General features: G+C 69.2%; 54 protein-coding genes. 37 read left to right on the top strand and 17 right to left on the bottom strand.

All coding sequences use genetic code 11. From position 1 onward, the window contains the following. The first annotated feature begins 99 nt into the window (after positions 1–99). On the top strand, positions 100–276 hold the full coding sequence (locus tag ACFXGJ_RS07825; protein ID WP_378617780.1) for a hypothetical protein: 177 nt from the start codon (positions 100–102) through the stop codon (positions 274–276). A gap of 4 nt (positions 277–280) precedes the next feature. Here ACFXGJ_RS07825 and ACFXGJ_RS07820 read toward each other — a convergent pair whose 3' ends face one another. Then, complete coding sequence (locus tag ACFXGJ_RS07820; RefSeq protein WP_378617779.1) at positions 281–1,015, bottom strand: TIGR03089 family protein; 735 nt, start codon at positions 1,013–1,015, stop codon at positions 281–283. Between the two features lie 14 nt (positions 1,016–1,029). Further along, entirely contained in the window at positions 1,030–2,607 is a 1,578-nt protein-coding gene (locus ACFXGJ_RS07815) for an LCP family protein (RefSeq protein WP_378617778.1), read from the bottom strand. Between the two features lie 90 nt (positions 2,608–2,697). On the opposite strand from ACFXGJ_RS07815, the gene rfbD reads away from it, so the two are divergent. The 4 genes from rfbD to ACFXGJ_RS07795 all read left to right on the top strand — a co-directional run bounded on the left by rfbD (position 2,698) and on the right by ACFXGJ_RS07795 (position 6,382). Next, positions 2,698–3,558 (top strand): dTDP-4-dehydrorhamnose reductase, encoded by an 861-nt coding sequence (gene rfbD / locus ACFXGJ_RS07810; protein ID WP_378617777.1) that lies wholly within the window; start codon positions 2,698–2,700, stop codon positions 3,556–3,558. Between the two features lie 10 nt (positions 3,559–3,568). Next, complete coding sequence (locus ACFXGJ_RS07805; RefSeq protein ID WP_378617776.1) at positions 3,569–4,459, top strand: glycosyltransferase family 2 protein; 891 nt, start codon at positions 3,569–3,571, stop codon at positions 4,457–4,459. Further along, positions 4,452–5,534, top strand: coding sequence for a sugar phosphate nucleotidyltransferase (locus ACFXGJ_RS07800; protein WP_378617775.1), 1,083 nt, complete (start codon positions 4,452–4,454; stop codon positions 5,532–5,534). Before ACFXGJ_RS07805 ends, ACFXGJ_RS07800 begins: the two co-directional genes overlap by 8 nt. A 62-nt stretch (positions 5,535–5,596) precedes the next feature. Beyond that, on the top strand, positions 5,597–6,382 hold the full coding sequence (locus tag ACFXGJ_RS07795) for an SGNH/GDSL hydrolase family protein (RefSeq protein WP_378617774.1): 786 nt from the start codon (positions 5,597–5,599) through the stop codon (positions 6,380–6,382). Positions 6,383–6,430: 48 nt separating this feature from the next. Here the strand turns inward: ACFXGJ_RS07795 and ACFXGJ_RS07790 are convergent, their stop codons facing one another. Further along, positions 6,431–6,877: a Tfp pilus assembly protein FimT/FimU gene (locus ACFXGJ_RS07790; protein WP_378617773.1), complete on the bottom strand. Its 447-nt coding sequence runs from the start codon at positions 6,875–6,877 to the stop codon at positions 6,431–6,433. Further along, positions 6,874–8,328: an APC family permease gene (locus tag ACFXGJ_RS07785; RefSeq protein ID WP_378617772.1), complete on the bottom strand. Its 1,455-nt coding sequence runs from the start codon at positions 8,326–8,328 to the stop codon at positions 6,874–6,876. The genes ACFXGJ_RS07790 and ACFXGJ_RS07785 overlap by 4 nt, the downstream gene beginning before the upstream one ends. A gap of 672 nt (positions 8,329–9,000) precedes the next feature. Here ACFXGJ_RS07785 and ACFXGJ_RS07780 point away from each other — a divergent pair. Continuing rightward, positions 9,001–10,275, top strand: a complete 1,275-nt coding sequence (locus ACFXGJ_RS07780; RefSeq protein ID WP_378617771.1) for an APC family permease — start codon at positions 9,001–9,003, stop codon at positions 10,273–10,275. Positions 10,276–10,285: 10 nt separating this feature from the next. On the opposite strand, the gene ACFXGJ_RS07775 is transcribed toward ACFXGJ_RS07780, so the two are convergent. The 3 genes from ACFXGJ_RS07775 to cofD are packed head-to-tail and all read right to left on the bottom strand — an operon-like array spanning position 10,286 to position 13,136. Continuing rightward, the gene (locus ACFXGJ_RS07775) at positions 10,286–10,834 is read right to left on the bottom strand and encodes an NUDIX hydrolase (protein ID WP_378617770.1); all 549 of its coding nucleotides are present in this window, start codon (positions 10,832–10,834) and stop codon (positions 10,286–10,288) included. Then, a complete protein-coding gene (locus tag ACFXGJ_RS07770) occupies positions 10,831–12,180 on the bottom strand; it encodes a coenzyme F420-0:L-glutamate ligase (RefSeq protein ID WP_378617769.1) in 1,350 nt (449 codons plus the stop codon). The genes ACFXGJ_RS07775 and ACFXGJ_RS07770 overlap by 4 nt, the downstream gene beginning before the upstream one ends. Continuing rightward, positions 12,177–13,136 carry a 2-phospho-L-lactate transferase gene (gene cofD / locus ACFXGJ_RS07765; RefSeq protein WP_378617768.1) on the bottom strand — a complete coding sequence of 320 codons (960 nt, stop codon included), beginning with the start codon at positions 13,134–13,136 and terminating at the stop codon, positions 12,177–12,179. Before cofD ends, ACFXGJ_RS07770 begins: the two co-directional genes overlap by 4 nt. Positions 13,137–13,617: 481 nt before the next feature. Here cofD and ACFXGJ_RS07760 point away from each other — a divergent pair, with 481 nt between their 5' ends. Further along, on the top strand, positions 13,618–13,851 hold the full coding sequence (locus tag ACFXGJ_RS07760; RefSeq protein WP_378422660.1) for a WhiB family transcriptional regulator: 234 nt from the start codon (positions 13,618–13,620) through the stop codon (positions 13,849–13,851). Positions 13,852–13,918: 67 nt separating this feature from the next. Here ACFXGJ_RS07760 and ACFXGJ_RS07755 read toward each other — a convergent pair whose 3' ends face one another. After that, positions 13,919–14,413 (bottom strand): metallopeptidase family protein, encoded by a 495-nt coding sequence (locus tag ACFXGJ_RS07755; protein ID WP_378617767.1) that lies wholly within the window; start codon positions 14,411–14,413, stop codon positions 13,919–13,921. 81 nt (positions 14,414–14,494) lie between these two features. Between ACFXGJ_RS07755 and ACFXGJ_RS07750 the strand changes: the two genes are divergently transcribed. The 6 genes from ACFXGJ_RS07750 to ACFXGJ_RS07725 all read left to right on the top strand — a co-directional run bounded on the left by ACFXGJ_RS07750 (position 14,495) and on the right by ACFXGJ_RS07725 (position 21,676). Beyond that, the gene (locus ACFXGJ_RS07750) at positions 14,495–14,872 is read left to right on the top strand and encodes a DUF3499 domain-containing protein (RefSeq protein WP_378617766.1); all 378 of its coding nucleotides are present in this window, start codon (positions 14,495–14,497) and stop codon (positions 14,870–14,872) included. Between the two features lie 91 nt (positions 14,873–14,963). After that, positions 14,964–16,331 carry a phosphomannomutase/phosphoglucomutase gene (locus ACFXGJ_RS07745; RefSeq protein WP_378617765.1) on the top strand — a complete coding sequence of 456 codons (1,368 nt, stop codon included), beginning with the start codon at positions 14,964–14,966 and terminating at the stop codon, positions 16,329–16,331. Positions 16,332–16,374: 43 nt separating this feature from the next. Then, positions 16,375–17,496, top strand: coding sequence for a tobH protein (locus ACFXGJ_RS07740; protein ID WP_378617764.1), 1,122 nt, complete (start codon positions 16,375–16,377; stop codon positions 17,494–17,496). Next, on the top strand, positions 17,496–18,728 hold the full coding sequence (gene manA, locus ACFXGJ_RS07735; RefSeq protein ID WP_378617763.1) for a mannose-6-phosphate isomerase, class I: 1,233 nt from the start codon (positions 17,496–17,498) through the stop codon (positions 18,726–18,728). Before ACFXGJ_RS07740 ends, manA begins: the two co-directional genes overlap by 1 nt. Positions 18,729–18,842: 114 nt before the next feature. Next, positions 18,843–20,375, top strand: a complete 1,533-nt coding sequence (locus tag ACFXGJ_RS07730) for an amino acid permease (RefSeq protein ID WP_378617762.1) — start codon at positions 18,843–18,845, stop codon at positions 20,373–20,375. Between the two features lie 35 nt (positions 20,376–20,410). After that, positions 20,411–21,676 carry an MFS transporter gene (locus tag ACFXGJ_RS07725; protein ID WP_378617761.1) on the top strand — a complete coding sequence of 422 codons (1,266 nt, stop codon included), beginning with the start codon at positions 20,411–20,413 and terminating at the stop codon, positions 21,674–21,676. Here the strand turns inward: ACFXGJ_RS07725 and ACFXGJ_RS07720 are convergent. After that, complete coding sequence (locus tag ACFXGJ_RS07720; RefSeq protein ID WP_378617760.1) at positions 21,654–22,670, bottom strand: ABC transporter substrate-binding protein; 1,017 nt, start codon at positions 22,668–22,670, stop codon at positions 21,654–21,656. The two genes, ACFXGJ_RS07725 and ACFXGJ_RS07720, sit on opposite strands and share 23 nt — an antisense overlap. A 196-nt stretch (positions 22,671–22,866) precedes the next feature. Between ACFXGJ_RS07720 and ACFXGJ_RS07715 the strand changes: the two genes are divergently transcribed. The 15 genes from ACFXGJ_RS07715 (at position 22,867) to secA (ending at position 39,469) form a co-directional block, all read left to right on the top strand. Next, positions 22,867–24,078 carry an alkane 1-monooxygenase gene (locus tag ACFXGJ_RS07715; RefSeq protein ID WP_378617784.1) on the top strand — a complete coding sequence of 404 codons (1,212 nt, stop codon included), beginning with the start codon at positions 22,867–22,869 and terminating at the stop codon, positions 24,076–24,078. A 2-nt stretch (positions 24,079–24,080) separates the two neighbouring features. Further along, on the top strand, positions 24,081–24,245 hold the full coding sequence (locus ACFXGJ_RS07710) for a rubredoxin (RefSeq protein ID WP_378617759.1): 165 nt from the start codon (positions 24,081–24,083) through the stop codon (positions 24,243–24,245). After that, positions 24,245–24,418 carry a rubredoxin gene (locus ACFXGJ_RS07705; RefSeq protein ID WP_378617758.1) on the top strand — a complete coding sequence of 58 codons (174 nt, stop codon included), beginning with the start codon at positions 24,245–24,247 and terminating at the stop codon, positions 24,416–24,418. The genes ACFXGJ_RS07710 and ACFXGJ_RS07705 overlap by 1 nt, the downstream gene beginning before the upstream one ends. Next, positions 24,415–25,605 carry an NAD(P)/FAD-dependent oxidoreductase gene (locus tag ACFXGJ_RS07700; protein WP_378617757.1) on the top strand — a complete coding sequence of 397 codons (1,191 nt, stop codon included), beginning with the start codon at positions 24,415–24,417 and terminating at the stop codon, positions 25,603–25,605. The genes ACFXGJ_RS07705 and ACFXGJ_RS07700 overlap by 4 nt, the downstream gene beginning before the upstream one ends. Positions 25,606–25,621: 16 nt before the next feature. Continuing rightward, positions 25,622–26,278, top strand: a complete 657-nt coding sequence (locus ACFXGJ_RS07695; protein ID WP_378617756.1) for a TetR family transcriptional regulator — start codon at positions 25,622–25,624, stop codon at positions 26,276–26,278. 34 nt (positions 26,279–26,312) lie between these two features. Then, complete coding sequence (gene ahcY / locus ACFXGJ_RS07690; protein WP_378617755.1) at positions 26,313–27,794, top strand: adenosylhomocysteinase; 1,482 nt, start codon at positions 26,313–26,315, stop codon at positions 27,792–27,794. A gap of 139 nt (positions 27,795–27,933) precedes the next feature. Further along, positions 27,934–28,701 (top strand): IclR family transcriptional regulator, encoded by a 768-nt coding sequence (locus ACFXGJ_RS07685; RefSeq protein WP_378617754.1) that lies wholly within the window; start codon positions 27,934–27,936, stop codon positions 28,699–28,701. Between the two features lie 66 nt (positions 28,702–28,767). After that, complete coding sequence (locus ACFXGJ_RS07680) at positions 28,768–29,946, top strand: 4-hydroxybenzoate 3-monooxygenase (protein WP_378617753.1); 1,179 nt, start codon at positions 28,768–28,770, stop codon at positions 29,944–29,946. Between the two features lie 128 nt (positions 29,947–30,074). After that, positions 30,075–30,716, top strand: coding sequence for a dTMP kinase (locus ACFXGJ_RS07675; protein ID WP_378617752.1), 642 nt, complete (start codon positions 30,075–30,077; stop codon positions 30,714–30,716). Positions 30,717–30,792: 76 nt separating this feature from the next. Then, positions 30,793–31,470 (top strand): MtrAB system response regulator MtrA, encoded by a 678-nt coding sequence (gene mtrA / locus ACFXGJ_RS07670; protein ID WP_378422510.1) that lies wholly within the window; start codon positions 30,793–30,795, stop codon positions 31,468–31,470. Positions 31,471–31,484: 14 nt separating this feature from the next. Then, positions 31,485–33,203, top strand: coding sequence for an MtrAB system histidine kinase MtrB (gene mtrB / locus ACFXGJ_RS07665; protein WP_378617783.1), 1,719 nt, complete (start codon positions 31,485–31,487; stop codon positions 33,201–33,203). Next, entirely contained in the window at positions 33,200–34,966 is a 1,767-nt protein-coding gene (lpqB, locus tag ACFXGJ_RS07660) for an MtrAB system accessory lipoprotein LpqB (RefSeq protein ID WP_378617751.1), read from the top strand. The genes mtrB and lpqB overlap by 4 nt, the downstream gene beginning before the upstream one ends. Positions 34,967–34,998: 32 nt before the next feature. Next, positions 34,999–35,667 (top strand): ComF family protein, encoded by a 669-nt coding sequence (locus ACFXGJ_RS07655; RefSeq protein WP_378617750.1) that lies wholly within the window; start codon positions 34,999–35,001, stop codon positions 35,665–35,667. A 174-nt stretch (positions 35,668–35,841) separates the two neighbouring features. Further along, positions 35,842–36,510, top strand: coding sequence for a ribosome hibernation-promoting factor, HPF/YfiA family (hpf, locus tag ACFXGJ_RS07650; protein ID WP_378617749.1), 669 nt, complete (start codon positions 35,842–35,844; stop codon positions 36,508–36,510). Positions 36,511–36,679: 169 nt separating this feature from the next. Continuing rightward, on the top strand, positions 36,680–39,469 hold the full coding sequence (gene secA, locus ACFXGJ_RS07645) for a preprotein translocase subunit SecA (protein ID WP_378617748.1): 2,790 nt from the start codon (positions 36,680–36,682) through the stop codon (positions 39,467–39,469). A 12-nt stretch (positions 39,470–39,481) separates the two neighbouring features. Here secA and ACFXGJ_RS07640 read toward each other — a convergent pair whose 3' ends face one another. Further along, entirely contained in the window at positions 39,482–39,997 is a 516-nt protein-coding gene (locus tag ACFXGJ_RS07640) for an Rv3235 family protein (protein WP_378617747.1), read from the bottom strand. Between the two features lie 149 nt (positions 39,998–40,146). On the opposite strand from ACFXGJ_RS07640, the gene ACFXGJ_RS07635 reads away from it, so the two are divergent. The 6 genes from ACFXGJ_RS07635 (at position 40,147) to ACFXGJ_RS07610 (ending at position 46,404) form a co-directional block, all read left to right on the top strand. After that, the gene (locus tag ACFXGJ_RS07635) at positions 40,147–40,572 is read left to right on the top strand and encodes an HAD-IA family hydrolase (protein WP_378617746.1); all 426 of its coding nucleotides are present in this window, start codon (positions 40,147–40,149) and stop codon (positions 40,570–40,572) included. A gap of 1 nt (position 40,573) precedes the next feature. Then, positions 40,574–42,010: a wax ester/triacylglycerol synthase family O-acyltransferase gene (locus ACFXGJ_RS07630; RefSeq protein WP_378617745.1), complete on the top strand. Its 1,437-nt coding sequence runs from the start codon at positions 40,574–40,576 to the stop codon at positions 42,008–42,010. Between the two features lie 10 nt (positions 42,011–42,020). Next, positions 42,021–42,524 (top strand): DUF6912 family protein, encoded by a 504-nt coding sequence (locus ACFXGJ_RS07625; protein WP_378617744.1) that lies wholly within the window; start codon positions 42,021–42,023, stop codon positions 42,522–42,524. 84 nt (positions 42,525–42,608) lie between these two features. After that, on the top strand, positions 42,609–43,724 hold the full coding sequence (locus tag ACFXGJ_RS07620) for a ferredoxin reductase (protein WP_378617782.1): 1,116 nt from the start codon (positions 42,609–42,611) through the stop codon (positions 43,722–43,724). A 104-nt stretch (positions 43,725–43,828) separates the two neighbouring features. After that, entirely contained in the window at positions 43,829–45,070 is a 1,242-nt protein-coding gene (locus tag ACFXGJ_RS07615; protein WP_378617743.1) for a fatty acid desaturase family protein, read from the top strand. Between the two features lie 92 nt (positions 45,071–45,162). After that, positions 45,163–46,404, top strand: a complete 1,242-nt coding sequence (locus ACFXGJ_RS07610; protein WP_378617742.1) for a fatty acid desaturase family protein — start codon at positions 45,163–45,165, stop codon at positions 46,402–46,404. A 334-nt stretch (positions 46,405–46,738) separates the two neighbouring features. Here the strand turns inward: ACFXGJ_RS07610 and rsgA are convergent, their stop codons facing one another. Continuing rightward, a complete protein-coding gene (gene rsgA, locus ACFXGJ_RS07605; protein ID WP_378617741.1) occupies positions 46,739–47,791 on the bottom strand; it encodes a ribosome small subunit-dependent GTPase A in 1,053 nt (350 codons plus the stop codon). Beyond that, positions 47,752–49,047 (bottom strand): 3-phosphoshikimate 1-carboxyvinyltransferase, encoded by a 1,296-nt coding sequence (gene aroA / locus ACFXGJ_RS07600; protein WP_378617740.1) that lies wholly within the window; start codon positions 49,045–49,047, stop codon positions 47,752–47,754. The genes rsgA and aroA overlap by 40 nt, the downstream gene beginning before the upstream one ends. A 47-nt stretch (positions 49,048–49,094) precedes the next feature. Between aroA and ACFXGJ_RS07595 the strand changes: the two genes are divergently transcribed. Then, a complete protein-coding gene (locus ACFXGJ_RS07595) occupies positions 49,095–49,874 on the top strand; it encodes an SOS response-associated peptidase (protein ID WP_378617739.1) in 780 nt (259 codons plus the stop codon). Here the strand turns inward: ACFXGJ_RS07595 and ACFXGJ_RS07590 are convergent. Continuing rightward, positions 49,861–50,853, bottom strand: coding sequence for an LLM class flavin-dependent oxidoreductase (locus ACFXGJ_RS07590; protein WP_378617738.1), 993 nt, complete (start codon positions 50,851–50,853; stop codon positions 49,861–49,863). The genes ACFXGJ_RS07595 and ACFXGJ_RS07590 overlap by 14 nt on opposite strands. A gap of 108 nt (positions 50,854–50,961) precedes the next feature. Then, complete coding sequence (gene ybaK, locus ACFXGJ_RS07585; protein WP_378617737.1) at positions 50,962–51,456, bottom strand: Cys-tRNA(Pro) deacylase; 495 nt, start codon at positions 51,454–51,456, stop codon at positions 50,962–50,964. 191 nt (positions 51,457–51,647) lie between these two features. Here ybaK and ACFXGJ_RS07580 point away from each other — a divergent pair, with 191 nt between their 5' ends. Both ACFXGJ_RS07580 and rsrA read left to right on the top strand, forming a co-directional pair. After that, a complete protein-coding gene (locus ACFXGJ_RS07580) occupies positions 51,648–52,358 on the top strand; it encodes a sigma-70 family RNA polymerase sigma factor (RefSeq protein ID WP_378617781.1) in 711 nt (236 codons plus the stop codon). Continuing rightward, complete coding sequence (gene rsrA, locus ACFXGJ_RS07575; RefSeq protein WP_378617736.1) at positions 52,355–52,636, top strand: mycothiol system anti-sigma-R factor; 282 nt, start codon at positions 52,355–52,357, stop codon at positions 52,634–52,636. Before ACFXGJ_RS07580 ends, rsrA begins: the two co-directional genes overlap by 4 nt. A gap of 54 nt (positions 52,637–52,690) precedes the next feature. On the opposite strand, the gene ACFXGJ_RS07570 is transcribed toward rsrA, so the two are convergent. From ACFXGJ_RS07570 to ACFXGJ_RS07560, 3 genes are all read right to left on the bottom strand, one after another. Continuing rightward, positions 52,691–53,401 carry a hypothetical protein gene (locus tag ACFXGJ_RS07570; RefSeq protein ID WP_378617735.1) on the bottom strand — a complete coding sequence of 237 codons (711 nt, stop codon included), beginning with the start codon at positions 53,399–53,401 and terminating at the stop codon, positions 52,691–52,693. Between the two features lie 43 nt (positions 53,402–53,444). Then, complete coding sequence (locus ACFXGJ_RS07565) at positions 53,445–54,206, bottom strand: hypothetical protein (RefSeq protein ID WP_378617734.1); 762 nt, start codon at positions 54,204–54,206, stop codon at positions 53,445–53,447. Positions 54,207–54,433: 227 nt separating this feature from the next. Next, positions 54,434–55,159, bottom strand: coding sequence for a hypothetical protein (locus ACFXGJ_RS07560; protein ID WP_378617733.1), 726 nt, complete (start codon positions 55,157–55,159; stop codon positions 54,434–54,436). Positions 55,160–55,525 lie beyond the last annotated feature (366 nt).

Here is a 55,525-nt window from a genome sequence, read left to right as displayed (position 1 = left end):
CACGGGGGGGGGGGGGCACGGCCGCCACGGGGCCCCCCATCGCCCCCCCCCCCCCCGGCCGGCCGGCCGGAGGCGTTCAATAGACCGTGCACTCGAACGATGCTTGCTGAGGCGAAGGGGCTGAGGAACATGGGTTCGATCACGATGGACGTCGTCCAGGACCTGCTCAAGCTGGTCATGGACCTGATGGCGGGCATGCAGAACGGCCAGGGCGGCGGAACCGGGAAGGGCGGCGGCGGGCTGCTCGGCGGACTCGGCGGCGGCGGACTGAGCTAGCCGGTCACGCCCGCCGCGCGGTCACCTTCTCGCTCTCGATTCGTCGCTCGAGCCGCGTGTCGTCCGCATTGTCGACCTGGACCAGCGAGGCCCCGACCGCCAGTACCGCAAGCAGGCCGTCGATCAGGTCCTGCGTGGTCGACCAGTGCGAGGTGGACAGTACCCGGTCCGATCCGGAAAAGCCCTGCGCGGCAGCGGAATCCAGAGACTCCTGCAGCACCTGCTCGACCGGCCGGCCGTCCAGTGCGGCCGCGGCCGGGTCCGACCTGTCGGGACGGAACTGGTCGCCGTGCACGCGAACGGATGTGGCGTAGTCGGTCACCCCGACCGGCAGGTTCTCGACGGGCCTACCGAACGCGTCCAGCGACAGCACCGCCACCTCGGCGGCATCGGCCACGTCGTCGAGTCGGTCCGCGGTCACCAGTGCGAGATCGGCGTCCGGGTCCGCCGCGAGCACGACCTCCAGTCCCGCCCACCAGCAACCCAGCAGCACCGCCGCCGTCTGCCAGTGCGCGGGCAGCAGCACGGACACCCGGGCGCCGGGGACGAGGCCGAACTCGTCGCGCACCAGGTTCGCCGTCTTGGCCGCCCAGTTCGCCAGCGTCAACGCGGACAATTCGATGCGCGCACCCGTCGCGTCGTCGTAGTAGGTGATGCGCGGGACCGCGGGATCCCGCCGGAGGACGGGGTCGAGCAGGTCACCGGTCAGGTTGCCGGTCGAGCCGCTGCGATCTGGCACGTGAATCCGCCGTTCTAGTTGACGCACTGGGGACCCTTGCGGCCCGCGTCGATCTTCGGGCTGGGGGCCGGCGCGGTGGTGCCCGCGCCCTGGGAACGAACGATAGAGGCGGACGCGGACGACGTCGACGCCGAGGTGGAGTCGGAGCCGGGCCCGGTGTAGTCGGTGGCGATGACGACGCGGATCGTGCCCGACGGCAGCGAACTGTCGCCGACGACCTGCAGGCCACCGAGCGCGTCGGCCACCGACGTCGCGCCGGCCGAATCGGGGTCGGCGGCGAGGACACGACTGCTGCTCACCGAGGTGCCGGTGTTGTTCCCGACCTTGCCCGGGACATAGCCCTCCGCGGACAGCGCCTCCGACACCCGGGCGGCCAGGCCGCCGATCCCGCTGTCGTTGGACACGTCCACCGTCACGGTCGACGGGTCGACGGCCGGCCGGGGCGGACTGGAGTCGGGCTCCGCGCCCGCCAGCGACGCGACGTACTTGTGCACCGCCTTCGGGTCCACCTGGACGATGGACTCGCCGTAGTCGGTCGTCGCGTTGATGTCGATCACCGGGATGGTCTCGAACTTGACCTGACCGCCCGCGAGGTTCTGCAGCTGCCGGGCGAACCCGATGATGTCCCAGTCCGCGTCGAGGACCACCGAGCGTTGCACAGCCGAGCTGAGTTCCTTGAGCTTGCCGGGGTTGCTGAGGGTCTTGGCACTCAGTACCTGGTGTACCAACGAGGCCATGAACACCTGCTGGCGCACGATCCGGTCGAGATCACCACGCTCGAGGTCGTGCCGTTGCCGGACGAACGAGAGGGCGTTGCCGCCGGTGAGGGTCTGCTCGCCGGCGGGGAACCGGGCGCCCGACATCGGCTCGTCCACCGCGTTGTTCAGGCACACGTCCACGCCGCCCACCGCGTCGGTGAGCAGCACGAAGCCGAGCAGGCCGATCTCGGCGTAGTGGTCGACTGTGACACCGGTGAGGTCCGCGACCGACTTGACCAGAGCCTCGCGTCCGGCCTGGGTGGCCTGCTTGTCGGCGTCGGCTTCCGCGGTGCCCTCGTCGAGCAGCCGCTGCTTCTCGGTGGCCTTGGTGGAGCCGAACGCCGCGTTGATCTTCGACATCCCTATCCCGGGAACCTTGACGTAGGAGTCGCGGGGGATGGAGATCGCGGTCGCCGAGTCGCCGTTGCTCGGGATCCGCACGAGCACGAGGGTGTCGGTGTTGTCCGCCTCCGCGTCGCCGGCGTGCAGCGAGGCGAGTTCGCTTTGTGAAAGCGGGTTTCCGTGCGCGTCGGTGCGGCTGTCGGTCCCCACCAACAGGATGTCGACCGCGCCGTCCTTGACGCCGCCGAGGCCGAGGCGCGTGGTCGCGAGGTTCGACTCGAGGGAATCCACACTGCGCCAGGCGAATCCGGTGACCACCAGTACCAGCACGGACAGTGCGGCAGCGGCGAGCTGGACTGGGCGGGCAGCCGTTCGGCGAACTTCCGACGACGGCACGGGCCGGTCGTCGTGCGGCCTGGCGCCGCCCGACCGGCCCCCGTCCGATGCTGTTCGGTCCGGCACTTTCTTGTCCGGCAAACTCTGCCCCTCCATACGATGTGCTGTGGTCCGACCCGCCCTCCAGGCTACTGGCGAACACCCAGCATCCGAGTGACCCCGTTCCGGCGTGCCAGACTTTGCGCTGTGACGAAGATCCTTGTGACGGGAGCGGGTGGACAGCTCGGCAGCCAGCTTCTCGGCCGCGGCGACTCGGCCGGATTCGACCTGGTCGGCCTCACCTCGGCGGAGCTGGACATCACCGACGCGGAGGCGGTCGGGGACGCCGTGGAGCCCGGCGCCGTGGTGCTCAACTGCGCCGCCTACACCGCCGTCGACGCCGCCGAGTCGGACGAGCAGACCGCGCACCGGGTCAACGTCGACGGTGCCCGGAACCTGGCGCGCGCGTGCGCACGCCGCGGCGCTCGGTTGATCCACGTGTCCACCGACTACGTCTTCGCCGGCGACGCGAGCGTTCCCTACGAGCCGGATGCGCCGACCGGCCCGCGGACCGCGTACGGGCGCACCAAACTCGCGGGGGAGCGTGTGGTGCTCGAGGACGACCCGAGCGCGGTGGTCGTGCGGACCGCGTGGGTCTACACCGGCGCCGGATCGGACTTCGTGGCGACGATGCTGCGGTTGCAGCGCGAGCGCGACACCGTCGACGTCGTGGACGACCAGATCGGTTCCCCGACCTACGCCGGCGACCTCGCCGCGGGACTGCTCGAGCTGGCGGGGCGCGAGGACGTACCCGGCGGCGTGCTGCACGCCACCAATTCGGGGCAGGCGAGTTGGTTCGAGCTCGCCCGAGCGGTGTTTTCCGGGGTGGGCGCAGACGCGGCGCGGGTCCACGCCTGCAGCAGCGCGCAGTTTCCGCGTCCGGCGCCCCGGCCTGCGTATTCGGTGCTGTCGCCGGCGGCCTGGGCGGCGGCCGGACTGACTCCGCTGCGGCCGTGGCGGGTGGCCCTGGAGGCAGCCCTGGCGGGGTTGCCCCCCGTTTGCGACTAGTCTTGCCCGCGTGAGTTCGCAGCTGGCCGTGGTGACGGTGACGTATTCGCCCGGCAGACATCTTCAGGAATTCCTGGACAGTCTCGAGGACGCAACCCGGATGTCGACGCAGGTCGTCATGGCCGACAACGGGTCGACCGACGGAGCGCCGGAGGCCGCCGCCGCGGCGAATTCGAACGTGCGCCTGCTGCGGACCGGCGGGAACATCGGGTACGGCGGCGCGATCAACCGCGCGGTCGCCGAGCTCGACCCGTCCTGCGAGTTCGTGATGATCGCGAACCCCGACATCCGCTGGGGTGCCGGCTCCATCGACGCGCTGCTCGACGCCGCCGTGCGGTGGCCGCGGGCGGGCGCGCTGGGGCCGCTGGTGCTCGAACCGGACGGGAGTGTCTACCCGTCGGCCCGGCACGTTCCGGGTCTGGTCTCCGGCGCCGGGCACGCAGTGCTCGGCACGGTGTGGCCGTCGAACCCGTGGACCACGCGCTACCGACAGGAGGACGAGCAGGTCTCCGAGCGGTCGGTCGGATGGCTGTCCGGTTCGTGCCTGCTGGTGCGTCGGGCCGCGTTCGACTCGATCAACGGATTCGACTCGCGGTACTTCATGTACATGGAGGACGTGGACCTGGGCGACCGGCTCGGCCGGGCGGGCTGGCACAACGTGTTCGTGCCCTCCGCGGAGGTCACCCACGCGAAGGGGCATGCGGCGGGCCGGCATCCGGAGCTGATGCTGCCCGCACACCATCAGAGCGCGTACCGGTTCCAGGCGGACCGGCACCCGCACTGGTGGCAGGCGCCGCTGCGCTGGGCGCTCAAGGGGGGACTGGCGGTGCGGTCGAAGGTGGCCGTCGCGGCCGCCGTACGAAGCAGGGCGAAGAACGAGGGGGATGCGCACGATGACTGACAAGACGACGACCGTGGACGCGGTGATTCTGGTCGGCGGCAAGGGCACCCGGCTGCGGCCGCTGACCCTGTCCGCGCCCAAGCCGATGCTGCCGACGGCCGGGCTGCCGTTTCTGACGCACCTGCTGGCCCGGATCAAGGCGGCCGGGATCACCCACGTGGTGCTCGGTACCTCCTTCAAGGCCGAGGTGTTCGAGGAGTACTTCGGTGACGGCTCCGACCTCGGTCTCGAGATCGAGTACGTCACCGAGGACGAGCCGCTCGGCACCGGCGGCGGCATCCGCAACGTGCTGCCGAAGCTGCGGGCCGACAATGTCGTGGTCTTCAACGGCGACGTGCTCGGCGGCACCGACCTTCGCGCCGTCCTCGACACCCACATCGCCACCGAGGCAGATGTCACGATGCACCTGGTGCGGGTCGGCGATCCGCGCGCCTTCGGGTGTGTGCCGACCGACGCGGACGGCCGGGTCACGGACTTCCTGGAGAAGACCCAGGATCCGCCGACCGATCAGATCAACGCCGGCTGCTACGTCTTCAAGCGCGAGATCATCGAGAAGATCCCGGCGGGCCGCGCGGTGTCCGTGGAGCGCGAGGTGTTCCCCGGCCTGCTCGCCGACGGCCGACGGGTCTACGGGCACGTCGACAACGCGTACTGGCGGGACATGGGCACCCCCGAGGACTTCGTCCGTGGCTCGGCGGACCTGGTGCGCGGGATCGCGCCCTCGCCCGCGCTCGACGGTCCGCGCGGGGAGTCCCTGGTGCATCCCGGCGCGGGCATCGCGCCGGGCGCGGTGCTGATCGGCGGGACCGTGGTCGGCCGCGGGGCCGAGGTCGGCGCCGGCGCGCGACTGGACGGCGCGATCCTGTTCGACGGCGCGGTGGTCGAGGCGGGCGCGACGGTGGAGCGTTCGATCGTCGGGTTCGGTGCCCGGATCGGCCCGCGGGCGCTGGTGCGCGACGCGGTGATCGGGGACGGCGCCGACATCGGCGCACGGTGCGAACTGCTTCGCGGCGCGCGGGTGTGGCCGGGGGTCACGCTGCCCGACGGCGGGGTGCGGTTCTCGACCGACGTCTGAGTTTGTTGCTCAATGCAACCCTGATCTGATGTGACCGGGCGCACGCTGGCACCATAGGTCGGGTGAACTCGCCGGAACCTGTATTTCACCGCTACGTCGCGCTCGGTGACTCGTTCACCGAGGGACTCGGGGATCCTGCGCCGGCGCGGCCGAACGGGCTGCGTGGCTGGGCCGACCGGGTCGCCGAGCAGTTGGCGGCCCGGACCGACGACTTCGGGTACGCCAACCTGGCCGTCCGCGGCAAGCTCCTCGGCCAGGTCCTCGACGACCAGCTGGACGCGGCCGTCGCGATGGAACCGGACCTGGTCACCGTCTACGCCGGCGGCAACGACTTGATGCGTCCGTCGGTGGACATCGACGCACTGGTCGAGCGCTACGACGCCGCGATCGGCAAGCTGACCGCGACCGGCGCGACCGTCGCAGTGTGGACCGCCTACGACGCCGGCTGGAATGCGGTCTTCCGTACCCTCCGCGGACGCACCGCGGTCTACAACGAACTCGTCCGCGAGGTGGCCGAGCGGCACGGCGCCACCCTGGTCGACTTCTGGCGGTTCGACGGCTACGACGACGAGCGGATGTGGGACTGGGACCGTCTGCACATGGCGACCCCCGGGCACGAGCGGATGGCGGTCGAGGTGCTCGACGCACTCGGTGTCCCGCATCGGTTGGTCGCGCCGGACCTCGGTCCCGTCCCGTTCCAGACCAAGGCCGACCGGCGCCGGGTGAACTACACCTGGACCAAGGACTTCCTCGGCCCGTGGATCGGGCGACGGCTCACCGGTAAGTCCTCCGGTGACGCCGTCGCCGCGAGAAGGCCCGAGTTGGGCCCGATTTCGGTCGAGGACTGACATCGGGCCCGTCGCGGGTCGGCGATGGGTTCGGGGTCACTCTCCGCTTCAGTACGCGGCGACGTCGCTGGTGTGCAGGTTTCCGGCGAACTGCTGGAAGTCGGCCAACTGGTCGGGGCAGTAGATTCCGAGTACCAGAAGTTCCCCCTTCACGACCCGGTCGTCGACGATCACCGGCCGGGTTCCCGGCCCGCCCGCTCCGTTGGCCATCTGCGACAGCAGGTTCGCGCGTGTCAGAGCCGAGTTCGGATCGGCGCAGACCGCTCCGCCGTCGTCGCCGAGCACCCGCACGAGCTGCTCCTCGGACGGTGCGTGCGCACCAGCCTGCTCGAGTGCCGCGATGAGCTGATTCGCCTTCTGCTCGGCCTGCGCCGTCGACCTTGCCGACGAGAAGGCGATGAGAGCGAGGACCAGCAGCAGCCCGAACGTGACCGCGACGACGACGTACATGATCGTGCGTCCTCGGGCGTTCTCCGGTTCGGTGTCCATGGTCATGACGAACTCCCCTCCGGCTGCTTCCAGGAGGGCTTACGCAACCGGTAGAACAGGTACGGAACGAGCAACCCGAGTCCGAGCGCCCCGGCGGCGACGAACACGAAGTACAGACCGGCGTTGCCGGAACCGAATTGGGATGGCGGAATGAAGCCGATCAGCAGTGCGGCCAGCGATGCGGTGAAACCGACTCCGCACAGGCCAACCAACATCGGTGCCCGGTAGCCGCGCGGATGGTCGGGAGCCCTGCGCCGCAATCGAACTGCGGCGACGAACATCAACAGGTACATGATCAGATAGACCTGCGTCGTGATCACCGAGAAGATCCAGTACGCGCTGGAGACGTCAGGAATGAAGGCGTACAGCAGGGCGATCACGGTGGTGATCAAGCCCTGGGTGACCAGAATGTTCTGCTGGACGCCGTTCTTGTTCACCCGCTGTAGGAATGGCGGAAGATAGCCTTCCTGCCGGGAGATCAGGAGCAGACCCCTCGACGGGCCGGCAAGCCAGGTCAGCATGCCGCCCAGTGATGCTGCCACCAGCATGATGCCGACGATCGGGGTCAGCCATTGCGAGCCGAACTGCGCAAAGACGGCGTCGAACGCCTGCATCACGCCGGCCGTGAGGGACAGTTGTTCAGCCGGGACCACCCAGCTGATCGCCAGCGCGGGCAGGATGAAGATCATCAGCACCAGGCCCATGGCCAGAAACATCGACCTCGGGAAGTCCCTGGCGGGGTTGCGCAGGGACGACACGTGCACCGCGTTCATCTCCATGCCCGAGTAGGACAGGAAGTTGTTGACGATCAGCACCAGGCTGGCCAGCCCGGCCCAGGCGGGCAGCAGGTGGTCGACAGTCATCGGTGCGGCCGACGGGTTGCCCTGGCCGAGGAAGACGGCGCCGAGGATGACGAGTACGGCACCGGGGATCAGGGTGCCGATGATCAGGCCGCCGCTGGCCAGTCCGGCAACCCCCTTGGTGCCGCGGGAGGAGATGTAGACCCCGGACCAGTAGGCGACCATGATGACCAATGCGGTCCAGACCCCGCTGCTGGCCAGCGCCGGATTGATGACGTATGCAAGGGTGCTCGCAACGTACCCGAGCAAGCTGGGGTAGTAGAAGATTGTCATCGCGAATTGGCACCACACCGCCAGAAAGCCCATCGGTTTGGAGATTCCGAGGGCCACCCAGTTGTAGACGCCGCCCTCCCAGCCCGAGGCCAATTCGGCCGAGACGAGGGACGTCGGCAGCAAGAACACCAATGCGGGAACCAAGTAGAGGAACACGCACGCAAGGCCGTACACGGCCATGGTCGGCGAGGGCCGCAAGCTCGCCACCGAACTGGTGGTCATCATCGCCAGGGCAATCCATGAGATCCAGGAACCGGAAGGAGCCCGGGTTCGTGCCGCGGCCTCGGCGGTAGGAGGTGTCGCGGGCACATCCGTCGCACTCATGGCGTCCACCGCCCAGGCGCTCGGCGCACCCGCGGTGCCGCGGCGGTGCGGAGGTGTCGGCCCGGCTCGCCGGTCGCCCCGACGGCCCTGTCGTGATCTGTCATCTCGCTCGACTCCTCGTCGCGGCGCCGCTGCGACGCCGTCCTGATCGAAACGCAGTGTCGTTGCACGACTTCACCTCTCTGATCGAAGTGGGCGCCTGGCCGGAGCTGGTCGACGATCCGGCGCCGCCCAGCACGAGGGGGCACCAGCAGCGTGGGTTGCGCGGCTACGGAGCACTGCCTGCTCGACGCTCTCGCACAGCCATGTCGTCACTTCACTGTTGCGGTTCGGGAAACCGCTCGGTGAGCTCTATTTTGCGCCTATCCGGTCCCGTATCCCAGACCAATTCGCTATTCGATGCCGCTGTACCCGAGGCGGTGACCAGGCAGCAACCGAGCCTCGAACGGTCGCGACCTCCGTTCGTGCGCGGCGGCGGAGAATGAGAGGTACACGTCCGTTCGACTCGTTCGGGACCTGGGATGAAGATGTCCGAGGATCAGTCGACCGGAAAGGGTTTCGCGGAAGGCACGTCGACCTGGAGGCCACAGAGTGTCTGAATCCACAAGCACCGGGGACACGGGTCCTGCGCGACGTCCGGGAGCTGCCGAGGTGCCGACGAGCGGGCACTCGATGACGGTGCGCGGTGCCGCCTTCCTCGGCGTCGGCTCGATGGTGGGCGCCGGGATCTTCGCTCTCCTCGGTGAAGCCGGTGCGGTCGCCGGTTCCGCGGTGTGGCTGTCCTTCGCTGTAGCGGGCGTCGTGGCGACGCTCCAGGGCTACGCGGTGGCCAAACTGGGGGCCCGCTACCCCTCGTCCGGCGGCATCGTGACCTTCCTTCTGCGGGGATACGGTCGCGGACACGTCACCGCCGTCACGTCGTGGCTGCTCTACTTCGCGGCGATCATCGTCACCGCGATGGTGGCCGTGTCCTTCGGCAGCTACGGTTCGGCCCTGTTCTTCGACGACTCGGTCGCCTGGGCTCGGATCTTGACCAGTGCGGTGATCCTCTTGGTCGGCGCCGTCAACATCGCGGGCGCGAAGCTCATCGATCGGGTGCAGAGCTTGATCGTGGTCGTGCTCCTCGCCGTATTCGCGGTGTTCATCGTGGTCACTCTCGCCCAGCTCGACCCGAGCCTGCTGGCCCGCTCGACCCACCCGCCGGCCACCGACATCATTTCCAGCGTCGCTCTGACCTTCTTCGCGTACCTCGGATTCACAGTCATCAGCTTCACCGGCGGCGACCTCCCGAACCCGCAGCGCAACCTTCCGCGGGCGATGTATCTCGCACTGGGCATCACCTCGGCGTTGTACATCCTCATCGCCCTCGGTGTCTTCGGCAGCCTCACGGTGCAGGAAGTCGTCGACAACGGCGACACTGCGCTCGCCCTCGCGGCAAAGCCCACACTGGGGGAGGCTGGTTTCGCGATGATGGCCGTCGCGGCACTCCTCGCGACCTCGTCGTCGGCAAACGCCAACATCTACGCGGCCGCCGGTTCGACGGCGAAGCTCGCCGAGTCGGGCATCTTTCCACCCCTTTTCGGTCGGCTCGCCCGAGTGGGCGGAACATGGGGCCTGGTCATCTCCGTCGTTCTCATCCTGCTGCTCGCGAATCTCGTCGATCTGACCGCGATCGCGTCGCTCGGGAGCGTGGTGGCGCTGGCCATCTTCCTGGTCACGTCTGTCGCGGCCTACCGGCTGAGGTCCGAGACCGGTTCCAGCGCGAGCGTGCTGCTGGTCGGAATCGTGCTCACGTTCGCGGTGCTGGCCGTGTTCGCGGTCCAGACCCTCCGTACCGAACCCGAAACGTTCGGCGCAATGATCGGGATCGTTGTGCTCGCGGTGGTTATGGATCTTCTCTGGAGCCGGCGGCGGCACAGGGCTGCCGAAGGAGAGGTCCGTGGGTGAGCGGCACCGCTCACCGCAGAGCGGCCAACCCGACCAGGTGATCGATGGTCTCGCGCTCAGCCGCTTCGGGCAGCGCGTCGACCGGCCACCATCGCAGATCGGTGGATTCGTCCGATCGCACGATCGGCGCACCGGCCGGCGCCCACACCAGGAAGCGCAGGTCCAGGTGCCGGGTCGGTTGCCCTAGCGAGCAGGTGATCGGGTGGGTGTGCGCGGACAGCAACACCGGGTCGATCCGCAGGCCTTCGATGCCGGATTCCTCGGTGGCCTCGCGCAGCGCGGCGTCCACCACGGTCTCGTCGGCCGGTTCGCAGTGCCCGCCGAGTTGGATCCACCGCCCGACTCGCGGGTGCAGGGTGAGCAGTACCTGCCGCCGGTCCTCGCTGAGCACCAGCGACGACGCGGTGATGTGGCCCGGTGCGTGCTCGCGTAGGCACCCCAGCGGTGCCGAGTCGAGGAAGGCGAGCATGGTGTGCCGCAGCGACTCGTCGGCGGCGTCGCGCGTCCGCCAGTCGAGCAGGGCCTCGCGGGCCGATCGGTGCAGGGACTGCGCGCTCACATCTCCACCAGCAACTCGCCCGGTGTCACGGGACGGCGCGGAGCCAGCGGTTCGACCGGGTTGCCGACCGCGACGGCGCCGAGCGCTTGCCAGTCGGCGCGCAGTCCGAGTTCGTCCCGGACCAGGTCCGCGGCGAAAATGGTGGACCCGATCCAGCAGCTTCCGATTCCCTTGGTGGCCAACGACACCAGCAGGCCCTGCACCGCCGCCCCCGCCGCCACGGTGAACATGGTCTGCTCGGCCTGGGTGCGGGCACTGTCCGGGTAAGAGTGCGCACCGTCGGGCACGCAGAACGGGATCACCAGTTCGGGCGCCTCGAAGAGAATGTTGCCGCGGTCGAGGCGCCGGGCGATTGCCGCCTCGCTCAGCCCGTCGGCGGTGAGATCCGCCCGCCAGCGCGCCCGCATCGCGTTGAGCAGTCGGAGCCGGGTGGCGGGGGTCCTGATCCAGACGAACCGCACCGGGCGGGTGTGGTGCGGTGCGGGCGCCGTCAACGCCTCCGCGATCGCGTCCCGCACCGCCTGCGGGTCAACGGATTCGGAGGAGAACTCGCGAACCGATCGGCGCAGCAGCAGTGCCTCGCCGCGGCCCTGGGCGAGGGCCTCGTTGGTGCCGAGCCAGAACAGGTCCTCCTCGCCGCGGCGCAGCAGGTCCTGCGCCCCGGATCCGTCGTCCTCGAGCGACATCCCGCGCACGACCGCCACGGGGACGCCGCCGACCTTGCCCTTGACCAGATCGCCCGCCGCGGCCAGTTCGTCCGCGACCGCCACCGAGGTGACGAACAACTCGTTCCCCTGGGCGTCGACCGAGCCGGCGTACCCGTGCAGTACCGGCAGGCCCGCCGAGCCGATCGCGGCGTCGGTCTGGCCGTGCCGCCAGGCCCGGCCCATCGTGTCGGTGACCACGACCGCCACGGTGACTCCGAGCAGCTGCGCGATCCGCGCCCGCAGTGTCCGTGCGCTCGCGTCGGGATCCTCGGGCAGCAGGGCCAGTTCCGTGGGGTGCACGTTCGAGCCGTCGATCCCCGAGGCGGCCTGCACGATGCCGAGACGGTTCTCGGTGATCAGGGTGCGGCCCTTGCGGGCGACCACGCGCACGGCCTCCTGGTCGACGAGAACCCTTCGCGCGGCGTCTCTCTCGTCGGGGTCGGTCGGAGACTCCACGATCCGGCCCTCGACCTTGGAGACGATCTTGCTGGTCACGACGAGTACGTCGCCGTCGGTCAGCCAGGGCGCTGCCGCCGCGATCGCGGCGGCAAGGTCGTCGCCGGGCCGGAACTCCGGAAGGCCGGGCACGGGCAGGATTTCGACGCCGCCGCCCGCGCCGTGGTCGACGACGGCGCTCACACGCTCACCCCGGCCAGTCGCAGGGCCACCCGCGCCATCTCGGCGGTGGTCTCGGGATCGGTCATCAGCAGCGGGACCGCCTCGACATCGACCCCGGGAACGTCCGCGGTGTCGGTCTCGTGGATCAGCCATCCGTCGAGAATCCCGGTTTCCGAACGCGATCCGTAGTACCGGCCGATCGCCTCGGCCGAGGTCTGCACGCCGATCACCTCGAGGCACTCGTCGGCCATGCCGCGCAGCGGCTTACCGTCGATCACGGGGGACAGGCCGACCACCTTCGCCCGCCCGGTGCGGAGGGCGCCGCGGATGCCGGGCACCGCCAGGATCGCGCCGACGCTGACCACCGGGTTCGACGGGGCGAGCAGGATCGCGTCGGCGTTCTCGAGGGCCTCGAGCACGCCGGGGGCGGGGGTGGCCTTGTCGGCACCCACATGCGCGAAGCTGTGCGTCGGCACCTGTGCGCGATAGCGCACCCACCATTCCTGGAAGTGGATGGCGCGCTGCTCGTCGTCGGCGGGATCTGTGATGACGACATGGGTTTCGCTGCGGTCGTCGGTCACGGGGAGCAGTCGGACCCCGGGCTGCCAGCGGTTGCACAGCGCCTCGGTCACCGCGGACAGCGGGTACCCGGTGCGCAGCATCTGCGACCGGATCAGGTGCGTGGCGATGTCGCGGTCGCCGAGTCCGAACCAGTCGGGCTTGGCCCCGTACGCCGCGAGTTCCTCTTTGGCGTTCCAGGTTTCGCCGACATGGCCCCAGCCGCGCTCGGGGTCGATGCCACCGCCGAGGGTGTACATGCAGGTGTCGAGGTCCGGGCAGATGCGTAGTCCGTGCATCCACACGTCGTCGCCGACGTTCACGATGGCGGTGATCTCGTCGGACTCGGAGAGCAGACTTCGCACACCTTGCAGGAAACGTGCCCCGCCGACCCCGCCGACCAATACAGTGACTCTCACAGACCAAGAGCCTAGGCGGACTGCCGTTACTTCGTTGAATGGCACCGTGCCCACCGGCGTGGGCAGCGCGACACGCTGGTGACGCGCACGAACGCGACGACAGCGTCAATTCGGGCTCGGTGGTGGTAGGGGAAAACCCCCGACGGCTTGACCCCTCAGTGCAGGCCGTGTCTAATCACAGGTATGTCATTCCGAGGTCGCCAACCCAGATGGTTTGCGGTGAGCCTTGATTCGAACGTTCATTCCCACGGAATCGGCATATTCGGGGATTCAATTTGTCAGGAGATTCTGCGCTATCAAAGGTGAGGAGGCGGAACGGATGTCCAATCTGCAGGAGTGGTCACTGACCGATCTCAGCGAGCTTGGCAACGAACCGCAGACCGATTCCAGGGCGGGCGCAGCGGGGGGCGTCTGCCGAACACAGGGCGAATCGAGTGCCGATCGCCCGTTACTCAGTCTGGTCGTCAACGGATTCGACGACATGTTCGAATCGATCGAGGATCAGTGGCAGGAGCGCGCACTCTGCGCGCAGACCGATCCCGAAGCGTTCTTCCCGGAAAAGGGTGGTTCGACGCGGGAGGCCAAGCGCATCTGCCTCGGCTGCGAGGTGCGCGACGAGTGCCTCGAGTATGCGCTGGCAAACGACGAGCGATTCGGGATTTGGGGTGGCCTCTCCGAGCGGGAGCGCCGGCGCCTCAAGCGCGGCATCATCTGAACGTCGTTCGACGGTCAGCGGTTACCCGCCGACGGGCATCGTCGGTGGGTAACCGCACCAACATATTTCACTCGTCGGAGTCGTCGGTGAGGTCGGGATCGATCACCTCGGGATCCACCCCGAGATAGGTCGCGACTTGACGGACCAACACTTCGTTGAGCAGATCCACCAGGTCGTCCTGGCGTTTGGCGCGCAATTCGAGCGGCCGGCGGAACAGCACCAGGCGGGCCCGCGTCGCGGTGCCGTGCCGGTCGACGCCCGCCGGGACCAGTCGCGACAGCGGCACCGGCCCCTCGGCCACCACCTCCGGTGGCCACGTCACCGAATCCGGGTCCAGTGCACGGATTTTCGGCACCTCGTCCACGGCGATGTCCAGTTTCTGGAGGCGGTCGTGCCAGCGCGCGTCGATCGGTGCGAATGCCTCGAGTACCAGCATGTCGAACTTCTCCGCGCGACTGCGCCAGGCGGGCACGTGCTCCGGGAGGACCGGACCGCGGATGCCCCGGCCTCGGCGAGCCACCGAACGGGAACTCAGTGGACGACCGTGACGGGCTCTACGCATGAGGGTCAATCCTACCGACACCCATACCCTTCCGGTGTGTCCGAGTAGGCGTCGCCGAGACGGAGGGCTACCCTCACAGGCGTGAGAGCACTGCGTCGATGCTGCCGGCCTGGGTGTAAGAACCCCGCCGTTGCGACGCTGACGTATGTCTACTCGGACTCGACTGCAGTCGTCGGTCCGCTAGCAACCGTCGACGAACCGCATTCCTGGGACCTGTGCGATTCCCACGCGTCGCGGATCACCGCGCCCAAGGGCTGGGAGCTGGTGCGCTACGAGGGCGGATTTTCCAGCCCCACCCCCGACGAGGACGATCTGACGGCGCTGGCCGAGGCCGTCCGCGAGGCGGGCCGCGGTGAGCGGAGCACCTCGGACGGTCGTTCCGAGGAGGCGCCGAGCCAGCTCAGCGCCAGGACCGGCCGTCGCGGTCATCTGCGGGTGCTTCCCGACCCCACGAGCTGACCGCGCCGGGCGCTGTCCGGCTGTGCGGGGGCACTAGGCTGTCCGAATACAGCACCCGATCAAGACCGTCCCCGAACGCAGGAGTAAAGCAGTGGCACGTACCGCCGAATCCGTCCATGCCGTCATCAAGGCATACGACGTACGCGGCGTGGTCGGCGACCAGATCGACGCCGACTTCGTTCGGGACGTGGCCGGTGCGTTCGCGCGGCTGGTCCGCGAGGAGCAGGCGTCACGCGTCGTCATCGGCCACGACATGCGCGCCTCGTCGCCGGATCTGGCCGCCGCGTTCGCCGACGGGGTGACCGCGCAGGGCCTCGACGTGATCCTGATCGGGCTCGCCTCCACCGACCAGCTGTACTTCGCCTCGGGCCTGCTGGACTGCCCCGGCGCCATGTTCACCGCCAGCCACAATCCCGCGCGCTACAACGGGATCAAGCTCTGCCGGGCCGGTGCCAAGCCGGTCGGTCAGGACACCGGGCTGGCCACCATCGCCGCCGAGGTCGTCGAGGGCGTGCCCGCGTACGACGGCGCCGCCGGATCGGTGAGCGAGCATGACGTCCTCGACGAGTACGCCTCCTTCCTCCGCGGCCTGGTGGACCTGTCGACCCTGCGGCCGCTCACCGTGGCCGCCGACGCGGGCAACGGGATGGGTGGGCACACGGTGCCGGCCGTGCTCGGTGCCCTGCCGCTGACCGTCGAGCCGCTCTACTTCGAGCTCGACGGCACGTTCCCCAACCACGAGGCCAACCCCCTCGATCCGAAGAACCTCGTCGACCTGCAGGCCTACGTGCGCAGCACCGGTGCGGACCTCGGTCTGGCATTCGACGGAGACGCGGACCGTTGCTTCGTCGTCGACGAGCTGGGCAACCCGGTCTCGCCGTCGGCCGTGACCGCCCTGGTCGCCGAACGTGAACTGGCCAAGGAGCCGGGCGCGACGATCATCCACAACCTGATCACCTCCCACGCGGTTCCCGAGCTCGTCACGGAACTCGGCGGCACCCCGGTGCGCACCCGCGTCGGCCACTCGTTCATCAAGCAGCAGATGGCCGAGACCGGAGCCGTCTTCGGCGGCGAGCACTCGGCGCACTACTACTTCCGCGACTTCTGGGGCGCCGACTCCGGGATGCTGGCTGCCCTGCACGTGCTCGCCGCGCTGGGAGAGCAGGACCGCCCGCTGTCGGAGTTGATGAGCAAGTACGACCGGTACGCGGCCTCGGGGGAGATCAACTCGACCGTCGCCGACGCGGCCGAGCGGACCGCGGCGGTGCTCGAGGCGTTCGCGGGCCGATCGCAGTCCGTGGACCGGCTCGACGGTGTGACGGTGAACCTGAACGACGGCGCCTGGTTCAATCTGCGGGCGTCGAACACCGAGCCCCTGCTGCGACTGAACGTGGAGGCTCGCACTGCCGACGAGGTCGACGCCCTCGTTGCTGAGATACTGACAGTGGTGCGCGCCTAGCGGGGCGCACTGTGGTGTGGACTCGAGCGAAAGGAAGGCTGCCATGACGGCTCCGTCACCCCTTCTCGACCTCGATGACGCCGCGGGCGTCGCCGCCGCCGACTCGGAGGGCGCGATGCGCGCCGCCGCGTTGGGTGGGGCCCAGGTCCGCGCCACGGCGGCGGCCGTGGCCGAGGGCGCGCTCGACCGGATCCGGAACATGCGGCCGCGCAGCGTCGTCTTCGTGACCGGCGGCGGCCGGGCCGGTCGCGCGGCAACCGTGCTGACTGTGACGATGGGGCCGAGAGTCGGGATCCCGATCCTGCATCTGCCCGCGGTGCCGCCCTGGCTCGGTCCGCTGGACGTGGTGGTGGTCTCCGGCGACGACGCGGGCGATCACCGCCTGCTCGAAGCGGCGGACTCGGGGTTGCGCCGGGGCGCGGAGGTGGTCCTCGTGGCGCCCGACGAGGGACCGCTGCGCGCGGCCGGTGCGGGCCGCGCGATGGTGTTGCCGCCACGGGTTCGCGTGCCCGACCGGAACGGTTTCCTGCGGTATCTGGCGGCCGGGCTCGAGGTCCTTGCGGCACTCGAATCCGAAAGGGCCGCAGTTCTCTTCCCGGATCTCGCGGACCTGGCGGACGAGCTGGACGCCGAGGCGGTCAGGGACCGTCCCGACAACGAGGTGTTCCACAATCCGGCGAAGTCGCTCGCGGTGCGGATGCGTGGCCGCCGGGTGGTGCTGGCCGGCGACGCGCCGTCGACGACGGCGCTCGCCCGGCACGGCGCCGAAGTTCTGCTGCGCACCTCGGGTGTGGTGGCAGCGGCGGCCGACCTGGGCGAGGTGCTGGCCGCCGCCGATCGGTTGGCCGGCGGCGGAGCCGCTCCCGGAACGGGGTACGACCCGATCTTCCACGACGAGGAGCTCGACGGTCCCGCGCCGAGCGCGCCCGTGCGGGTCTTCGTGCTCGCGACGGCCGGTTCCCGGCAGCTGACCACGCGCCGGATTGCGGCGCTACGGGACGCCGAGCTGGTGGCGGCCGAGGGGGAGGAGAATTCGATCGAGATGGGGGGCGCCGAGATGACCAGCCCGGTGAGGCGGGAGCGTACCGAGGTCGAGCAGCTGGCGGTGACGGCAGTGCGCCTGGAGATGGCGGCCGCCTACCTGCAGTTGATCGGTGGCCGCTAGTGCAGTTGATGCAAGGCGCACTGCGCACCTACGCCTGGGGTTCGCGGACGGCGATCGCCGAGCTGTGCGGACGCCGCGTCCCGTCGAACCATCCGGAGGCCGAGCTGTGGCTCGGCGCCCACCCGGCCGATCCGGCCCGGCTGGTGGTCGGCGACCGGGCGGTCTCCCTGCTGGACGCGATCGTCGCGGACCCGGCGACCCAGCTCGGCGAGCGGGCCCGGGCCGGCTTCGGCGACCGGCTGCCCTTCCTGCTCAAGCTGCTCGCGGCGGAGGAGGCGCTCTCGCTGCAGGCGCACCCCAGCGCCGAGCAGGCGAAGGAGGGATTCGCGCGGGAGGAGGCCGCCGGCATCCCACTGGACTCGCCGGAGCGCAACTACCGCGACGACAGCCACAAGCCGGAACTGGTCGTGGCCCTCACCAGGTTCGAGGCCCTCGCCGGCTTCCGCGATCCGCACCGCACGGTGGAGCTCCTGCGCGCCCTCGACGTCCCCGCCCTGGACAACTACATCGGACTGCTTGCCGGGCAACCGGATTCGTCGGGGCTGCGAGCGTTGTTCACCACCTGGATCACCCTCCCGCCGCCCGCGCTGGGTGCGTTGCTGCCGCAGATCCTCGAGGGCTGCGTGCGCTACCTCTCGGGTCCGGCCACCGAGCGACGGTACGCCCGCGAGGTACAGACCGTCCTCGGGCTCGGCGAGTCGTACCCCGGCGACGCGGGCGTGCTCGCCTCGCTGCTCCTCAACCGGGTGACCCTGGAACCGGGTGAGGGTCTCTACCTGGACGCGGGAAATCTGCACGCCTACCTGCACGGCCTCGCGGTCGAGGTGATGGCCAACTCCGACAACGTGCTGCGCGGGGGACTGACGCCCAAGCACGTCGACGTCCCGGAGCTGCTGCGGGTGCTCGACTTCGAACCGCTCACCGGCCCGATCCGGATGCCCGCGGCACAGCCCGGCACGCCGGTGCTGGTCTACGACACCCCGGCGCCGGAATTCTCGCTGTCCCGCATCGACCTGGACGAGGGCGGGCAGTCACAGCCGGCGAGCGTGAACTTCGAACTCGCCGGACCGCGGATCCTGTTGTGCACCGCCGGATCGGTCACCCTTCGCAGCGGCGACGCCACCCTGGAACTCGCCCGCGGCGAGGCGGCCTGGATCGCTGCCGCGGACCCCGCGGTGACGGCGTCGGCCCGCTCGATGCCGGCGCAGCTGTTCAGTGCCGCGGTCGGCTGAACGAGAAGTATCAAGGATCGTCCACCTCGAATGCCTCGAACCCGACGTGTATCGGGTGCCCGCACAGTAGCGGGGCAATAGGCTTCGAGAACGGACCAGTTCGAGGAGGCAGCGATGGCACGCACCGGGATCTTCCGGACGAAATCGGTGGAGCAGTCGATCGCGGACACCGACGAACCCGAGAGCAAACTCCGCAAGGACCTCACCGCGTGGGACCTGACGGTCTTCGGCGTCGCGGTCGTCGTCGGTGCCGGCATCTTCACGCTGACCGCGCGCACCGCCGGCAACGTCGCGGGGCCGTCCGTCTCGCTCGCGTTCGTCCTGGCCGCGATCGCGTGCGGCCTCGCCGCCCTGTGTTACGCCGAGTTCGCCTCGACGGTGCCGGTCGCGGGCAGCGCGTACACCTTCTCCTACGCGACGTTCGGCGAGTTCGTCGCCTGGATCATCGGCTGGGACCTCACGCTCGAGTTCGCGCTGGCCTCGTCGGTGGTGGCCAAGGGGTGGTCGCTGTACCTGGGCAACGTGATCGGCGCCGAGGGTTCGACGGTCGTCTCGCTCGGCGGGGTGGACTTCGACTGGGGTTCGGTGCTGCTGATCGCCGTGCTCACGGTGATCCTGGTGACCGGGACGAAGCTGTCGTCCCGGGTGTCCCAGGTCGTCACTGGCATCAAGGTCGCGGTCGTGCTGCTGGTGATCGTGGTCGGCGCCTTCTACATCAACAAGGACAACTACTCGCCGTACATCCCGCCGTCGGCGCCGAAGAGCACCGGTGAGGGCATCCACCAGTCCCTGTTCAGCTTCCTCACCGGTGCCGGTGGCAGCACCTACGGCTGGTACGGACTGCTGGCCGCGGCGTCCCTGGTGTTTTTCGCGTTCATCGGATTCGACGTCGTCGCGACCACAGCCGAGGAGACGAAGAACCCGCAGAAGGCACTGCCGCGCGGCATCCTCGGCTCGCTCGCGATCGTCACGGTGCTCTACGTCGCGGTCACGCTGGTGCTCACGGGCATGGTCAAGTACACCGTCCTCGCGACCGACAGTTCCACGCTCGCAACCGCGTTCGAGTACCACGGCATCACCTGGGCGCAGTGGGTGATCAACCTGGGTGCGCTCGCCGGCCTGACCACCGTCGTGATGGTCATGCTGCTCGGCCAGACCCGAATCCTGTTCGCGATGTCGCGTGACGGGCTGATGCCGAGACAGCTCTCGCACACCGGCCGTCACGGCACCCCGGTTCGGATCACCGTCATCGTCGGTGTCGTCGCCGCTCTTCTCGCCGGCTTCTTCCCGATGGGCACCCTCGAGGAGATGGTGAACATCGGCACGCTGTTCGCCTTCGTGCTCGTGTGCATCGGCGTGGTCGTCCTGCGTCGCACGCGGCCCGACCTGCCGCGCGGATTCCGGGTGCCGTTCGTGCCGTTGGTGCCGATTCTCGCGGTGCTGGCCTGCGCGTGGCTGATGCTGAACCTGTCGGTGGAGACCTGGATCCGGTTCGTGGTCTGGATGGCGATCGGCATCGTCGTCTACTTCAGCTACGGGTACCGGCACTCGCTGGTCGGCAAGCGGATGCGCCCGCCGCCGGGGCTCGCGTCCAAGGCCCTCGACCAGCTGGGCGGACCGGACGAGCCGACGCATCTCGGGCGGTAAGTCCGTTTCGCTGGAAGGGGCTAGGCTGAGCCCTCGTGCTGCTCGCCCGCCCTCTCGGCCCCCTCGGACAGGCCTTCCGGACGGCGCGCACCCTGCCGGCGCCGGTGCGCCTGATCCTCGTGTCGATGGTGCTGTTCAACATCGGCTTCTACCTCGTGGTCCCGTTCCTCGCGGCGCACCTGGCCGACGACCTGCACCTGGCGGGCTGGGCGATCGGCCTCGTCCTCGGCCTGCGAACTTTCAGTCAGCAGGGCCTCTTCTTCGTCGGCGGCGGCCTGGCGGATCGCTTCGGTGTTCGCCCGATGGTGTTGCTGGGCATCGCGATCCGGGTGGTCGGCTTCGTCGTGCTGGGCGTTGCGACGACCCTCGCCACGATGATCGTCGGCGTACTGCTGGTCGGGCTGGCCGCCGCGCTGTTCGCCCCGGCGGTCGAGGCCGCGAACGCCGCCTACGGTCGGGGGCTCGAGGAGTCCGGCGTGATCCGGCGGACCGACCTGTTCGGCATCGAGCAGATGTGCAGCCGGCTCGGGACGGTGGTCGGGCCGGTGCTCGGGGCGCTGCTTCTCGGCGTGCCGTTCGGGTGGACCGCGGTGGCCGCGGCGGTCCTGTTCGCGGGGCTCGGGGTGATGTTCGCGCGCTGGCTGCCGCGCGATGCGTCGACCTCGCACGGCGAAGAGGCAGGCACGAAGAGCCTGCGCGGGGTGTGGCGGTCGGTGTTGCGCAACCGGCGCTTCATGGTCTTCGCGGCGCTGTGCGGGGTGCAGTTGCTCGCCTACAACCAGCTGTACCTGATGCTGCCCGAGCAGTTGGAGCGGGTCACCGGGTCGCAGGCCGCGCTCGGCTGGTTCTTCGCGGCCGCCGCCATTCTCGTGATCGTCGGGCAGGCGCCGGTGGTCGCACTGGCAAACCGTCTCGGGCACCGCGTGTCGATCGTCGCGGGCATGGCGACCATCTCCGCGTCGTTCCTGTTCCCGCTCGGGGGAGGTCTGGTCGGGGTCGCGCTGTGGGTCGCCGCGCTGCACCTGGGCCAGATGTTGATGGTGCCGCCGATGCGAGACATCGTCGGCGTCCTCGCCCGCGAGCGGAACCTCGGCGCCCACTTCGGCATGCTCAGCACTCTCGGCGGGCTGCTGACCCTGCTCGGCTCGCTCGTGGTCGGCAGACTCTACGACCGCGTCGACGCGGGTGCCGCCCCGGCGGCCGCGCCCTGGTGGGCGGTGGCCGCCGGGGTCGGCGCCGCGGCGGCCTGGCTCTGGCTGTGGACCGCGCGGGTGCGGATCAGCCCACCGGTGTCGCGCTGATCCGGCCGAGCAGTGCGTCGACCACGAACGGGATGGTCAACGGGTTCGGCATGGACACCGCGTCGCTGGTCACCGCATCGAGCCCGACCAGTCCACCGCTGCGCACCACCTGCAGTCCGGTGAAGGTGGGCAGCGAGCCCAGCTTCCCGCGGGCCGCGTCGTAGTTGTCGACCACCAGCAGGTCGCCCTCGAGCAGTGACACGTTCTCCGCCGACACGTCGGTGTAGAGCGCCGACCCGAATCGATCCTTCAGCCCGGCAGGCACGCCGAAGCCGAGGTCGGTGAGCATCTGGCCGCGAGCCGAGGTCGGGCTGAAGGCACGCAGGCTGCCGTCGGGCATCACCCGCACGAGGATCGCCGTCTTGGTCGCGTACTGCGGGTGGTCGCGGCGGGCCGCCGCGAGGGTGTCGTTGACCTTGACGATCTGCTCGGCCGCTGCCTGCGGCCGGCCGATCGCGGCCCCGATGCGGGTCGTCACGTCCTGCCAGGGCAGCATCCAGTCGGTCTGATCGGCGGCGTGCAGCACGGTCGGTGCGATGGCGGACAGCTTCTGGTACTCGGCGTCGTCCACGGCGTTGTTGACGGCCACGATCAGGTCGGGGGCGGTTGCCGCGACCGATTCCATGTCGAAGTCGCCGACGGCATTCGCCAGTGCCGGGGGCGCGGCGTCGCCGCGCAGGCTCGGCTGTGCCCACGCACCGATTCCGGAGTCCACCGAGCCCTTCCACGCGGGCACGAGGACCGGGGTGACGCCGAGGGCGAGCAGGACGTCGGCGTCGCCGATCCCGACCGCGGCGACCCGGGCCGGTGGGCTGGACACGGTGGTCGACCCGTGGGCGTGGTCGAGCGTGACGGGCAGGGCGCCCGGCTCGGCGGCCGATGCCGCGGCGACGGTCGGCTGATCGTCGGTCGAACTGCTGCACCCCGCCGCGGTACAGACCGCGGCAACCAGGCCCAGTGCCATCGCGGCTCGCCTGCTCATGACTGATGCCACGCGGCACCGCCCTTCCTTGTCGCTACTTGATTGGTAACCCTCACCTTAGTTACTCCCTCTTGGGATTCGGCGACCCGGGCGGTGGTTTACAAATGGAGTGATTTGTATAGACAGACAACATATGGCGAGCTATTGTCTAGTTTCCAGTGGTCCACCTCACAGGTGGTGGGCCGGCGAACGGGAGGTAGTCGTGAGCATGCGAATGGGAGCGGGGGAGCAGGCACCCGCGCAGTGGCGGGACAAGAAGCGTCACCTCTGGCTGTTGGGACTCATTCCGCCGACCGCGGTGTTCCTGGCCGCGGGCCTGGTGTGGGGATTCAACGAACTGGGCTGGACCGCCGTCTCGCCGGTGTGGTGGTGGATCGGCCCGATCCTCGTCTACCTGCTGCTCCCGATCCTGGACATCTTCTTCGGCCCGGACGGGCAGAACCCGCCCGAGGAGGTGATGGAGCAGCTCGAGAACGACAAGTACTACCGCTACTGCACCTACGTCTACATCCCGTTCCAGCTCGCGAGCCTGGTCTTCGCCTGCTACCTGTGGACCGCCGACAACCTCAGCTGGCTCGGTATCGACGGCGGCCTCGGCCTGGCCTCGAAGATCGGGCTGGCGCTGAGCATCGGTGTCATGGGCGGCATCGGCATCAACACCGCGCACGAACTCGGCCACAAGAAGGACGAGTTGGAGCGGTGGCTCTCCAAGATCACCCTCGCCCAGACCTTCTACGGCCACTTCTACATCGAGCACAATCGCGGCCACCACGTCCGGGTGTCCACCCCGGAAGACCCCGCCAGCGCGCGTTTCGGCGAGACCTTCTGGACCTTCCTGCCGCGGAGCGTCTGGGGCAGCCTGATCTCGTCGTGGAAACTCGAGAAGGCTCGCATGGAGCGGCTCGGCAAGAGCACCTGGAGCATCCACAACGACGTAATCAACGCCTGGCTGATGTCGGTGGTGCTCTTCGCGGCGCTGACCGCAGGCTTCGGCTGGGAAGTGTTGCCGTTCTTGTTGATCCAGGCCGTCTACGGGTTCTCGCTGCTCGAGACCGTGAACTACCTCGAGCACTACGGGCTGCTGCGGCAGAAGACGGCGAGCGGGCGCTACGAGCGCTGCGCCCCCGTGCACAGCTGGAACTCCGACCACATCTGCACCAACATCTTCCTGTACCACCTGCAGCGGCACAGCGACCACCACGCCAACCCGACCCGGCGCTACCAGACGCTGCGGAGCATGGACGGCGCCCCGAACCTGCCCAGCGGCTACGCCAGCATGATCACCCTGGCCTACTTCCCGCCGGTCTGGCGAAAGGTCATGGACCACCGCGTCCTCGACCACTACGACGGCGACATCACCCTCGTGAACGTGCAGCCGTCCAAGCGCGAACGGATCTATGCACGGTTCGGGGTGGCGTGATCATGGCTGCCTACCGGTGCCCGGTGTGTGGGTACGTCTACGACGAGTCGAAAGGTGCCCCGCGCGAGGGCTTCCCGGCCGGAACCGGGTGGGACTCGGTCCCCGACGACTGGTGCTGCCCGGACTGCGGAGTGCGGGAGAAGATCGATTTCGAGAGGAGCGCGTGATGAAGCTGTACCGGTGCGTGCAATGCGGTTTCGAGTACGACGAGGAGCTGGGCTGGCCCGAGGACGGCATCGCCCCCGGCACCCGCTGGGACGAGATCCCCGACGACTGGAGCTGCCCCGACTGCGGCGCGGCCAAGGCGGACTTCGAGATGGTCGAGGTCGCGCGACCGTGAACGCCGTCGTCATCGTCGGTACCGGGATCGCGGGCATCACCGCCGCGGAAACCCTGCGCGCCGAAGGATTCTCGGGAACTGTGACGGTGCTGGGTGCGGAGGACGCGCCCCCGTACCGGCGGCCCACGGTGTCGAAGGACGTGTTGCTCGGCACCAGCACCGCCGCGAAGGTCCAGCTGCGTGCTGCCGACTACTGGTCCGAGCGCGACATCGACGTCCGTACCGCCGTCGTCGCGGCGGAGGTCGACGCCCGGGGCCGAGCGGTCCGGCTGGGCACCGGGGAGCGGCTGCCGTTCGACGCGCTGCTGCTCGCCACCGGCGCGAGGGCCCGCACGCTCGACCACGACGCGGGCGTGGCGGTCCTCTCGCTGCGCTCCCTGGCCGACGTCACACCGCTGCGCACCGCGATCGACCGCGGCACCGGGGTGCTGGTGGTCGGCGCCGGACTGATCGGGTCCGAGGTCGCGGCGGCGGCCCGCGAGCTCGGTGCGGAGGTGACGATGCTCGAATCGGCGGCGGCGCCGCTGCACCGGGTGCTGCCGCCGACGGTCGGCGAGCTCTACGCACGGATGCACCGGGAACGCGGCGTCGCCCTGCACACCTCGGTCCGACTCGCCGGGCTCACCTCGGACGGCGACGGTGCGGTTCTCGCCCGCGCCGACGACGGCCGGACCTGGACCGCGGGCGCCGCACTGCTGGCGGTCGGGTCGGTGCCCGACACCCGGCTGGCGGAGGTGGCCGGCCTCACCGTCGACGACGGGATCGTCGTGGACGAGCAGTTCCGGACCTCCGCCCCCGGCATCTTCGCGGCCGGCGACGCCGCGAACCGCCGCTGCCTGTTCCGGGGTGAACGCGGCCGCACCGAGCACTGGAACTCGGCGCAGGCCCAGGGCGCGGCGGCGGCCAGGTCGATGCTCGCGTCCCTGTCCGGGAGCGTCGCGCCGGTGTGGTCCGAGGTGCCGATGTGCTGGAGTTCGCAGTACGGCCGCACTCTGCAGATCGCCGGCTGGCCGCGCGCGGACGACGCGGTCGAGGTGCACGGTGACGTCGACGCGTTCGACTTCATCGCTCTGACGCGGCGCGGCGGCCGGCTCGTCGGGGCGGTCGCCATCGGGCGGCCGAAGGAGCTGCGGGAGGCCCGTTCCCGGATCGCGCAGGACTGGGAGTTTGACGCCTCGCAGGCGTGATGCCACCCTCGCCACCATGGATCCCACGAATCGCGTTCCGTACCAGCAGGCCACCCGGACCCTGCTGCGGGACACGGTTCTCGGGGCCATGCGGGACCTGCTCGCGGTCAAGGACTGGTCCGAGGTCACCATGACCGATGTCGCGGCCGGCGCGGGGGTGAGCAGGCAGACGGTCTACAACGAGTTCAAGTCGCGGCAGGGCCTGGCCCAGGCCTACGCCCTGCAGCTGGCGGACCGCTTCGTCGGGGCGGTCGAGGACGCGATCTACGCCAACGTCGATGCGCCGCACGTGGCCCTGGTCCAGGCGTTCACCACCTTCTTCCAGCAGAGCGCCGCGGACCCGCTCGTGCACTCGCTGCTCACCGGCGAGGCCAAGCCCGACCTGCTCCGGCTGATCACGACCGACAGCGCCCCGATCCTGGAGCGGGCCTCGTCCCGGCTAGCGGAGACGCTCGAGCGCAGCTGGGTGCAGGCCTCGGCCGCGGACGCGGGCCTGCTCGGCAGGGGAATCGTCAGGCTGGCGATCAGCTACATCTCGATGCCACCGGAGTCGGATCAGGACGTGGCCGAGGATCTGGCCAGGATCTTCGTGCCGTTCATCGAGGCCATCGCCCCGGCCGCCGCGGGTGCGGCAGACGAGCGCGCGCACCCGGCCGTCAGCCCGAACCGATAGCCTTAGCTTCGATATTGCCAACCAGGAGAGGCAGATGACGACCAGCGTGTCTGAGAACAAGCTCGTGGCGGACAGCCGCAACGGTATCGACTACAAGGTGGCGGACCTTTCGCTCGCCGAGTTCGGCCGCAAGGAGATTCGCCTCGCGGAGCACGAGATGCCGGGCCTGATGGCGCTGCGTCGCGAGTACGCCGAGGTGCTGCCGCTCAAGGGCGCGCGCATCTCCGGCTCGCTGCACATGACGATCCAGACCGCGGTGCTGATCGAGACGCTGACCGCGCTCGGTGCCGAGGTCCGCTGGGCGTCGTGCAACATCTTCTCCACCCAGGACCACGCCGCGGCCGCGATCGTCGTCGGCCCGCACGGCACCCCGGAGGAGCCCAAGGGCACCCCCGTCTTCGCCTGGAAGGGCGAGACCCTCGAGGAGTACTGGTGGGCGGCCGAGCAGATGCTCACCTGGCCGAACGAGCCGGCGAACATGATCCTCGACGACGGTGGCGACGCCACCATGCTCGTGCTCAAGGGTGCGCAATTCGAGAAGGCCGGCGTCGTGCCGCCGACCGACGAGGAGCACGACTCCGACGAGTACAAGGTGTTCCTGGCCCTGCTGCGCCAGTCGCTCGAGGCCGACAAGTCCAAGTGGACGGTCGTCGCGGAGTCGGTCAAGGGCGTCACCGAGGAGACCACCACCGGCGTGCTGCGCCTGTACCAGGTCGCCGCCGCCGGTGAGCTGACGTTCCCGGCCATCAACGTCAACGACTCGGTCACCAAGAGCAAGTTCGACAACAAGTACGGCACCCGGCACTCGCTGCTCGACGGCATCAACCGCGGCACCGACGTGCTGATCGGCGGCAAGGCCGCGCTGGTGTGCGGCTACGGCGACGTCGGCAAGGGCTGCGCGGAGGCGCTGCGCGGCCAGGGTGCACGCGTCGCGGTCACCGAGATCGACCCGATCAACGCGCTGCAGGCGCTGATGGACGGTTTCGAGGTCAAGACGGTCGAGGAGGCGATCGGCTGGGCCGACATCGTCGTCACCTCGACCGGCAACAAGGACATCATCACCTTCGAGCACATGAAGCAGATGAAGCACCAGGCGATCCTGGGCAACATCGGCCACTTCGACAACGAGATCGACATGGCTGGCCTGGAGCGGGCCGCGGACGTCACCCGCGTCAACATCAAGCCGCAGGTCGACGAGTTCACCTTCGCCGACGGCCACAGCATCATCGTGCTGTCCGAGGGCCGGCTGCTGAACCTGGGCAACGCCACCGGCCACCCCTCGTTCGTGATGAGCAACAGCTTCTCGAACCAGGTCATCGCGCAGATCGAGCTGTGGACCAAGCCGGACGAGTACGACAACGAGGTCTACCGGCTGCCCAAGCACCTGGACGAGAAGGTCGCGAAGATCCACGTCGAGGCGCTCGGCGGCTCGTTGACCAAGCTGACCAAGGACCAGGCCGAGTACATCGGCGTGGACGTCGAGGGCCCCTACAAGCCCGAGCACTACCGCTACTAGCGGCTACGCCGCCCGTGCGCGATCTTCACCCCGGTCGGGGTGAAGATCGCGCACGGTGCGCGGCGCCTGTTTGAAACTTCTCTTTCACTCAGTGAAAGAAGCGCTGACTCCGGCATATGTGCCAGGTCACACTGAACGCATGTCCGCCGAGCGCCGAGCCGCCCCCGATTCCGCTGCCGACCGCAGTGTGCTCGGCCGCGCCTTTCTGCTGCTCGCGGCGTTCGACTCCGACCGCCCCGAGCTCAGCCTGTCCGACCTGAGCAGGCGAACCGGGGTGCCGCTGCCCACCGCGCACCGGCTCTGTCACCAGCTCGTGGACCTGGGTGCGCTCGAGCGCAACGCGTCCGGTCAGTTCCAGATCGGTGCCCGGCTGTGGGAGCTGGGCGCCCTCGCTCCCCGCGCACACGGACTGCGTGCGGTCGCGCTCCCGTACCTCGAGGACCTCTACGAGGCCACCCACCAGAACGTCCAGCTCGTCGTCCTCGACGGCGCCGAGGCGCTCTACGTCGAGCGGCTGTCGGGGCACAACTCGATTCAGCTCGTCGGCCGGGCGGGCGGCAGGCTGCCGCTGCACGCGTCGAGCGGCGGGCTGGTCCTGCTCGCCCACGCCGGTCCCGCGTTGCTCGACCGCGTGCTCGCCGACGGGCTCGAGCGGTTCACGTCGGACACGATCGTCACCGAGCACCGGTTGCGTGCGACCCTCACCGACATCAGGCGCACCGGGGTGGTCACCTGCCGCCGGCACGTCGACCCGCATTCGCTCGCGATCGCGTCGCCGGTCCGGCGGGGCACCGGTGAGGTGGTCGCCGCGGTCTCCGTGGTCGTCGACGCCGACGACGACCCCGCGACCCTGATACCGGCGCTGCAGACCGCGTGTCGCGGGATCTCGCGGGGGCTCGCGCTCTAGGAAATCGTCCGGCCGCACCGGGTGCGGCGTTCGCTCAATTTGGTTGAATCTGCAAGGAGTGTAGGTATGCGCACACAGGTTGGCATCGTCGGAGCCGGTCCGGCGGGACTGATGCTCTCGCATCTGCTGCACCTACGCGGCATCGAGTCGGTGGTGCTCGAGTCCCGTAGCCGCGCGGACGTCGAGGGCACCATCCGCGCCGGGGTGCTCGAACAGAACACCGTGGACCTGCTCGTCGAGACCGGTGTCGGCGACCGGGTCAAGCGAGAAGGTCACCAGCACAAGGGAATCGAACTCCGATTCGGTGGGGTCGGGCACCGGATCGACTTCGATGCGCTGACCGGTGGCCGCGCGGTCACTGTGTACCCGCAGCACGAGGTTCTCGTCGACCTGATCGAACGGCGCCTCGCCGACGGCGGCGACATCCGCTTCGGCTCGACCGTGACCGCCGTCGAGGGTGTCACCGGTGACGCACCGCTGATCCGCTTCACCGATGCCTCCGGTGCCGAGGAGACGCTGCACTGCGAGCTGGTGCTCGGCGCGGACGGGTCCAGGACCACGACCCGCGGCCTCGTTCCCGAGACCACCGTCCGCACCGACCACGCCAAGCAGTACCCGTTCGCCTGGTTCGGCATCCTCGCCGAGGCGCCGCCGTCCTCGGACGAGCTGATCTACGCCAACCACGAGAACGGATTCGCGCTGATCAGCACCCGCACGGACACCGTGCAGCGACACTACCTGCAGGTCGATCCGACGGACACCGTCGACGACTGGTCCGACGACCGGATCTGGAGCGAGCTGCACACCCGCGTCGACGGGGAGGGCGCGCAGATCAAGGACGGCCGGATCTTCTCGAAGACCGTGCTCGGGTTCCGCAGCTTCGTGTGCGAGCCGATGCAGTACGGCCGGCTCTTCCTCGCGGGCGACGCCGCGCACACCGTGCCGCCGACGGGGGCGAAGGGTCTGAACCTCGCCGTCGCCGACGTCTACGTGCTCGCCAAGGCGATGGCGCGCTACTTCGCCACCGGGGAGAAGGACCAGCTGGACGCGTACTCGGCCACCGCGTTGCCGAGAGTGTGGCGCGCACAGCACTTCTCGTGGTGGATGACGTCGATGCTGCACCGGATGCCCGGGGCGGGCGGATTCGACCACCGGCGTCAGCTCGCGGAACTGGACGTCGTCACCCGCTCGGTCGCCGGCCGGACCCTGCTTGCCGAGAACTACGTCGGCACCCCGTTGTTCTGACCGACCGTCCGCCGGAGTGCCGGGCCACCGCGCTCGGCCGGTCCGCCGGAGTGGCCGGATCGGTGCCGTCGCGTTCTCGGCCGGCCGGACCCGAAGCACCCGAGTCGACGCCGCCTAGACTGCCCGGCGTGGGCACACTCATCGCGCTGGAAGGTCTGGACGGCGCCGGGAAGCGGACGCTCGTCGACAAGCTCGTCACCGAGCTCGAGTCGTCGGGCGTCCGCATCGCCGTCCGCGCCTTTCCCCGCTACGGCAACTCGATTCACGCGGACCTCGCGGCCGAGGCGTTGAAGGGGTCGAACGGGGACCTCGCCGACTCGGTGTACGGCATGGCGTCGATGTTCGCGTTGGATCGCGGGTTCGCGGCGGACGAGCTGAGGCAGCTGCTGTCCGTCAACGACATCGTTCTCCTCGACCGGTACGTCGCGTCCAACGCGGCCTACGGCGCGGCGCGGATGCGGCAGGGCGCAGGCGGGGACTTCGTGCACTGGGTCCAGGCGCTCGAGTTCGACCGGCTGGGCGTGCCTCGTCCCGGGCTGCAACTGCTGCTCGACGTCCCGGTCGAGCTGGCCCGGGCGCGTGCCCGGTCCCGCGAGATTCAGGACGCGAGCAGGGAACTCGACGCGTTCGAGCGCGACTCCGACCTCCAGACCCGCACCGGTGAGGTGTACCGGGAACTGGCCCGAACCAGCTGGATGTCGCCGTGGAAGGTGCTGACACCGGACGAGGATGCGGCGCAACTAGCCCTCGCTCTGGCACAGTGGAAGTGAACGCGACCATCGCGACACGCCACCGGAGCGCCCGTAACGACGGGGTTCCGGGGTCCGAAGATGACACGATAGGGACATGAAGCCACGCATTCTGGTTGTCGACGACGACACGGCGCTCGCCGAGATGCTCACCATCGTGCTCCGCGGCGAGGGATTCGATCCCTACGTCGTGGGAGACGGCACGCAGGCGCTCACCGCGGTCCGTGAGATCCGTCCGGATCTGGTGCTGCTCGACCTGATGCTCCCCGGAATGAACGGCATCGACGTCTGCCGGGTGCTTCGCCAGGATTCCGGTGTGCCGATCGTGATGCTGACGGCCAAGACCGACACCGTCGACGTGGTGCTCGGGCTCGAGTCCGGGGCCGACGACTACGTGATGAAGCCGTTCAAGCCGAAGGAACTCGTCGCCCGAGTGCGCGCCCGGCTGCGCCGCACCGAGGACGAGCCCGCCGAACTGCTGTCCATCGCCGACATCGTGATCGACGTGCCGGCGCACAAGGTCACCCGCGACGGTCAGCTGATCTCGCTGACCCCGCTCGAGTTCGACCTGCTGGTGGCGCTCGCCCGCAAGCCTCGTCAGGTGTTCACCCGCGAGGTGCTGCTCGAGCAGGTGTGGGGCTATCGTCACGCCGCCGACACCCGCCTGGTCAACGTGCACGTCCAGCGACTGCGCGCCAAGGTGGAGACTGACCCGGAGAATCCCCAAGTGGTACTCACGGTCAGGGGGGTCGGCTACAAGGCCGGACCGCCGTGATCCGATCCACCCGCATGCGGCGCAAGATCAACGGGACCTTCACGCCGCTGCTGCGCCGGTTCCGGAACATGAGCCGCGCACTCGCACATCTGTGGCGCCGTTCGCTGCAGTTGCGTGTCGTCGTTTCGACGCTGTCGCTCTCGCTCGTCGTCATCACGATCCTCGGTGTGGTGCTGACCAGCCAGATCACCGATCGACTTCTCGAGGCCAAGATCAGTGCCGCCACCGAGGAGATGGACCGCGCGCGTGGCACGGTGCAGAGCGAGCTCGCCGGTTCCGACGACAGCACCTCACTGAGCACCCGCCTCGCGGGGGCCCGGGCGTCGCTGACCAATCGGACTGACGACGCCGGCCCGGCGTCGGGTGCGGCCGGGACCTTCGACTCGGTGCTGGTGGTGCGAGGCGACCCGCCGAAGGGGGACGCGAGCGCGGGCCCGATCGACCAGATCCCGCGGAACCTTCGCGACTTCGTCCACAACGGACAGGTGAGCTACCAGTTCGCCACCGTCTCGGACCCCGACGGCTACACGGGCCCGGCGCTGATCGTCGGTAGCCCGACCTCGTCGGAGGTGCCGAACCTCGAGCTCTACCTGGTCTTCCCGCTCGCGAGTGAGGACCGCAGCCTGTCGCTGATGCGCGGCACCCTGCTCATCGGCGGGGCGGTGCTGCTGGTGCTCCTCGCCGCGATCTCGGTGGTCGTCGCGCGGCAGGTGGTGCTCCCGATCCGTTCGGCCTCCCGGATCGCGGAACGCTTCGCCGAGGGCAAGCTCCGCGAACGGATGCCCGTACGCGGCGAGGACGACATGGCCAGGTTGGCGATGTCGTTCAACGACATGGCCGAGTCGCTGTCCAAGCAGATTGCCCAGCTCGAGGAGTTCGGCAACCTGCAGAAGCGGTTCACCTCGGACGTGAGCCACGAACTGCGCACCCCGCTGACCACGGTCAGGATGGCTGCCGATCTGATTCACGACGGCAGTGCGGAGCTCGATCCCGCGATGCGGCGGTCCTCGGAACTGTTGGTCGCCGAGCTGGACAGGTTCGAGACCCTGCTCGCGGACCTGCTCGAGATCAGCCGTCACGACGCGGGTGTGGCCGAACTCGCCGCGGAGAAGCTGGACCTGCGGATGAGTGCCCGCGCGGCAGTGTCGACCATCCGGCACCTGGCTCGGGAGTCGGGTACCGAGCTGATTCTGGACCTGCCCGAGGAGCCGGTGATGGCGACCGTCGATCCCCGCCGGGTGGAGCGCATCCTGCGGAACCTGCTGGCGAACGCGATCGACCACGGCGAGGGCAAGCCGGTGCTGCTGCGGCTGCGTGCGGACGAGGACGCCGCGGCGTTCATCGTCCGCGACCAGGGCATCGGTCTGCGTCCCGGCGAGGAGAAGCTGGTGTTCAACAGGTTCTGGCGGTCGGATCCGTCGCGGGTGCGACGGTCGGGCGGCACCGGTCTCGGGCTCGCGATCAGCGTGGAGGACGCGCGACTGCACGACGGCCGGCTCGACGCCTGGGGCGAGCCGGGCGAGGGGGCCTGCTTCCGGTTGACGCTGCCGCTGGTGCGCGGTCACAAGGTGACCAGCAGCCCGCTGCCGCTGCGACCGCCGAGCGTCAAGCACGTGCAGGGTCGACCGTTGCCCGGCGCGGAACGTCCGCACAGCGGGCACGCCGAGCAGAGCGAGGCGCTCGACCCGGACGAGACCAGCAGTGTGCCGATCCTGCGGGAGCGTAGGCCGTGAGGCGGCGACATGCCGTCACCGCATTCGCGCTCGGCGCCGCGGTGCTGCTGGGCGGGTGCGCGAGCGTGCCCGAGTCGTCGACCCCGCAGGCGATCGGCACCATCGCGAAGGAACCGGTGGTCACGAGTGTCCCGGCGCCGTCCCCGGGGCGCGAACCCGACCTGCTGCTGCGGGACTTCTTCGGCGCCAGCACGGACCCGGCCGGTGGGCACACGGCCGCTCGCCAGTTCCTCACCCAGCGCGCCTCGAACAGCTGGGACGACGCGGCGAGCACGACGATCGTCGACAAGGTGGACGTGCTGCCCGAGTCCCGCAACGGCGACCATGCGACGTACACGATCCGCGCCAACCGGGTCGGAGAGCTCGAACCCGGCGGTGTCTACCAGGCGGTCGAGGGCAACTTCGAGGCGAAGGTGCGACTGACCCGGGTCGACGGTCAGTGGCGGATCGACGAGTTGCCGGCGGGGGTCATCCTGGACCGTCCGCAGTTCCTCAAGACATACCAGCGCAAGTCGCTGTACTTCCTCGACCCGTCGGGCAGCACCGTCGTGCCCGACCTGCGCTGGATCACCGCGGCCCAGCAGGACATGCCCGCGCAGCTGATCGACATGCTGATCGCCGGGCCCAAGCAGTCGCTGGCGGGCGCCGTCTCCAACCCGGCCGGCAGGGTGTCGGTGAAGGGCCCGATCACCAAGGCGGACGGTCGCAGTGCCGGCGTCGGGGTCGGCTTCGGCGGCCTGCGGATCGACTTCCAGGGTGCGTCCGCGCTCGATCAGGCGACCCGGGACCAGTTGGCCGCCCAGGTGGTGTGGACGCTGGCGAATGCGGAGATCTCCGGACCGTACGTGCTGCTCGGAGACGGAAAACCGCTCGACGATCGGCTACCCAACGGCTGGACGACGGCCGACGTGTCGTCGACGAACCCGATGGCGTCCGCGGGTGCGGCGGTCGGCCTGCACGCGCTCGCCAACGGCGCTCTCGTGTCCGTCACCGACACCGGGATCGCCTCGATGCCGGGCTTCTTCGGGACCGCCGCGAACATCAAGACGGTCGCACTGTCGCGGGACGGAAGACTGGCCGCCGCGGTCACCGACACCGGCCGTTCGGCGCCCGACGCCGCGAGTGCGCTGATGGTGGGGCCGATCGAGGGCTTCGCCAGCCCGATCGCCGAGGGAGTCACGATGACCCGGCCGACCTGGTCCGTCGGGGACAACTCGGTGTGGACCGTGATGGACGGCTCGAAGGTGATCCGCGCCGCCCGGGACGCGGAATCGGGTCAGTTGGTCAACACCCCGGTGGACACCGCCGAGCTCGCCTCGCTCGGCGCGAACATCTCCGAACTCCGCCTCTCCCGCGACGGCGTGCGGGCCGCGACGATCGTGGACGGCAAGGTCTACGTGGTGACCGTGCGGCATCGTCCGGACGGCACGTACGCGCTCGGCAGCCCGCGACCCGTCGCGAACGGGCTCGGCAGCCCCGCGGTCTCGCTCGACTGGAGCAGCGGCGACTCGATCGTCGTCGCCCGGGCAGCCTCGGACATCCCGGTGGTGACGGTCGCGGTGGACGGCTCGCGGATGGACGCGCTGCCCAGCCGCAACCTGACACCGCCGGTGACGTCGGTGGACGCCTCGGCCACCACCGCGTTCGTCGCCGACACCCGCGCGGTGTTCCAGCTCAACAACAACGACCCGGCCGGGGATCGATACTGGCGTGAGGTGCCCGGGCTGACCGGCGTGAAGGCGATTCCGGTCCTGCCCGGCTGAACGGTGTCGGTGCGCTGACGCACAATGCGGGCATGGGGGTGCTGGGGGCGCTGACGGATCTGGTCCTGCCACGCGAGTGCGGCGGTTGCGCGGCGCCGGGGACCCTCTGGTGCCCACGTTGCGGTGCGGAGTTGGCGGACGGTCCGGTGCGGCTCACGCCGAGGGTCGATCCGGGGGTGCCCGCGTGGGCGGTCGGGGGTTACTCGGGAGCCCGCCGAACGGCAGTGCTCGCCGCGAAGGAACGCGGCAGGCGGGACCTGGCCCGGCCGCTGGGGGAGGCGTTCGCGCTCGCGCTGACCCGGTTGCGGGAGCGGGGCGAGATCGATCTGCCGGAGCTGGCGGTGCTGACCCTGGTGCCCGCGCCGACCCGGGCGCGTGCGGCCCGCTCGCGCGGTGGCGATCCGGTCGCGCGGGCCGTCCGCGTCGCTGCCGACGTGCTCGCGCCCGAACCGGTTCGTGTCGCACCGGTGCTGAAATATGCTCGGGGAGTGCGTGATTCAGTGGGATTGTCCGCGCGAGCCCGTGTCGAGAACGTGTCCCGGCGGATCCTGGTCGCGCCGGTGGAGGGAACCGGCCGGTCCGATTGTGTGGTGCTGATCGACGACGTGCTCACCACCGGCGCCACCGCCGCGGAGTCCGTTCGCGCGCTCGCCGGCCGGGAAGTTCGGGTCGACGCGGTGCTTGTGATCGCCGCCGCATGACGCAATCGGCGCGAATGCTGGCACTCGCGTCGAACTCGTACTAGCGTCGCCAACACAGCCGACGAAACGGGTGGGAGGTGATAGTTCCGAACCCAGGCGCCGGGCGGTCCCCTTCCCGGCGTAGCTCATCCGCCGCAAGTCATCTAGTGGCTCGGCCGTAACCGGGAGGTACGCGTGACGACCCCTTCAACAGCCTCTGTTTTCATCGAAGACGCTGCAGAAACCACCGGACAATCTGACGCCCCACGTTCCGAGATCGTGGTGAAGGGCCGCAATGTCGAGGTTCCCGATCATTTTCGGGTCTACGTAGCAGAGAAGCTCGCCCGACTCGAGCGATTCGATCCCACGATCTACCACTTCGATGTCGAACTCCAGCACGAGCGCAACCGGCGCCAGGCGAAGAACTGCCAGTGTGTGGAGATCACCGCGAGGGGCAAGGGCCCCGTTGTTCGTGCAGAGGCCTCCGCCGACAGCTTCTACGCTGCGTTCGAGAGCGTCACCGCGAAGCTCGAGAGCAGGCTCCGACGCACCAAGGATCGGCGGCGAGTGCACTACGGCGACAAGACGCCGGTATCCGTGGCCGAGGCGACCGCAGCGCTGGCCGCAGACGACTCCCTCGGTATCTCGCCCGACATCTCGCTGGAACCCGAACACGACGAGGGTCCCGGCCGGATCGTCCGGACCAAGGTCCACTCGGCTGTGCCGATGGCCGTCGACGACGCTCTCTACGAGATGGAACTGGTGGGACACGATTTCTTCCTGTTCCAGGACAAGGAGACCGATCGCCCCTCCGTCGTCTACAGGAGGCACGCATTCGACTACGGCCTGATCCGGCTGGCGTGAGCCGGAAGGTCTGAAACAAGATTGGGCCGGTCGATCCACTCGGTGAATCGACGCAACGCCTACCATGGGATCCGGCCGGGGGATAACCTCCCTCGGCCGGATCTACTGTGAATGCAGCCGGATCTACCGTGAAGTCACCTGCCCGCCGAGATTGAGGACGTTCAAGCCCGTGCCGTCGCTGTCACTGTCCAAGCTGCTCCGTGTTGGTGAAGGTCGCATGGTCAAGCGGCTCAAAAACATCGCTGAGCACGTCGATTCCATGTCGCCCGAGTACGAGGCACTGACCGACCAGCAGCTCCACGCGAAGACGGCGGAGTTCAAGGAGCGCTACGCGGGCGGCGAGTCGCTCGACGAGCTGCTGCCCGAGGCGTTCGCGGTGGCTCGCGAGGCGTCCTGGCGGGTGCTCGGTCAGAAGCACTACATCGTGCAGATCATGGGCGGTGCGGCCCTGCACTTCGGCAATGTGGCGGAGATGAAGACCGGTGAGGGCAAGACCCTGACCTGTGTCTTGCCCGCTTACCTCAACGCCATCGCCGGCGACGGCGTCCACGTGGTGACGGTCAACGACTACCTGGCCAAGCGTGACTCCGAGTGGATGGGGCGCGTGCACCGCTTCCTCGATCTCGACACCAGCGTGATTCTGTCGGGGCAGACCCCCGCCGAGCGTCGCGTCGCGTACGCCGCCGACATCACGTACGGAACGAACAACGAGTTCGGCTTCGACTACCTGCGCGACAACATGACGCACTCGCTCGAGGACCTGGTCCAGCGCGGGCACGCCTTCGCGATCGTCGACGAGGTCGACTCGATCCTCATCGACGAGGCCCGCACCCCGCTGATCATCTCGGGCCCCGCCGACGCCTCCTCGAAGTGGTACGGCGAGTTCGCGCGGATCGCACCGCTGCTCAAGCGCGACGTGCACTACGAGGTGGACATCAAGAAGCGCACGGTCGGTGTGCACGAGGCGGGCGTCGAGCTGGTCGAGGACCAGCTCGGCATCGACAACCTCTACGAGGCGGCGAACTCGCCGCTGGTGAGCTACCTGAACAACGCCGTCAAGGCCAAGGAGCTGTACCAGAAGGACAAGGACTACATCGTCCGAGACGGCGAGGTCATCATCGTCGACGAGTTCACCGGTCGCATCCTGGTCGGCAGGCGCTACAACGAGGGCATGCACCAGGCGATCGAGGCCAAGGAGCGGGTCGAGATCAAGGCCGAGAACCAGACGCTCGCCACGATCACCCTGCAGAACTACTTCCGCCTCTACGAGAAGCTCTCCGGCATGACCGGCACCGCCGAGACGGAGGCCGCCGAGCTGCACCAGACCTACGGACTCGGTGTCATCCCGATCCCGACGAACCGCCCGATGGTGCGCGTCGACCAGGGCGACCTGATCTACAAGACGGAGGAGGCGAAGTTCGACGCCGTCGTGGACGACGTCGTCGAGCGGCACGCCAAGGGCCAGCCGGTGCTGATCGGTACCACCAGCGTCGAACGCTCGGAGTACCTGTCCAAGCAGTTCACCAAGCGCGGCGTCGCGCACAACGTGCTCAACGCCAAGTTCCACGAGCAGGAGGCCACGATCGTGGCCGAGGCCGGCCGCACCGGTGCGGTCACGGTGGCCACCAACATGGCCGGTCGCGGCACCGACGTGGTGCTCGGGGGCAACCCCGACATCCTCGCCGACCTGCACCTGCGCAAGCAGGGCCTGGATCCCGTCGAGACCCCGGACGAGTACGAGGCCGCCTGGGAGCCCGCGCTCGACGAGGTCAAGACGCAGGTCAAGGCCGACGCGGAGAACGTGCGGTCGGCGGGCGGCCTGTACGTCCTCGGTACGGAGCGGCACGAGTCCCGCCGCATCGACAACCAGCTGCGCGGCCGGTCGGGCCGTCAGGGCGATCCGGGTGAGTCCCGCTTCTACCTCTCGCTCGGCGACGAGTTGATGCGGCGATTCAACGGTGCGGCGCTGGAGTCCATCATGACCCGGCTCAACCTGCCCGACGACGTGCCGATCGAAGCGAAGATGGTCTCCAAGGCGATCAAGAGTGCGCAGACGCAGGTCGAGCAGCAGAACTTCGAGATCCGCAAGAACGTCCTCAAGTACGACGAGGTGATGAACCAGCAGCGCACGGTCATCTACGCCGAGCGTCGCCAGATCCTCGCGGGCGAGGACATGGAGGGCCAGGTCGAGAAGATGATCACCGACGTGGTCACCGCCTACGTCGACGGCGCCACCGCCGAGGGCTACGTGGAGGACTGGGATCTCGACCAGCTGTGGACGGCGCTCAAGACGCTGTACCCGGTAGGGGTCACCCACCAGGAGCTGACCGGCGAGACCGCGGACGGTGAGCGCAGCGACCTGTCCCGTGACGACCTGCGCGAGGCACTGCTCGCCGACGTGCGGGCGGCCTACGCCGCCCGCGAGGAGCAGATCGACGCGATCGCCGGCGAGAACGGCATGCGCGAGCTCGAACGGCGCGTGCTGCTGTCCGTGCTGGACCGCAAGTGGCGCGAGCACCTCTACGAGATGGACTACCTCAAGGAGGGCATCGGACTGCGCGCGATGGCGCAGCGCGATCCGCTGGTGGAGTACCAGCGCGAGGGCTTCGACATGTTTGCGGCCATGCTCGAGGGCCTCAAGGAGGAGTCGGTCGGCTTCCTGTTCAACCTGCAGGTCGAGGCCGCGCCGGCGCCGGAGCAGGAGCAGTCGGGTTGGACCGCGGCCGCCGCGGCGGCCCGCACCGCTCCCGCGCCGCTGCCCACCGAGCAGGCCGCGGCGGAGGCCGAACGCAACGCCGCGCCGAGCGCGCTGCGCGCGAAGGGTCTCGACCAGAAGGACGAGACCCGGCTGACCTTCTCCGGGCCGAACGAGGACGGCAACGCCGCGGTGCGCCCCGGCGCCGCCGCGGGCGACGGTGCGGGCAGCCGACGCGAGCGCCGGTCCAAGCGCAAGCGCTGAACCGGGCCACGCTCAGCCCAGCTGCAGTGAGGTGATCAGCCAGCCGCCCCGAGATCCGTTCGGGGCGGCTGGTCTGCGTTCGGCCCGTCCCGCCACCGCGAACGTCCGGTTCCCGCGCGCGTAGGTGCCGAACACTTCGGCTACGTCGGGTCCGCTCGGGCGCAGATGGACCCGCTGCAGCTGCGCGACGCCGAGCCGGCGCGCAGGTGACCCCGCCCTCGCGAGCGCGGCCACCAGGTCGATCGGGGCGGGCTCGAGCAGTGTGCGCAGTTGCGCGGGCTGGCGTCGCCTGTCGAGCACCTCGAGCGTCATGCGCAGTGCGGTCTCGGCGAACCGGAGCGCCGCGGGGTCGACCGCCTGCACCGGCGCGGCGCGGCGTGGGGACCGGCCGTCGTGCGCGGAGCGGCGGGGTGCGTGCAGGCTCGCGGGCCTGGGCGCCCCGGGCGTGGCCGGGGTGTCCAGCGGCGGTTCAGCGGGCGGCGCGCCCGTCACGAACAGTCCGCCGCGGAAGGGAAGCGGTCCGGTCATAGTTCTCTCCCGTGCTCGATCGACTTCGGTCGTGTCTTCCGGGGAGAGGCCGGACGTTGCTGCCGAGGATTGCACGAATTGTCCGTCCGCGCACGGATTTCGGCCTCCTCATCTCGCGCCGGCCCAGGCCGCACCCTAGGGTTGGGCGCATGCGCGGCTTGGTGATGGACTTCGGCGGCGTGCTGGCCGGACCCGGCTCGGGCGGGCGCCTGCTGGCCGGGATTCTCACGGACCTCCGCCGGCGCGGCGTGCGCACCGCGATCCTGAGCAACGACCCGGGCGGGCCGGCGGCAGCGGGGCTGCGCGAACTCGGCGAGGGCCGGTTGGTGGACACTGTGGTGCTCTCCGGCGACGTCGGACTCGCCAAGCCCGATCCACGGATCTTCCGGCTGACCGCGCGGCGCCTCGACCTGGAACCCGGGGACTGTGTGTTCGTCGACGACCTGGTGGCGAACGTGCGGGGTGCGGTCGTGGCGGGGATGGTCGGCGTCCGTCACGTCGATCCGGAGACCACGGCGGGGGAGCTGGGCATTCTTTTCGATCTGGAGCAAGCGGGCATGGGGGGCACGGACTGACATGGCGACGAGGCTGACCACACAGGACGCATCGTTCTACTTTCTCGAGGCGAGCACCACGCCGATGCACCTCGGGTCGCTGGCGATCCTCGAGGCGCCGGAGGGCGGCCTCGACTACGAGGACCTGCTCACGCACGTCGAGCGCAGGCTGCCGCTGGTGCCGCGGTACCGGCAGCGGGTGCGCGAGGTGGCGTTCGGCCTCGCGCGACCGGTCTGGGTGGACGATCGCGACTTCGACATCACCTACCACGTGCGCCGGTCGGCGCTGCCGAAACCCGGCTCCGACGAGCAGTTGCACGACCTGGTGGCGCGGTTGACGTCCCGGCCGCTGGACCGGTCCCGGCCGCTGTGGGAGATGTATCTCGTCGAGGGTCTGGCGAACAACCGGATCGCGATCTTCACCAAGTCGCACTCCTCGTTGGTGGACGGGGCGAAGGCGCTCGAGATCAACCAGGTGATCCTCGACCCGAGCCTGCAGCCGCGCGAGGTCGCGGAGGAGCTGTGGATGCCGGGTCGCGAACCCCGAGAGGCGGAACTGGTCCTCGACGCGGTCGCGGAGATGATCGCCCGCCCGAGCGAGGGAGCCGCCACCATCCGGATGGTGCTCGGTGATCTGGTGGGCGAGGCGACCAAGGCGATCGGCAACGTCGCCGCCGTGGTCCGGACCGCCGCCACCACGGCGCCGTCGACCCCGCTCAACGCGACCATCTCCCGCAACCGCCGGTTCGCGACGGTCAAGACCGATCTCGACGCCTACCGGACCATCCGCGCCAAGTTCGGCTGCACCGTCAACGACGCGATCCTCGCGGTGCTCACCGGGGCGCTGCGCAACTGGCTGCTCTCGCGCGGCGAACCGGTCATCGCGTTCTCGTCGGTGCGTGCCCTGGTCCCGATCGCCGTGTACGTCACGGGGGAGGGGACGGACGAGGCGTTCGACCCGGAGGTGGACCCCGCCGAACGGGAGACGATGCGCGAGAGCGCCGAGCGCCGGGTCTACTCGTGGATGATCGACCTGCCGGTGGGAGAGCCCAATCCGGTGGTGCGGCTCTCGCACATCGCGCACGCGTCGGAGGCGCACGCCAAGCAGAACCGGACGGTGAATGCGCAGACCCTCGTGCGGATGTCGGGCACGGCGCCGGCGACGTTGCACGCGATGGGTTTGCGGGTCGCGAGCGGGCTCTCGCAGCGCATGTTCAACCTCGTGATCACGAATGCACCGGGACCGCGGACCCCGCTGTACCTGGACAATGCGAAGCTCCTGGAGATGTACCCGGTCTCGCCGCTGCTGCGCAATCAGGCGCTCAGCGTGGGGCTGACGTCCTACGACGGCCACGTCTACTACGGTTTGAACGGAGATCGGGACGCGATGTCCGATGTCGACGTGGTGGCGTCGCTGCTGTACGAGGCGCTCGAGGAACTGTTGGATGCCAGTAAGTGAAGGGGTGTGCATGAGGGTCTACGTGCCCGCGACGATCGCGATGCTGCAGCGGTTGGTCGCAGACCAGCAGCTGGATCCGGTGAGCCGCACCGCTTTTGCCGTCACTCCCGCACTGCGCGAGGCGTACGCCTCCGGTGACGACGACGAGCTGGCGGAGGTCGCGATGATCGAGGCGGCGCGCGCGTCGCTGCGACTGCTGGCCGCCGAATCGGGGGAGGGCGAGACGCCCGTGCGCCGCCGAGCGGTGATCGCGGCCGACGTCGAGGACGTCAAGCTGCGTCCCGACCTCGACGATGCGGTGGTGCGGCTGGGCGCGCCGTTGGACCTGTCCGCCGTCGCCTCCGTGCACGTGGATCTCGCGGAGGCCGAGGAGTCGATCGGGCGGGCGGCCGAGGCGATCGACGCCGCCGATCTCGGCGACGCGGATGCAGAGTTCGTGCTCGGCGACGCCGAGGATCACGAGCTCGCCTGGTACGCCACGCAGGAACTGCCCTTCCTGCTCGAACTGCTCTGAAGTTCTCCGTCCGACCGCGTGACAGCTCGGTGCACCTGCGGGTAACCTACGGTCCCGTAACCTAGGTGAGTGGACGGGAATCTGATGGGTCTGAGGAAGTGGCTCGAGGCGCCGGCGGCGAATGTGTCGGCACCCCGGCGGCCGAGTTTGAACATGCTGCGCGGGGCGGTGACCCGGGTGACCACTCCGCTGTTGCCGGACGACTTCCTGCATCTGGCGAATCCGCTGTGGTCGGCGCGAGAGCTGCGCGGCAAGGTCGTCGAGGTCCGCAAGGAGACCTCCGACTCGGCGACGCTGGTGATCAAGCCGGGCTGGGGCTTCGACTTCGACTACCAGCCCGGCCAGTACATCGGGATCGGCCTGCTCGTCGACGGTCGCTTCCACTGGCGCTCGTACTCTCTGACCTCCCCGCCCAGCCGCGAGCACAAGCTGATCACCATCGCGGTCAAGGCGATGCCGGAAGGTCAGCTGTCCAGCCACCTGATCAACGGCGTCCCCTCGGGGACCGTCGTCCGGCTCGCGGCGCCGCAGGGGAACTTCTCGCTGCCCGAGCCGCCGCCCGCGAAGATCCTCTTCATCACCGCCGGCAGCGGGATCACCCCGGTGATGGCGATGTTGCGCGCGATGGTGCGCCGCGACGAACTCCCCGACGTGGTGCACGTGCACTCCGCGCCGACCGCCGACGACGTGATGTTCGGCGAGGAACTGCTCGCGCTGCACGAGCGGCACCCGAACTTCGTCTCGCACGTCCAGCACACCCGCACCGGCGGCCGGTTCAAGCTGGCCGACCTCGACGAGCTCTACCCGGACTGGCGCGAGCGGCAGACGTGGGCGTGTGGGCCCGCGGAGATGCTCGACGAGGTCGAGCGGGTGTGGGCCGACGCGGCGATCTCCGATCGTCTGCACACCGAGCGGTTCTCGATCTCACGGGCGGACACGTCCGGGCAGGGTGGCACCGTCACCTTCGCGAAGTCCGGCCGGTCGGTCGAGATCGACGGCGCGACCACGGTGCTCGAGGCGGGCGAGAAGCTGGGCGTGCAGATGCCCTTCGGCTGCCGGATGGGCATCTGCCAGACGTGTGTGGTGCCGCTGGTCTCGGGTCACATCCGTGATCTGCGATCGGGGCGCGAGCACTCGGAGGGGGAGCGCGTGCAGACCTGCATCTCCTCGGCTGCGGGCGACTGTACCTTCGATCTCTGATCGGCGGCCCGCCGCCGCCAGCCGAAATTCGTCTATCGTTGTTCTCACGCGCCGCGGTGTCCTCCCCGGTGATCTGATCTAGCCCCGACGGAGGGCCGCCCCTGATGGCCATCACGGACATCAAAGAGTTTTCCCACCTGACCCAGTCGGACATCGACACGCTCGGCCGCGAACTCGACGAGATTCGGCACGACGTGGAGGAGTCGCTCGGCGCGCGCGACGCCCGGTACATCCGCGGCGTCATCCGGCTGCAGCGCGCACTCGAGTTCGGCGGCAGGCTGACGCTGTTCGGGAGCAAGTACCGTCCCGCCTGGCTCGCGGGAACGGCCATGCTCGCGCTGTCCAAGTGCATCGAGAACATGGAACTCGGCCACAACGTGGTGCACGGGCAGTGGGACTGGATGAACGATCCGGAGATCCACTCCACCACTTGGGAGTGGGACATGACGGGTCCGTCCGCGCAGTGGAAGCGGGCCCACAACTACTCGCACCACACCTACACCAACATCGTGGGGATGGACGAGGACGTCCAGTTCGGGATCATCCGAATGACGCGCGACGTGCCGTGGCGTCCGATCAACCTGCTGCAGCCCGTCGCCAACGTCGTGCTGGCCTCTGCCTTCGAGTGGGGTATCGCCCTGCATGACTGGAAGATCACGCAGGACGCCGCGCGGGAGCGGGGCGACGACCAGCTTGCCGAGGTCAACCGGGACTTCGCCCGCAAGATCGCGCGGCAGGTGATCAAGGACTACGTCCTGTTCCCGGCGCTGACCGGTCCGGCGTGGCGCAGCACGCTGACCGCGAACGCGACCGCGAACCTGGCCCGCAACCTGTGGGCCTACACGGTGATCTTCTGCGGACACTTCCCGGACGGTGCGGAGAAGTTCACCGTCGAGCAGTACCGGAACGAGACCAAGCCGGAGTGGTACCTGCGGCAGATGCTGGGCTCGGCCAACTTCAAGTCGGGCCGGGTGATGGGGTTCATGAGCGGAAACCTCAGCTACCAGATCGAGCACCACCTGTTCCCCGATCTGCCGAGCAATCGGTTGCGGGAGGTCTCGGTTCGGGTCCGGTCGCTGTGCGACAAGTACGACCTGCCGTACACGACGGGATCGTTGGGCAAGCAGTACCTCTTGGCGTTGCGAACGATTCACAAGCTGTCGCTGCCGGACCGTTTTCTGAAGGCGACCTCGGATGACGCCCCGGAAACGTCGTCGGAGCGTAAATTCCTCGTCGGTGACCCCGCGGTGAACCCGCTGCGGGTCGATCCGGCCACCGGCCGTCGGATCGGTCTCCGATCGGCCCTGCGTCGGATGCGCGAGCGCGGTCGACCCCTCCCGGTGTGAGCTGCACCACAATGTCCCGACCGTAACCTACGGGGTCGTAAGTTACGGTACGGTAGGTCCCTGTACGGGAACGTCTAGGTCCGGGAGAGTCGATGGCAATCGCCGACATCAAGGAGTACGCGCACCTCACCGAGGCGGACGTCGAGGCGCTCGGTCGAGAGCTCGACGCGATCCGCCGGGACGTCGAGGACTCGCGGGGCGAACGCGACGCACGGTACCTCCGCAACACCATCCGGCTGCAGCGCTCGCTCGAGGTGGCCGGTCGGGCCGTGCTCTTCGGCAGCCGTAAGCGCCCGTTGTGGCTGCTCGGCGCCGGCCTGCTCGGCACGTCGAAGATCATCGAGAACATGGAGCTCGGCCACAACGTCATGCACGGCCAGTGGGACTGGATGAACGATCCCGAGGTGCACTCGAGCGCCTGGGAGTGGGACGTGGTCGGACCGTCCGCGCACTGGAAGCAGACGCACAACTACATCCATCACAAGTACACGAACGTCCTCGGCATGGACGACGACGTGGGATACGGCCTGCTGCGGGTCACGCGCGACCAGCGCTGGAAGCCGTTCAACATGGCGAACGTGCCGTTGAACGCGCTGCTCGCGCTGTTCTTCGAGTGGGGCATTGCCGCGCAGCACCTCGAGCTCGGCAAGGTCGCGAAGGGTCGCGTCGACATGGCCGAGTTCAAGGTCAAGCGTGACGAGGTGGTCGAGAAGATCGGCAAGCAGGCGCTCAAGGACTACGTGATGTTCCCGGCGCTCACCGGCAAGGCCTGGAAGAGCACGCTCACCGCGAACTTCACCGCGAACATCATTCGCAACGTGTGGACCAACGCGGTCATCTTCTGCGGGCACTTCCCGGACGGTGCCGAGAAGTTCACCAAGGCGGACATCGACGCCGAGACGCACGAGCAGTGGTACCTGCGGCAGATGCTCGGCAGCGCGAACATCTCGGGCGGCCGGGTGATGGACTTCATGACCGGCAACCTGAGCTACCAGATCGAGCACCACATCTTCCCCGACCTGCCGTCGAACCGGTACGCCGAGATCGCTGTGAAGGTGCGGGCGCTGTGCGACAAGTACGACCTGCCGTACACCACTGGTCCGCTGCTGGTGCAGTACGGCAAGTCGTGGCGCACCATCGCGAAACTGTCGTTGCCGAACAAGTACCTGCGCGACACCGTCGACGACGCCCCCGAAACCGCGTCGGAGCGCAAGTGGGAGGGCCGCGAGGCGGTGCTGACCGTGGACCCGGAAACCGGCCGCAGCCGTGGTCTTCGAACCGCCATCCGCGAGGCGAAGAAGCGCCGTGGCCTGCGGGGACTTCTCGCCCGCTGATCGAGCTCCGACGCTGACGTGGGTGCCCCGCCCCCGACGGGTGGGGCACCCACATCGGCGTCGTGTCGCTACTGGCCGGCCGACCCGACGATGGCCGAACCGGTGCTGATGAGGGTCTTGAAGATGCTCATGACGTCGCCGAGGACGGAGGAACCGGCGTCGATGATCAATTGTGCGCTACCCATCTGAACTCCTTATGTCGTGACGAGAGATGTCGTGACCTGTGAGCTGATTCGAATCAGATTTGAGCTCGTACAGTGTAAACACGTCGATTGCGGGTCGGAGTCGGCGAATCGTGGAACGTGACCCGACCGTGACGACGCGGGGCGGTGCGCTACCAGGCCTCGTTGGACGTCAGCGCGACCAGCAGCAGGCGCACCGCGGCGACCCGGCGCGCGGCCTCTCCCTCGAGCCGGTCCAGCGCGCACTCGGGATCGGCAGGCGGGCCGAGATGGGTGCATCCGCGGGGGCAGTCCTCGATGGCCGCCGCGAGGTCGGTGAACGCCCCCATCACGTCGTCCGGTGAGATGTGGGCGAGCCCGAAGGACCTGATGCCGGGCGTGTCCACGACCCATCCGCGGGGCAGATTCACGGACTGGTCGGGCAGGGGCGGCAGCGGCAGCGCCACCGACTGGGTGGACGTGTGCCTGCCCTTGCCGACACCCGACACCACGCCGGTGGCCCGATCCGCATCGGGCACAAGGCGATTCACGAGTGTCGACTTGCCGACGCCGGAATGCCCGATGAGTGCGGTGACGGTGCCCGCGAGGATGGCCTGCACCGCGTCGAGCGCGTCGTCCTGACCGGCGAGCACCACCGGCACGTCCAGGTCGGCGAACGCGGCCGCGAACTCCTGGTGGTCGGCGAGATCGCCCTTGGTCAGGCACAGAACGGGTTTCAGGCCGCCGACGTAGGCCGCGACCAGTGCGCGCTCGACGAATCCGGTGCGCGGCGGTGGGTCCGCGAGCGCGACCACGATCAGCAGCTGCGAGGCATTGGCGACCACGATGCGCTCGTACGGATCGGTGTCGTCGGCGGTGCGGCGCAACACCGTGGTGCGGTCCTCGACCCGCACGATCCGGGCGAGGGTGTCGGTGCGGCCGGAGACGTCGCCGACCACTCCCACGCGGTCGCCGACGACGATCGGGGTGCGGCCGAGCTCGCGGGCCCGCATGGCCACCACCGGACGGTCCGGGTCGCCGTCCAGTACGCATCCCCAGCGGCCACGGTCCACCGAGACCACCATCGCGGACTCGGCACTCTTGTGCTCGGGCCGGGTCTTGGTGCGCGGACGCGAGCCCTTGCCCGGGCGGATCCGGACGTCGGACTCGTCGTACCGGCGGGCGGTCAGGAGGATGCCCCGATCGGGCTCAGCATTGTCTCCCAAAGTTTTTCGAACCCAGGCAGGGTCTTCGCGGTGGTTCCGACGTCGTCGACGTCGATGCCCGGGACGACGAGGCCGAGGATCGCGCCCGCGGTCGCCATCCGGTGGTCGGCGTAGGAGCGCCAGGTGCCGCCATGGAGCGGCCGCGGTTCGATCCGCAGTCCGTCGTCGGTCTCGGTCACGGCGCCGCCGAGGTTGTTGATCTCCGTGGAAAGTGCTGCGAGCCGGTCCGTTTCGTGACCACGCAGGTGCGCGATTCCGCGCAGGACGGAGGGGCTCTCGGCGAGCGCGGCCAGTGCCGCCACGGTGGGGGTGAGCTCGCCGACGTCGTGCAGGTCTACGTCGATACCGCGTAGCGTGCGGGCGCCGGTGACGGTCAGCAGTGAATCATGAAGGGTCGCATCGCATCCCATCTGGGTCAGGATATCCCTGATTGCGTCCCCCGGCTGCGTGGTGGCCGACGGCCACAGCGGCACACTGACCGTGCCCGCGGTGACCGCGGCGGCGGACAGGAACGGCGTCGCGTTCGACAGGTCCGGCTCCACCACCCAGTCCACCGCGGTGACGGGTCCGGGCCAGACCTGCCAGGTGTTCGCATCCCCGTCGGCCGGCGTCTGCACGCGCACGCCGGCCTCGCGCAGCATCTCCACCGTCATGTCGATGTGCGGCATGGACGGTACCGACGCGCCGTCGTGGCGCACGGTCACGCCGCGTTCGAAACGGGCCGCCGAGAGCAGCAGCCCGGAGACGAACTGCGACGAGCCGGAGGCGTCGATGGTCACGGCGCCGCCCGCGACCGATCCGTGGCCGGTCACCGTGAACGGGAGCCCGTCGCCGTCGATCCCGACACCGAGTCCGCGCAGTGCCTCGAGAATGGTGCCGAGCGGCCGGGTGCGCGCCTGCTCGTCGCCGTCGAAGGAGACGAGTCCGTTCGCGAGCGCCGCGACCGGCGGCAGGAAGCGCATCACGGTGCCGGCGAGGCCGCAGTCCACGGTGGCCGCGCCGAGCGGTCCGGGGGTGACCCGCAGCGTGGTCGGCGAGCCGTCGACCTCGTCGATCCCGACGCCGAGGGCGCGCAGTGCGTCGATCATCAGGTCGGTGTCCCGGCTGCGCAGCGCCCCCGTCACGGTGGAGGGTCCCCCGGCGATCGCGGCGAGGATCAGGGCTCGGTTCGTGATCGACTTCGAGCCCGGCAGGGTCACGGTCGCGTGCACGGGCGATTCGGCGAGGGGCGCTCTCCACAGACTCACGTGCACCATCTTCCCGCATCGCGGCACGTGTCGGTGCAGGGGCACACAATGGTCGTATGTGCGGCAGATACGCGACGACGGTGGACCCGGCCCTGCTGGCGGTCGAGCTGGATGCGATCGACGAGACCGTGAGCGGCCCGCGGGAGCCGACCGAGAACTACAACGTCGCGCCGACCGACCCGGTGCTGACCGTGGTGAGCAGGCATTCGCGCGAGCATCCCGACGACGCGCCCGCGCGACGGATTCGGCGTATGCGCTGGGGGCTGGTGCCGCCGTGGACCAAGGCGGGGGCACCCGGCGTGCCGGCCAAGGGGGCGCCGCTGTTCAACGCCCGCGCGGACACCGCGGCGACCAAGCCCGCGTTCCGGACGGCGCTGAGGACCAAACGGTGCCTGGTCCCGATGGACGGCTGGTACGAGTGGCTGACCGAGCCCGCCGGGGCGGGGAAGGCCGCGAAGGTCCCCTACTTCATGACCCCGGCCGACGGCTCCCGGCCGTACATGGCCGGCCTGTGGTCGGTGTGGCGTGACCGGGATGCGGACGCCGGCCCGCTGCTCAGCGCCACGATCCTCACCACGGACTCGGTCGGCGAGCTGCAGGCGATCCACGACCGGATGCCGCTGATGCTCACCCCCGAGCACTGGGACCGGTGGCTCGATCCCGATGCGGACGCCCCGACCGAACTGCTCGGCCAGGTGGCCGCCGAGGTGGCCGCGGGAATCGAGATCCGGCGGGTGTCGGACCGGGTGAACAGCGTGCGCAACGACGGCCCCGACCTGGTCGCCCCGGCCGGTCCCGCGGGGTCGGCGGTGGGCGAGCAGATCAGCCTGCTGTGACCAGCCCGCTGACCTGGGCGAGGAGTTCGAGCGAGCGCAACCAGGCGGCCCGGTCGGTGGCCGAGGAGACGACCATCAGCTCGTCGGCGCCGGTCTGCTCGGCGAACCGGTCCAGGTAGTCGCGTACGACGGTGGGCGTGCCGACCGCCGAGTACCGGACCATCTGCAGCACCTGCTGGCCCGCGGGGGACTCGAGGATCAGGTCCGCCTCGTCCGGGGTGAAGGTGCGCCCGCGGCCGACGAACAGCCCGACCCGCTTGCGCTTGGCGTCGAGGAAGAGCCGGTCGGCCTCGTCCTGGGTGTCCGCGGCGATGACGTTCGCGGCCGCGATCACGTACGGCTCCGACAGCTGCGCCGACGGCCGGAACTCGCGCCGGTAGATCGCGATCGCGTCGTGCAGGGCGTTGGGCGCGAAATGCGACGCGAACGCGTAGGGCAGGCCCAGCATCGCGGCCAGCTTCGCCCCGAACAGCGAGGAGCCGAGAATGTACAGCGGCACGTCGGTGCCCTTGCCGGGCGTCGCCTCGATGCCGGGGATGCGGGACGGTCCGGTCAGGTAGCCCTGCAGTTCCAGCACGTCCTGCGGGAAGGACTCCGCCGAGCTGGGGTCGCGGCGCAAGGCCCGCATCGTCTTCTGGTCGCTGCCGGGCGCGCGACCGAGACCGAGGTCGATCCGCCCGGGGTGCAGTTCGGCCAGGGTGCCGAACTGCTCGGCGATGGTCAGGGGCGCGTGATTGGGCAGCATGATGCCGCCCGCACCCAGCCGGATTCGCTCGGTGTGCGCGGCGACGTGCGCGATGAGCACGCTGGTCGCCGACGAGGCGATGGACGGCATGTTGTGGTGCTCGGCGTACCAGATGCGGTCGTATCCCCACCCTTCGGCGGCCTGCGCCATCGCCACGCTGGAGCGGAGGCTGTCGGCGGCCGTTTCCCCGTCTCCGATGTGGGCGAGATCGAGGATGGAGAGTGGAACCGTCACGGTGGTACCGCCTTCTTTCGATGACAACAGTCGTTCGTGGAGACAAGTCGTTGTGTGGTGCAACAGTCCGTGGCCGGAAAGTAATTCCCCGTGCACGGACTTTCGGGCTCAGCCCGCGGTGATGGGCGCGAGCACCGCGCCGGTCAACCGGACGAGGTCGGCGGGATCGAGATCGATCTCGAGGCCGCGCCTGCCCGCGCTGCAGAGCATCCGGTCCCAGTTCGCGGCGGACGCGTCGATCACGGTCGGGAGCTTCTTGCGCTGGCCGAGCGGGGAGATGCCGCCGAGGACGTAGCCGGTGGACCGCTGCGCCTCCGCCTGGTCGGCCATCACCGCCTTGCCCGCCCCCAGCGCCGCGGCGGCGGCCTTGAGGGAGAGCTTCTCCGGGACCGGCAGCACCGCGACCGCCAGCTTGCCGTCGGCGGTCTTGATGACGAGCGTCTTGAAGATCTGCGCGGCGTCCAGGCCGAGGTCGGCGGCCAGCGCGTCCACGGCCTCGGTGCCGTACGAGGCGCTCGTGGGGTCGTGCTCGTAGCTGTGCACGCGGTGCGCGACCTTGCCCTTGACGAGTGCCTGCGTTGCCGGGGTTGCGGAGCCTGCCATGGCGACGACTCTAGTTTCGAGGGAACACACAGTGACACGTCCGTGGGAACACTCGGGACATGTCCGTGGGAACACTCGGGACATGTCCGTGGGAACACTCGGCGGCGACCCGGCGTTGCACCGAGCACGTTGGTCCATACCGAGAGGAGTCGTAGGTGTCGGTGCAGTGCCTCGAGCGCCCCGCTGACCGCATCCCCGTCGAACGGGTGGCGGTAGCCTTGATCCCTACGGCGACTGAAGGGATCAGCGTGCCTAACGACCGGCGTGAGCCAGAAGACCAGCAGCTAGCGGAGTCGGCGACCGAGCTGACCGCGCGGTTCGAGCGCGATGCGCTGCCACTGCTGGACCAGCTGTACGGCGCAGCTCTGCGCATGACCCGCAACCCCGCGGACGCGGAGGACCTGGTCCAGGAGACCTACATCAAGGCCTACTCGGCGTTCCGCTCCTTCAAGGAGGGCACGAACCTCAAGGCCTGGCTGTACCGGATCCTGACCAACACCTACATCAACTCGTACCGCAAGAAGCAGCGTCAGCCGGCGCAGTACCCGACCGACGAGATCACCGACTGGCAGCTCGCCGCGACGGCCGAGCACACCTCTCAGGGTCTGCGGTCGGCCGAGGTCGAGGCCCTCGACGCGCTGCCAGACGACGACATCAAGGCGGCGTTGCAGGAGTTGCCGGAGGAGTTCCGGATGGCGGTGTACTACGCCGACGTCGAGGGCTTCCCGTACAAGGAGATCGCCGAGATCATGGGCACCCCGATCGGCACCGTGATGTCGCGGCTGCACCGTGGCCGCAAGCAGCTGCGCGGGTTGCTGGCCGACGTGGCACGCGAACGAGGATTCAACCGGAGCGCCGCGGCGGCAGCGTCCACAGCTCAGCAGCAGGAGGCGTCCCGGTGAGCGAGCAGAACGAGTTCGAGCAGCTGGACTGCTCCGCGGTGATCGCGGACGTGTGGCTGATGCTCGACAACGAGTGCGACGACACGACGCGCGCCCGGCTGCGGCGGCACATGGAGGACTGCGGATCCTGCTTCGAGGCGTACGGCATCGAGGAGAAGGTGAAGTCGCTGGTGAACCGCAAGTGCGGCGGGGAGCACGCGCCGGACGGGCTTCGGGAGCGGCTGAAGATCCAGCTGCGGACCACCACGATCATCACGCGGGTCGATCCCGACCACTAGGCATACGCACGGCGAGGGCCGCCCGGGACTTCCCGGACGGCCCTCGTTGGGCATTCAGCTCCCGAAGAACAGTTCGGCGGAGCCCGCGGGGCTGGGGACCTGACATCCGGCGGCACAGCTCACGGTGACGCCCGTCGGTGACCAGTCGAGGGTGGTGACGCCGTCGGCGCTGACGATCAGGCGCGCGTTGAGGTTGACTCCCGGCTCGCCGGTGGCGGAGCGCTCTTCGGGGGCGGCCGTTCGGCCGCATCCGACGGCCGGTCCGAGGTTCGGATTCTGGAGTTCGTAGACGGCGTCGTAGACGACGGTGGAACCGGTGGTGGGGTCGACAGTCCACGAGCCCGAGGCGCCCCTGTAGGGGTCCGTCGGTGTGGAGACGCGTTCGCCTGTCGGGTTGGTATACGTCACGGTCCCGGAAACCGGACGCTGCCACTTGCGGATGCCGCACACGTCGAGCGTCTCGTTGACCTGCTGGATCTGGGTGACCTGCCGGGCGGGGCCATTGGTTGCGGAGATGGTTGTGCGGTAGTGGATTTCGTCGCCGACGAATCCGATGTTCGGCCCGACGACCTCGTGGGTGACGGCGAGGTTGTCATGCGTCGTTGTCGCGCGGGTGGCGGAGGCGTCGTGGCCGGGTGCGGCCACGGATCCGACTGCGTCAGCGGATTGGGCGGCGGCGATGCCGGTGACGCCGGCGGCGAGCAGTGCGGCGGCCGCGGTCGTGATGGCGAGGCGTGCGACGGTGTGTCGACGGGTGTGGGGCACGTGTGCTCCTGAGTGAGGTGGATTGTCGGGGGTGGGCGTCAGGTCAGCTGCCGAAGGAGCCGAGGAAGATCTTGAGGAATTCGTCAGTGCTCATGGTGTAACCGGCGCACCCGTCGCAGCGCGTCTGGGCCTTCATCGACGGGAAGTTCTGGGTGCCGAGCCCGGAGATGTCGGCGGTGACACCGGAGTTCTGGACATAGGCGGTGTATTCCTGCCTCATGGTTCCGTACCAGTTGTAGGTGACCTCGATGACGACGGTGTCGCCGGCCGCGGTGATGGGCCACCCGGGTCCGGACGCCACGTAGTTGCCCCGCAGTTGCGGCTCCACGTAGTTGCCCTCCACCTCCGGCGTGGCCGTGATCGTCTCGGTGGTCCTGCCGCCGTCCGTCTGGGTGTAGGTGATCTTTGCCGTGGGGCTGCTGGTGTACCGGGGCCCTCGGTCCTGGATCCGGGTGATCAGGCGGTCCGGGGTCCCGGCTGTGGAGAAGGTGGTGCGGAAGGTCACCTGCAGGCCGCCCCCGCCCACGTTCCTGCCGACGACCTCCCGGGTGATCGTCACGTTGTCGACGGTGGCGGTGTCCGAGCGCTGCAGGTCGGGGTCGTTTCCGTTTTCGATGACGCGCTCAGCGGAACCGACCAGGTCGAGGTTGGAGACGTCGACGCTGCCGCCGCTGCTGCCTGTCACGCTTTCGATGCTGCCGGTCGCGCCTGCGCTTGCGGTGCCGGTCAGCAGGCCGGCGGCGAGCAGCGCGGAGGTGGTGGCGACCGCGGCGAGGCGGTGGGCGGGTGTCGATGAGCGGGACACGGGACTCCGTTCGGGACGGGCGATTGGGGCACGTCTCGGGGGAGTCGACACTGTGCGTATCCCCCCCGGCCGCGTATGCCGTGATCGTATGGACGGCCGCCCGGTTTCGCCGGAGAAAGTGAAAACTGTTGTGTATAACGGCATTCCGAGCTTGTGAGCGTTGGCTCGACGCGCGCAACGAGGGCAACCCGGAATTTCTCGGGTTGCCCTCGTCGTGAGGTAACAGGTCAGCTGCCGGGGAAGGGGATGGTCGTGACGTAGCCAACACACCCGTCGCAGCGCGTCTGGGCCTTCATCGACGGGAAGTTCTGGGTGCCGAGCCCGGAGATGTCGGCGGTGACACCGGAGTTCTGGACATAGGCGGTGTACTCCTGCCTCATGGTTCCGTACCAGGTGTAGGTGACCTCGATGACGACGGTGTCGCCGGCCGCGGTGATGGGCCACCCGGTTCCGGATGCCACGTATTCGCCTATCGCGTATCCACCCGTGGAATCCAGGGTGGACGCGATCGTCTCGGTGGTCCTGCCGCCGTCCGCCTTGGTGTAGGTGATCTTTGCCGTGGGGCTCCCGGTGTATTTGGGCCCTTGGTCGTCGATCCGGGTGATCAGGCGGTCCGGGGTCCCGGTCGTGGAGAAGGTGGTGCGGAAGGTCACCTGCAGGCCGCCCGAGCCCACATTCTTGCCGACAACCTCGCGAGTGATCGTCACGTTGTCGACGGTGGCGGTGTCCGAGCGCTGCAGGTCGGGGTCGTTTCCGTTCTCGATGACGCGCTCAGCGGAACCGACCAGGTCGAGGTTGGAGACGTCGACGCTGCCGCCGCTGCTGCCGGTCACGCTTTCGATGCTGCCGGTCGCGCCTGCGCTTGCGGTGCCGGTCAGCAGGCCGGCGGCGAGCAGCGCGGAGGTGGTGGCGACCGCGGCGAGGCGGTGGGCGGGTGTTGATGAGCGGGACACGGGACTCCGTTCGAGGTGGGCGACTGGGCGCGCGTGTCGAGGGAGTCGACACTGTGCGGGCCCCCGACCGCGTGTGCGGTCATCGTATGGACGGCCGCCCGGTTCCGCCGGATAATGCGAAAACTGTTGCGTATAACGGCATTCCGAGCTTGTGAGCGTTGGCTCGACGCGCGCAACGAGGGCAACCCGGAATTTCTCGGGTTGCCCTCGTCGTGAGGTAACAGGTCAGCTGCCGGGGAAGGGGATGGTCGTGACGTAGCCAACACACCCGTCGCAGCGCGTCTGGGCCTTCATCGACGGGAAGTTCTGGGTGCCGAGCCCGGAGATGTCGGCGGTGACACCGGAGTTCTGGACATAGGCGGTGTA

This window comes from Rhodococcus sp. NPDC059234, from assembly GCF_042754225.1.
Taxonomy (GTDB): domain Bacteria; phylum Actinomycetota; class Actinomycetes; order Mycobacteriales; family Mycobacteriaceae; genus Rhodococcus_G.
Note: the sequence above shows the minus strand (reverse complement) of the source record. Positions and strands in the feature narration are given on the sequence as shown.

Bases quoted from the DNA above. Each gene is read 5' to 3' on its own strand.
- ACFXGJ_RS07825 (WP_378617780.1), top strand. From the start codon at position 100: ATGCTTGCTGAGGCGAAGGGGCTGAGGAACATGGGTTCGATCACGATG.
- ACFXGJ_RS07815 (WP_378617778.1), bottom strand. From the start codon at position 2,607: ATGGAGGGGCAGAGTTTGCCGGACAAGAAAGTGCCGGACCGAACAGCA.
- ACFXGJ_RS07800 (WP_378617775.1), top strand. From the start codon at position 4,452: ATGACTGACAAGACGACGACCGTGGACGCGGTGATTCTGGTCGGCGGC.
- ACFXGJ_RS07790 (WP_378617773.1), bottom strand. From the start codon at position 6,877: ATGACCATGGACACCGAACCGGAGAACGCCCGAGGACGCACGATCATG.
- ACFXGJ_RS07785 (WP_378617772.1), bottom strand. From the start codon at position 8,328: ATGAGTGCGACGGATGTGCCCGCGACACCTCCTACCGCCGAGGCCGCG.
- ACFXGJ_RS07780 (WP_378617771.1), top strand. From the start codon at position 9,001: ATGACGGTGCGCGGTGCCGCCTTCCTCGGCGTCGGCTCGATGGTGGGC.
- ACFXGJ_RS07760 (WP_378422660.1), top strand. From the start codon at position 13,618: ATGTTCGAATCGATCGAGGATCAGTGGCAGGAGCGCGCACTCTGCGCG.
- ACFXGJ_RS07755 (WP_378617767.1), bottom strand. From the start codon at position 14,413: ATGCGTAGAGCCCGTCACGGTCGTCCACTGAGTTCCCGTTCGGTGGCT.
- ACFXGJ_RS07740 (WP_378617764.1), top strand. From the start codon at position 16,375: ATGACGGCTCCGTCACCCCTTCTCGACCTCGATGACGCCGCGGGCGTC.
- ACFXGJ_RS07730 (WP_378617762.1), top strand. From the start codon at position 18,843: ATGGCACGCACCGGGATCTTCCGGACGAAATCGGTGGAGCAGTCGATC.
- ACFXGJ_RS07715 (WP_378617784.1), top strand. From the start codon at position 22,867: ATGCGAATGGGAGCGGGGGAGCAGGCACCCGCGCAGTGGCGGGACAAG.
- ACFXGJ_RS07710 (WP_378617759.1), top strand. From the start codon at position 24,081: ATGGCTGCCTACCGGTGCCCGGTGTGTGGGTACGTCTACGACGAGTCG.
- ACFXGJ_RS07705 (WP_378617758.1), top strand. From the start codon at position 24,245: ATGAAGCTGTACCGGTGCGTGCAATGCGGTTTCGAGTACGACGAGGAG.
- ACFXGJ_RS07695 (WP_378617756.1), top strand. From the start codon at position 25,622: ATGGATCCCACGAATCGCGTTCCGTACCAGCAGGCCACCCGGACCCTG.
- ahcY (WP_378617755.1), top strand. From the start codon at position 26,313: ATGACGACCAGCGTGTCTGAGAACAAGCTCGTGGCGGACAGCCGCAAC.
- ACFXGJ_RS07685 (WP_378617754.1), top strand. From the start codon at position 27,934: ATGTCCGCCGAGCGCCGAGCCGCCCCCGATTCCGCTGCCGACCGCAGT.
- ACFXGJ_RS07680 (WP_378617753.1), top strand. From the start codon at position 28,768: ATGCGCACACAGGTTGGCATCGTCGGAGCCGGTCCGGCGGGACTGATG.
- mtrA (WP_378422510.1), top strand. From the start codon at position 30,793: ATGAAGCCACGCATTCTGGTTGTCGACGACGACACGGCGCTCGCCGAG.
- mtrB (WP_378617783.1), top strand. From the start codon at position 31,485: ATGCGGCGCAAGATCAACGGGACCTTCACGCCGCTGCTGCGCCGGTTC.
- ACFXGJ_RS07655 (WP_378617750.1), top strand. From the start codon at position 34,999: ATGGGGGTGCTGGGGGCGCTGACGGATCTGGTCCTGCCACGCGAGTGC.
- ACFXGJ_RS07640 (WP_378617747.1), bottom strand. From the start codon at position 39,997: ATGACCGGACCGCTTCCCTTCCGCGGCGGACTGTTCGTGACGGGCGCG.
- ACFXGJ_RS07635 (WP_378617746.1), top strand. From the start codon at position 40,147: ATGCGCGGCTTGGTGATGGACTTCGGCGGCGTGCTGGCCGGACCCGGC.
- ACFXGJ_RS07630 (WP_378617745.1), top strand. From the start codon at position 40,574: ATGGCGACGAGGCTGACCACACAGGACGCATCGTTCTACTTTCTCGAG.
- ACFXGJ_RS07625 (WP_378617744.1), top strand. From the start codon at position 42,021: ATGAGGGTCTACGTGCCCGCGACGATCGCGATGCTGCAGCGGTTGGTC.
- ACFXGJ_RS07620 (WP_378617782.1), top strand. From the start codon at position 42,609: ATGGGTCTGAGGAAGTGGCTCGAGGCGCCGGCGGCGAATGTGTCGGCA.
- ACFXGJ_RS07615 (WP_378617743.1), top strand. From the start codon at position 43,829: ATGGCCATCACGGACATCAAAGAGTTTTCCCACCTGACCCAGTCGGAC.
- ACFXGJ_RS07610 (WP_378617742.1), top strand. From the start codon at position 45,163: ATGGCAATCGCCGACATCAAGGAGTACGCGCACCTCACCGAGGCGGAC.
- aroA (WP_378617740.1), bottom strand. From the start codon at position 49,047: ATGGTGCACGTGAGTCTGTGGAGAGCGCCCCTCGCCGAATCGCCCGTG.
- ACFXGJ_RS07595 (WP_378617739.1), top strand. From the start codon at position 49,095: ATGTGCGGCAGATACGCGACGACGGTGGACCCGGCCCTGCTGGCGGTC.
- ybaK (WP_378617737.1), bottom strand. From the start codon at position 51,456: ATGGCAGGCTCCGCAACCCCGGCAACGCAGGCACTCGTCAAGGGCAAG.